This is a genomic window from Streptomyces sp. CB01635 (assembly GCF_002803065.1).
Classification (GTDB): Bacteria; Actinomycetota; Actinomycetes; order Streptomycetales; family Streptomycetaceae; genus Streptomyces.
Genome location: NZ_NNBL01000020.1, coordinates 1 through 56,048, shown reverse-complemented (window position 1 = coordinate 56,048; position 56,048 = coordinate 1). Strand labels below are relative to the sequence as shown.

Annotated in this window: 52 protein-coding genes, 1 pseudogene and 1 riboswitch (1 of these 54 running past the window's edge); of the genes and pseudogenes, 29 read left to right on the top strand and 24 right to left on the bottom strand. The window is 71.8% G+C overall.

Going from position 1 to position 56,048, the window contains the following annotated elements:
- Positions 1–498, top strand: the 3' portion of a protein-coding gene (locus CG723_RS33815) for an alpha/beta fold hydrolase (protein WP_100597319.1). 297 nt of this gene lie to the left of the window's left edge; the window shows 498 of its 795 coding nt (coding positions 298–795); its start codon lies beyond the left edge, outside the window; its stop codon occupies positions 496–498.
- Positions 499–555: 57 nt separating this feature from the next.
- On the opposite strand, the gene CG723_RS33810 is transcribed toward CG723_RS33815, so the two are convergent.
- The 8 genes from CG723_RS33810 to CG723_RS33775 form a co-directional block, all read right to left on the bottom strand.
- On the bottom strand, positions 556–2,082 hold the full coding sequence (locus CG723_RS33810; protein ID WP_234374661.1) for a GMC oxidoreductase: 1,527 nt from the start codon (positions 2,080–2,082) through the stop codon (positions 556–558).
- A 51-nt stretch (positions 2,083–2,133) separates the two neighbouring features.
- Entirely contained in the window at positions 2,134–3,030 is an 897-nt protein-coding gene (locus CG723_RS33805; RefSeq protein ID WP_159032611.1) for a sugar phosphate isomerase/epimerase family protein, read from the bottom strand.
- Positions 3,031–3,059: 29 nt separating this feature from the next.
- On the bottom strand, positions 3,060–5,165 hold the full coding sequence (locus CG723_RS33800) for a dipeptide ABC transporter ATP-binding protein (protein WP_199842001.1): 2,106 nt from the start codon (positions 5,163–5,165) through the stop codon (positions 3,060–3,062).
- Entirely contained in the window at positions 5,162–6,037 is an 876-nt protein-coding gene (locus CG723_RS33795; RefSeq protein ID WP_100597317.1) for an ABC transporter permease, read from the bottom strand. Before CG723_RS33795 ends, CG723_RS33800 begins: the two co-directional genes overlap by 4 nt.
- The gene (locus CG723_RS33790; RefSeq protein WP_100597316.1) at positions 6,034–6,987 is read right to left on the bottom strand and encodes an ABC transporter permease; all 954 of its coding nucleotides are present in this window, start codon (positions 6,985–6,987) and stop codon (positions 6,034–6,036) included. The genes CG723_RS33795 and CG723_RS33790 overlap by 4 nt, the downstream gene beginning before the upstream one ends.
- A 23-nt stretch (positions 6,988–7,010) precedes the next feature.
- Entirely contained in the window at positions 7,011–8,576 is a 1,566-nt protein-coding gene (locus CG723_RS33785; RefSeq protein WP_100597315.1) for an ABC transporter substrate-binding protein, read from the bottom strand.
- A 96-nt stretch (positions 8,577–8,672) separates the two neighbouring features.
- Positions 8,673–9,593 carry a sugar phosphate isomerase/epimerase family protein gene (locus CG723_RS33780; RefSeq protein ID WP_100597314.1) on the bottom strand — a complete coding sequence of 307 codons (921 nt, stop codon included), beginning with the start codon at positions 9,591–9,593 and terminating at the stop codon, positions 8,673–8,675.
- Between the two features lie 41 nt (positions 9,594–9,634).
- Complete coding sequence (locus CG723_RS33775; RefSeq protein ID WP_100597313.1) at positions 9,635–10,798, bottom strand: Gfo/Idh/MocA family protein; 1,164 nt, start codon at positions 10,796–10,798, stop codon at positions 9,635–9,637.
- 132 nt (positions 10,799–10,930) lie between these two features.
- On the opposite strand from CG723_RS33775, the gene CG723_RS33770 reads away from it, so the two are divergent.
- On the top strand, positions 10,931–12,184 hold the full coding sequence (locus CG723_RS33770) for an ROK family transcriptional regulator (protein WP_100597312.1): 1,254 nt from the start codon (positions 10,931–10,933) through the stop codon (positions 12,182–12,184).
- 957 nt (positions 12,185–13,141) lie between these two features.
- Here the strand turns inward: CG723_RS33770 and CG723_RS33765 are convergent.
- Both CG723_RS33765 and CG723_RS33760 read right to left on the bottom strand, forming a co-directional pair.
- Positions 13,142–14,716 (bottom strand): AbgT family transporter, encoded by a 1,575-nt coding sequence (locus CG723_RS33765; RefSeq protein ID WP_100597311.1) that lies wholly within the window; start codon positions 14,714–14,716, stop codon positions 13,142–13,144.
- Positions 14,713–16,020 (bottom strand): metal-dependent hydrolase family protein, encoded by a 1,308-nt coding sequence (locus CG723_RS33760; RefSeq protein ID WP_100597310.1) that lies wholly within the window; start codon positions 16,018–16,020, stop codon positions 14,713–14,715. Before CG723_RS33760 ends, CG723_RS33765 begins: the two co-directional genes overlap by 4 nt.
- A gap of 152 nt (positions 16,021–16,172) precedes the next feature.
- Here CG723_RS33760 and CG723_RS33755 point away from each other — a divergent pair, with 152 nt between their 5' ends.
- The 7 genes and pseudogenes from CG723_RS33755 (at position 16,173) to CG723_RS48760 (ending at position 23,550) form a co-directional block, all read left to right on the top strand.
- Positions 16,173–17,279, top strand: coding sequence for an Lrp/AsnC family transcriptional regulator (locus tag CG723_RS33755; protein WP_234374660.1), 1,107 nt, complete (start codon positions 16,173–16,175; stop codon positions 17,277–17,279).
- Positions 17,280–17,658: 379 nt separating this feature from the next.
- Positions 17,659–18,529 (top strand): annotated as a pseudogene (locus CG723_RS48135) (integrase core domain-containing protein); the annotation flags it as partial.
- 412 nt (positions 18,530–18,941) lie between these two features.
- Positions 18,942–19,934: a dihydroxyacetone kinase subunit DhaK gene (dhaK, locus tag CG723_RS33735; RefSeq protein ID WP_100597309.1), complete on the top strand. Its 993-nt coding sequence runs from the start codon at positions 18,942–18,944 to the stop codon at positions 19,932–19,934.
- Positions 19,935–19,978: 44 nt separating this feature from the next.
- Entirely contained in the window at positions 19,979–20,581 is a 603-nt protein-coding gene (dhaL, locus tag CG723_RS33730; RefSeq protein WP_100597308.1) for a dihydroxyacetone kinase subunit DhaL, read from the top strand.
- Complete coding sequence (gene dhaM / locus CG723_RS33725; protein ID WP_100597307.1) at positions 20,574–21,017, top strand: dihydroxyacetone kinase phosphoryl donor subunit DhaM; 444 nt, start codon at positions 20,574–20,576, stop codon at positions 21,015–21,017. The genes dhaL and dhaM overlap by 8 nt, the downstream gene beginning before the upstream one ends.
- 242 nt (positions 21,018–21,259) lie before the next feature.
- Complete coding sequence (locus CG723_RS33720) at positions 21,260–22,246, top strand: fibronectin type III domain-containing protein (protein WP_234374659.1); 987 nt, start codon at positions 21,260–21,262, stop codon at positions 22,244–22,246.
- Positions 22,247–22,446: 200 nt separating this feature from the next.
- Positions 22,447–23,550 carry a Gfo/Idh/MocA family protein gene (locus CG723_RS48760; protein WP_267893752.1) on the top strand — a complete coding sequence of 368 codons (1,104 nt, stop codon included), beginning with the start codon at positions 22,447–22,449 and terminating at the stop codon, positions 23,548–23,550.
- 10 nt (positions 23,551–23,560) lie between these two features.
- Here CG723_RS48760 and CG723_RS33710 read toward each other — a convergent pair whose 3' ends face one another.
- The 3 genes from CG723_RS33710 to CG723_RS33700 form a co-directional block, all read right to left on the bottom strand.
- Positions 23,561–24,100: a PadR family transcriptional regulator gene (locus CG723_RS33710; RefSeq protein WP_100597304.1), complete on the bottom strand. Its 540-nt coding sequence runs from the start codon at positions 24,098–24,100 to the stop codon at positions 23,561–23,563.
- 61 nt (positions 24,101–24,161) lie between these two features.
- A complete protein-coding gene (locus CG723_RS33705; RefSeq protein WP_100597303.1) occupies positions 24,162–26,183 on the bottom strand; it encodes an NADPH-dependent 2,4-dienoyl-CoA reductase in 2,022 nt (673 codons plus the stop codon).
- A 140-nt stretch (positions 26,184–26,323) separates the two neighbouring features.
- Complete coding sequence (locus CG723_RS33700; protein WP_100597302.1) at positions 26,324–26,590, bottom strand: hypothetical protein; 267 nt, start codon at positions 26,588–26,590, stop codon at positions 26,324–26,326.
- 68 nt (positions 26,591–26,658) lie between these two features.
- Between CG723_RS33700 and CG723_RS33695 the strand changes: the two genes are divergently transcribed.
- Positions 26,659–27,123, top strand: coding sequence for a MarR family winged helix-turn-helix transcriptional regulator (locus CG723_RS33695; protein ID WP_100597301.1), 465 nt, complete (start codon positions 26,659–26,661; stop codon positions 27,121–27,123).
- Positions 27,124–27,145: 22 nt separating this feature from the next.
- Here CG723_RS33695 and CG723_RS33690 read toward each other — a convergent pair whose 3' ends face one another.
- Positions 27,146–27,865, bottom strand: a complete 720-nt coding sequence (locus CG723_RS33690; protein WP_100597300.1) for a GNAT family N-acetyltransferase — start codon at positions 27,863–27,865, stop codon at positions 27,146–27,148.
- Between the two features lie 194 nt (positions 27,866–28,059).
- Between CG723_RS33690 and CG723_RS33685 the strand changes: the two genes are divergently transcribed.
- Positions 28,060–28,692, top strand: coding sequence for a peptide deformylase (locus tag CG723_RS33685; protein WP_100597299.1), 633 nt, complete (start codon positions 28,060–28,062; stop codon positions 28,690–28,692).
- A gap of 12 nt (positions 28,693–28,704) precedes the next feature.
- Here the strand turns inward: CG723_RS33685 and CG723_RS33680 are convergent, their stop codons facing one another.
- Positions 28,705–29,496: a VOC family protein gene (locus CG723_RS33680; protein ID WP_100597298.1), complete on the bottom strand. Its 792-nt coding sequence runs from the start codon at positions 29,494–29,496 to the stop codon at positions 28,705–28,707.
- A gap of 206 nt (positions 29,497–29,702) precedes the next feature.
- Here CG723_RS33680 and CG723_RS33675 point away from each other — a divergent pair, with 206 nt between their 5' ends.
- The gene (locus CG723_RS33675) at positions 29,703–30,728 is read left to right on the top strand and encodes an NAD-dependent epimerase/dehydratase family protein (RefSeq protein WP_100597384.1); all 1,026 of its coding nucleotides are present in this window, start codon (positions 29,703–29,705) and stop codon (positions 30,726–30,728) included.
- A gap of 41 nt (positions 30,729–30,769) precedes the next feature.
- Here CG723_RS33675 and CG723_RS33670 read toward each other — a convergent pair whose 3' ends face one another.
- Entirely contained in the window at positions 30,770–31,882 is a 1,113-nt protein-coding gene (locus CG723_RS33670; protein ID WP_100597297.1) for a sensor histidine kinase, read from the bottom strand.
- The gene (locus tag CG723_RS33665) at positions 31,875–32,636 is read right to left on the bottom strand and encodes a response regulator transcription factor (protein ID WP_100597296.1); all 762 of its coding nucleotides are present in this window, start codon (positions 32,634–32,636) and stop codon (positions 31,875–31,877) included. Before CG723_RS33665 ends, CG723_RS33670 begins: the two co-directional genes overlap by 8 nt.
- 123 nt (positions 32,637–32,759) lie before the next feature.
- Between CG723_RS33665 and CG723_RS33660 the strand changes: the two genes are divergently transcribed.
- The 3 genes from CG723_RS33660 to CG723_RS33650 are packed head-to-tail and all read left to right on the top strand — an operon-like array spanning position 32,760 to position 34,809.
- On the top strand, positions 32,760–33,494 hold the full coding sequence (locus CG723_RS33660; RefSeq protein ID WP_234374657.1) for a glycosyltransferase family 2 protein: 735 nt from the start codon (positions 32,760–32,762) through the stop codon (positions 33,492–33,494).
- Entirely contained in the window at positions 33,491–34,159 is a 669-nt protein-coding gene (locus tag CG723_RS48115; protein WP_100597295.1) for a TIGR04282 family arsenosugar biosynthesis glycosyltransferase, read from the top strand. The genes CG723_RS33660 and CG723_RS48115 overlap by 4 nt, the downstream gene beginning before the upstream one ends.
- Positions 34,156–34,809 carry a methyltransferase domain-containing protein gene (locus CG723_RS33650; protein ID WP_234374656.1) on the top strand — a complete coding sequence of 218 codons (654 nt, stop codon included), beginning with the start codon at positions 34,156–34,158 and terminating at the stop codon, positions 34,807–34,809. The genes CG723_RS48115 and CG723_RS33650 overlap by 4 nt, the downstream gene beginning before the upstream one ends.
- Here the strand turns inward: CG723_RS33650 and CG723_RS33645 are convergent.
- Positions 34,764–35,312 carry a hypothetical protein gene (locus CG723_RS33645; RefSeq protein WP_107489216.1) on the bottom strand — a complete coding sequence of 183 codons (549 nt, stop codon included), beginning with the start codon at positions 35,310–35,312 and terminating at the stop codon, positions 34,764–34,766. The genes CG723_RS33650 and CG723_RS33645 overlap by 46 nt on opposite strands.
- Positions 35,312–36,544 (bottom strand): molybdopterin-dependent oxidoreductase, encoded by a 1,233-nt coding sequence (locus CG723_RS33640; protein WP_100597294.1) that lies wholly within the window; start codon positions 36,542–36,544, stop codon positions 35,312–35,314. The genes CG723_RS33645 and CG723_RS33640 overlap by 1 nt, the downstream gene beginning before the upstream one ends.
- A gap of 154 nt (positions 36,545–36,698) precedes the next feature.
- On the opposite strand from CG723_RS33640, the gene CG723_RS33635 reads away from it, so the two are divergent.
- A complete protein-coding gene (locus CG723_RS33635) occupies positions 36,699–38,057 on the top strand; it encodes a hypothetical protein (RefSeq protein WP_100597293.1) in 1,359 nt (452 codons plus the stop codon).
- On the opposite strand, the gene CG723_RS33630 is transcribed toward CG723_RS33635, so the two are convergent.
- Complete coding sequence (locus CG723_RS33630) at positions 38,044–39,789, bottom strand: phosphatidylglycerol lysyltransferase domain-containing protein (protein ID WP_442802613.1); 1,746 nt, start codon at positions 39,787–39,789, stop codon at positions 38,044–38,046. The two genes, CG723_RS33635 and CG723_RS33630, sit on opposite strands and share 14 nt — an antisense overlap.
- 157 nt (positions 39,790–39,946) lie before the next feature.
- Here CG723_RS33630 and CG723_RS33625 point away from each other — a divergent pair, with 157 nt between their 5' ends.
- Complete coding sequence (locus CG723_RS33625) at positions 39,947–41,125, top strand: alpha/beta hydrolase (protein ID WP_100597291.1); 1,179 nt, start codon at positions 39,947–39,949, stop codon at positions 41,123–41,125.
- 171 nt (positions 41,126–41,296) lie between these two features.
- Positions 41,297–41,782 (top strand): DUF4440 domain-containing protein, encoded by a 486-nt coding sequence (locus CG723_RS33620; protein WP_100597290.1) that lies wholly within the window; start codon positions 41,297–41,299, stop codon positions 41,780–41,782.
- Here CG723_RS33620 and CG723_RS33615 read toward each other — a convergent pair.
- Positions 41,779–42,504 carry a class I SAM-dependent methyltransferase gene (locus CG723_RS33615; RefSeq protein ID WP_100597289.1) on the bottom strand — a complete coding sequence of 242 codons (726 nt, stop codon included), beginning with the start codon at positions 42,502–42,504 and terminating at the stop codon, positions 41,779–41,781. The two genes, CG723_RS33620 and CG723_RS33615, sit on opposite strands and share 4 nt — an antisense overlap.
- 412 nt (positions 42,505–42,916) lie before the next feature.
- Here CG723_RS33615 and rho point away from each other — a divergent pair, with 412 nt between their 5' ends.
- Genes rho through CG723_RS33600 form a run of 3 tightly spaced genes read left to right on the top strand, consistent with a single transcriptional unit; the run spans position 42,917 to position 45,214 of the window.
- Positions 42,917–44,077, top strand: coding sequence for a transcription termination factor Rho (rho, locus tag CG723_RS33610; protein ID WP_100597288.1), 1,161 nt, complete (start codon positions 42,917–42,919; stop codon positions 44,075–44,077).
- A 60-nt stretch (positions 44,078–44,137) separates the two neighbouring features.
- Entirely contained in the window at positions 44,138–44,626 is a 489-nt protein-coding gene (locus CG723_RS33605) for a GNAT family N-acetyltransferase (protein WP_100597287.1), read from the top strand.
- 48 nt (positions 44,627–44,674) lie between these two features.
- Positions 44,675–45,214, top strand: a complete 540-nt coding sequence (locus CG723_RS33600) for an inorganic diphosphatase (RefSeq protein WP_100597382.1) — start codon at positions 44,675–44,677, stop codon at positions 45,212–45,214.
- Positions 45,215–45,246: 32 nt separating this feature from the next.
- Here CG723_RS33600 and CG723_RS33595 read toward each other — a convergent pair whose 3' ends face one another.
- On the bottom strand, positions 45,247–45,609 hold the full coding sequence (locus tag CG723_RS33595; RefSeq protein ID WP_100597286.1) for an ArsR/SmtB family transcription factor: 363 nt from the start codon (positions 45,607–45,609) through the stop codon (positions 45,247–45,249).
- Positions 45,610–45,698: 89 nt separating this feature from the next.
- Positions 45,699–45,921, top strand: a riboswitch (cobalamin riboswitch).
- A gap of 29 nt (positions 45,922–45,950) precedes the next feature.
- On the opposite strand from CG723_RS33595, the gene CG723_RS33590 reads away from it, so the two are divergent.
- From CG723_RS33590 to CG723_RS33555, 8 genes are all read left to right on the top strand, one after another.
- The gene (locus CG723_RS33590) at positions 45,951–47,045 is read left to right on the top strand and encodes a HoxN/HupN/NixA family nickel/cobalt transporter (RefSeq protein WP_100597285.1); all 1,095 of its coding nucleotides are present in this window, start codon (positions 45,951–45,953) and stop codon (positions 47,043–47,045) included.
- Between the two features lie 42 nt (positions 47,046–47,087).
- Entirely contained in the window at positions 47,088–47,801 is a 714-nt protein-coding gene (locus CG723_RS33585; protein ID WP_199841998.1) for a YoaK family protein, read from the top strand.
- Between the two features lie 91 nt (positions 47,802–47,892).
- Positions 47,893–48,702 carry a hypothetical protein gene (locus CG723_RS33580; protein ID WP_100597283.1) on the top strand — a complete coding sequence of 270 codons (810 nt, stop codon included), beginning with the start codon at positions 47,893–47,895 and terminating at the stop codon, positions 48,700–48,702.
- Positions 48,703–49,243: 541 nt separating this feature from the next.
- A complete protein-coding gene (locus CG723_RS33575) occupies positions 49,244–50,956 on the top strand; it encodes a sensor histidine kinase (protein ID WP_100597282.1) in 1,713 nt (570 codons plus the stop codon).
- 118 nt (positions 50,957–51,074) lie between these two features.
- Complete coding sequence (locus tag CG723_RS33570; RefSeq protein ID WP_100597281.1) at positions 51,075–51,494, top strand: roadblock/LC7 domain-containing protein; 420 nt, start codon at positions 51,075–51,077, stop codon at positions 51,492–51,494.
- A complete protein-coding gene (locus CG723_RS33565) occupies positions 51,491–51,850 on the top strand; it encodes a DUF742 domain-containing protein (RefSeq protein ID WP_100597280.1) in 360 nt (119 codons plus the stop codon). The genes CG723_RS33570 and CG723_RS33565 overlap by 4 nt, the downstream gene beginning before the upstream one ends.
- A complete protein-coding gene (locus tag CG723_RS33560) occupies positions 51,831–52,445 on the top strand; it encodes a GTP-binding protein (protein WP_100597279.1) in 615 nt (204 codons plus the stop codon). Before CG723_RS33565 ends, CG723_RS33560 begins: the two co-directional genes overlap by 20 nt.
- Positions 52,442–53,686 (top strand): cytochrome P450, encoded by a 1,245-nt coding sequence (locus CG723_RS33555; RefSeq protein ID WP_100597278.1) that lies wholly within the window; start codon positions 52,442–52,444, stop codon positions 53,684–53,686. The genes CG723_RS33560 and CG723_RS33555 overlap by 4 nt, the downstream gene beginning before the upstream one ends.
- Before the next feature lie 57 nt (positions 53,687–53,743).
- Here CG723_RS33555 and CG723_RS33550 read toward each other — a convergent pair whose 3' ends face one another.
- Positions 53,744–54,967 carry a cytochrome P450 gene (locus tag CG723_RS33550; protein ID WP_100597277.1) on the bottom strand — a complete coding sequence of 408 codons (1,224 nt, stop codon included), beginning with the start codon at positions 54,965–54,967 and terminating at the stop codon, positions 53,744–53,746.
- A 110-nt stretch (positions 54,968–55,077) separates the two neighbouring features.
- Entirely contained in the window at positions 55,078–55,959 is an 882-nt protein-coding gene (locus tag CG723_RS33545) for an MBL fold metallo-hydrolase (protein ID WP_100597276.1), read from the bottom strand.
- Positions 55,960–56,048: the final 89 nt, after the last annotated feature.

Below are 56,048 nucleotides of genomic sequence, written 5' to 3'. Positions count from 1 at the left end.
ACCGGAGGTCTGATCGCCGTCGAGCTGGCGGCGCGGCTGCGGGACCGGGTGGCGAGCCTGCTGCTGTCCGCGACACCGTTCGTCGACGACGAGAAGCGGCGGACGGCGGCCGTGCGGCAGCGCATCGACCATGTCGACCCCGCGCCGGACGGCTCACACCTGCAAGGGCTGTGGGAGCGGCGGCGCGCCTTCTACCGCGCCGGCGAGGAGGCGCACCTGAACCGCTACGTGGCTGACGCCCTCGCCGTGCTCGACCGTGTCGAGGAGGGCCACGAGGCGGTACGCCGCTACGCGATGGAGGAGCGCCTCGCGCACATCACGGCCCGCACGCTGGCCGTCTGCGCGCCCGGTGACCACTACTCGCTGCCGTCGCTGGAGAAGTTCGCCGCTGCCCTCGGCTGCGCGACCCGGGTCCTGTCGGACGGGCATGTCGCGGCGCCGGAGCAGGTGCCGCACGAGTTCGCCGAGGTGGTCCTGGAGTGGGCGGGCCGGGACTGAGTTCCACCCTGCGACGGCGCCCCACCGGACTTCCGGTGGGGCGGCGTCGCCGCATCCTCAGCCCGCGCTGAGCCTGCCGATCACCGACCTGGCCGCGCGTACCGCAGTCACCGCGCCGGTGAGGGTGGAGTTGCAGACCAGGGCGGTCGGGACGACGCCGCAGCCGGCCAGGTACAGGTTGTCGAAGTCCCAGACGCGGGTCTGAGGGTCGCAGACGCTGGTCCCGTCGTCGGCGGGGCCCATGCGGACGGTGCCGGTCATGTGGAGCGAGGTGCCGGGCGGGAGGGTCTCGCTGTCGGTCGCGGGGTCGAATCGGCCGAGGCGGCGGCCCGCGCGGAGTTGGGCGGCGCGGGCCTCGTCAAGGAGGCGGCGGTCCTCGTCGGTGTAGTCGAAGACGACGTGCATCTTGGGCATGCCGAGGGCGTCGAGCTCGGTGTCGGAGAACTCGACCCGGTTCGTCTCCTGGATCTCGGTGGGGACGTAGAGCGCGATCCCCGCGGAGAACTCGGCGATCCGGCCGTCGCCGTCGACCCGCGCCGTACCGCTGAACTGGCCGTTGAACGGCTGGGCCTTGCCGCTGTGCGGGAGCCAGTACGAGGCGTGCCGCCACTCGCTCCCATCCCTGAGCGTCGCACCGGCGAGCTTCGCGCCGTCCAGGCCCACGGCGTCCGGGTCCACGTGAACGCGGCCGGTCTGGAAGATGTGCTCGTTGAGGTGGCGGCCGAGGGCCCGCGGGCGGATGCCAGAGGCGAAGAGCAACTGCGGGGTACGAAAGACATCGGCGCACACGACGGTCGCGGCAGCGGTGACGGTGTACTCGCGGCCGGTGGCGATCTCTCGGACGACGGCGCCCCCTACCGTGCCCCCCTTGTGCAGGAGGCGCATGACCTGGGCGCCGGTGCGCAGCTCGAAGTGCGGGTCGCCGCCGGCGATGGCCGGGAAGACCCGGTTGGGGCCGGTGCGCACCAGGGCGCCCTCGCCGTCCTCGTTGACAGCCATGGGCAGCGCCTGTACCTGGCGGCCGGGCTCCGCGTGCGGCCCGAACACCTCATTGAGGGCGCCCATCAGCGCGGTGCGCAGCGGGGACGGGCCTATGGGGTCGGTGTTGACGTGAAGGAAGCGGGACGCCTCGTTGATATCGCGCTGCCAGGCGTCCGGGTCGATGAAGTCCGGGATCTCGCTGCCCCAGGCGGCGGGGGTCGCGGCGGTCCAGTGGACGCTCATGCCGCCGGTGTTCCAGGCGAGGGCGGCGGCGGGCAGGGCATCGGCGTCCTCGCCGACGCCGGCGAGCCGGTACATGCCGGGCTCGCGGTCGGCCACGCCGACGCCCGCGTCGTCGGCGACGTTCTCGGCACCGACGTACATGCCCTGGACGCCGGAGGCGATCCGCTCCTGGTGGCGCAGACGCAGCTCACCGTCCGGCATGTCGTGCAGGTGCTGGCCGGGGACCGGGCCGAGTACCGGGCCCGAGTCAAGCATCAGGATGCGGGCGGTGGGCAGGGCGTCGCGGACGAGGCGGGCGACGCCCGCCCCCATGATCCCGCTGCCGACGATGAGCAGGTCGGGGCGGCTGTCGGCGGGCACGTGGGGCTCCTCTGGATGGGTGTGATGTCTCGCAGTGCGCAAAGCGGTGTCTCAGCCGTCCAGCGCGAAGGCGGACCGCATCCACCGCGCCGACGCGACCGCGCTCTCGTACGGGTCGGTGAGGGCGGGCCGGTCGACCTCGACCATGAGGCAGCCGGCGAAGTGGTCGGGCAGGGCGGCGACGATGCCGATGAGGTCGAGGTCGCCGCGGCCGGGTTCGGTCCACAGGCCGTCGACGACCGTCCGCTGATAGTCCTGCCCGGCGGCCCGCCCCTGCTCGGCGACTGCCATCCGTGCGTCCTTGACGTGCAGGAACGGGATGCGACTGCCGTAATCGGCGACGAGTCCCGTGACGTCCGCGCCCGCCCAGGACAGGTGCCCGGTGTCCGGGAGGAAGCCCAACTGCTCCGCGGGGATCGCGTCGAGGACGGCCCGGGTCTCGGCCTCCGTCTCGATCCAGGTGCCGACGTGCGGGTGCAGGGCCGGGCGAACGCCCTCGGCCCGCATCGCCTCGGCGAGCCTGCCGAGCAGGTCGGTGAGGGCGGCCACCCGGTCGGCGTCCGGCTCGGTGCCCTGAGCGGGCCGCAGGATGCGCGGGCCGCCTTTGATCATCGGCAGGCCGAGTCCGATGTCGGTGAGGCCGAGTTCGGCGTGGTCGCGGGCGGCAGCGGCGGCGGCCTCGATCACGGCCGGGGCGTCGGCGGGGTCGCCCTGCGAGCGGCAGACGAAGTAGCCGGGGGCGGGCCGCAGCCCGGCGTTGTCAAGGAGTGCCGCGTAGGCGGCGACGGTGTGCCCGGCCGGGACGGCGGCCATGACGGCGTCGAAGCCCGCCTTCTTCACCAGAGCGAGGAGTTCGGCCGGCTGCGGGGCGAGGCCGGGGTCGAGCCAGCCGTCGTCGGTGGCCCACCACTGGATGGGGTTGAGGGCCAGGGTCATACGGGACGTCACGTGTGTTACCTCGGAATCCTGGGAGGGGGCTATCGGCTTGTGGTTGCGGCGAGTTCGCCGGGGAAGTGGCAGGCCGCCCGCTGTCCGTCCCCGGCAGCGGTGAGCTGGGGGTCCTTCTCCTTGCACACCGTCCGCTCCCTGTTGACCAGCGGGCCGATGGGGCAGCGGGTGCGGAAGCGGCAGCCGGACGGTGGCGCGGCCGGGCTCGGCAGGTCACCGCCGAGCACGATCCGCTCCCGGCCGCTCTCGCCCTCCCTCTCCCCCGGCACGGGCGAGGGGGAGGCGGAAAGAAGCGCGGCCGTGTACGGATGCTGCGGGTTCGCGTACACGGCCTCGGCGGGCCCGTCTTCGACGATCCGGCCGAGGTACATCACGGCGACGGTGTCGCTGAGGTGGCGGACGACGGAGAGGTCGTGGGCGATGAAAAGGTAGCCGACGCCGAGTTCGTCCTGGATCTCCTCGAGCAGGTTGATGATCTGTGCCTGGACGGAGACGTCGAGCGCGGAGACGGGTTCGTCCAGGATCAGGACGTGCGGCTGCCGGGCGAGCGCCCGCGCGATACCGATGCGCTGCCGCTGGCCGCCGGAGAAGGCGTGCGGGTAGCGGTCCAAGTGGTCGTCGCGCAAGCCGACTTGACGCATCAGCTCGCGGGCTCGCGTCTCCTGTTCCGCCCCCCGCACGCCGCTGAGCGCGAGCGCCTCGGCGAGCGACTGGCGGATGGTGCGGCGCGGGTTGAGGGAGGCGTAGGGGTCCTGGAAGAGGTACTGCACATGCGAGCGGACCCGTTCGCGCTCCGGCTCCTCCATGGCGGTCACGTCCTGGCCCTCGACCTCGACCGTCCCGCCCGCGATCTTGTTGATCCCGACGAGCGCGCGCGACAGCGTCGACTTGCCACAGCCGCTCTCCCCCACCAGACCGAGCGTCCGCCCGGACTCGACGGTGAGGCTGACGGAGTCGACCGCGTACACGGCCGGTTCCCGCCCGAAAAGCCCGCGCCGCCGCGACCCGACGTCAACCCGAAGGTCCCGGACCTCCAACAGGGCTTTGGTGGCGGTCTGTTCGGCCTTGCGTACATGCCCCGTGCCTTCCTCGGGTGCCGTGATCTCACCTCCGCGCTCGGCGACGAAGCAGGCCGCCAGGTGCCGCGGCCCGCCGCCGGGAGACGTCAGCAGCACTGGCTGTTCGCTGTGGCAGCGCGACTCCGCGACCGCGCACCGCTCCGCGAAGGCGCAGCCGGCCGGCAGCCCGGCCGGGTCCGGTGGGGCGCCGGGGATGGCGGCGAGCGGGCGTCCGCTGCGGACGTCGTCGATCCGCGGCATCGCGCGCAGCAGGGCGGCCGTGTAGGGGTGGCGCGGCCGGGCGAAGACCTCCGCCACGCTGCCCTTCTCGACCGTGCGGCCCGCGTACATGACCACCACGTCCGTGCAGAGTTCGGCGACGACACCCATGTCGTGGGTGATGATCGCGACGGCGATGCCGAGTTCGCGGCGGAGCCGGTCGAGAAGACCGAGGATCTGCGCCTGGATCGTGACATCGAGGGCGGTGGTGGGTTCGTCGGCGATGAGGAGGGCGGGGTCGTTGGCGAGCGCGATGGCGATGACGACGCGCTGTCGCATCCCGCCGGAGAACTGGTGCGGATAGTGGTCGATCTTGGTGTCGACGTCCGGGATGCCGACGGCCTCGAGGAGTTCGCGCGCCCGCTGCCGGGCCTGCGTACGCCCGCGCCCGTGCGCGGTCATCGCCTCGACGATCTGCTCGCCCACCCGCATCGTCGGGTTGAGGGCGGCCTGCGGGTCCTGGAAGACCATGGCGGCCTTGCTGCCGCGCCACGTGCGCATCTCACGCTCGGGAAGGGCGAGCAGGTCGGTGCCGCCGTAGGTGACGCTGCCCGCGGTGACTTCACCGGGCGCGCGCAGCATCCGCATCACCGAACGGGCGGTGACGGACTTGCCGGAGCCGGACTCGCCGACGATGCCGAGCACCTGCCCGGGCCGGACCTCGAAGCTGACGTCGTTGACGGCGGTGACCTGGCCGCCGGGCACCCGGAACTCGGTACGCAGCCCGTCGACTCGGAGCAGCGGCTCCGCCTCAGGCGCCGGGATCTCCGTCCCGGAGGTTTCCTTGGTCAGACTCACTTCCGATTCACCGCCTCGTTGAACGCGTCGGACAGGAGGCTAAAGGCGACTGCCAGCAGGAGCAGCAGCAGTGCCGGGCCGACGACGTAGGTCGGGGACTGCGTCACGAACCGCAGGCCGTTGTTGAGGAGCACGCCGAGCGAGGGGGTCGGCGGCTGGATGCCGAGGCCGACGATGGACAGGCCGGCCTCGATGTAGACGCCGACGACCATCCACACGGCGGTGTTGACGACGCAGGCATCGAGCGCGTTGGGCAGCACATGTCGGGTGAGCAACTGCCGCCGTTTTACTCCCAACACCCGTGCGGCCAGGACGTATTCACGGTCCTGCTGGCTGAGCCAGGCGCTGCGGGCGTAGCGCCCCGCCGAGGGCAGACCGCTGATGAAGATGGTGAGGAAGAGGGCGAACCATCCCGCGCCGAGGATGGCGACCAGGCATACGCCGAGGATGAGTCCGGGGAAGCCGATGATGACGTCGAGAACGCGCTGGGTCGCCGCTCCGAGCCGTTCGGAGAGGGCGCCGGTCAGTCCGAGGAGGGTACCGAGGGCCGCGGCGGCGGGGACGGCAGTGAGGATCAGGCTGAGGTCGATGCGCAGGCCGTAGACGGAGCGGACGAAGATGTCCCGGCCGAATTCGTCGAGGCCGAAGGGGTGGGCGACGGAGGGTCCGATGAGGGCAGTGGCGCCCTGCTGGTCGTAGCCGCCGGGGAAGATGACAGGCGCGAGGAGTGCGGCAAGGGCGAGGACGGCGAGGACCACCCCGCCCGTGAGGCCCTTGGGCGTGCGCAGGGCGGAGAGATAGCGGGCGAGGGTGGGGTCGATGCGGCGGGCCGGGCGGCTGTGGCCCTTTCCGTCTGCGGCGATGGACGTCATGCGGATTCTCCCAGTCGGACCCGCGGGTCTATGGCCGCGAGGATGATCTCGGTGAGGATCTGGCAGAGCGCGGCGGTCAGGACGACGCCGAGGATGAGCACCTGGAGGACGCTGAAGTCGCGGGTCTCCACGCTGGACACGGCGAGCTGTCCGATGCCGTTGCGGCTGAACACCGCCTCGATGATCACCGCTCCCGCGATCAAGTTGCCGGCCTGCAGGCCGATCCCGACGACCGCGCTGCCGACGCTGTTGCGCAGCACATGGCGGCGGGTGATGCGGTGCGGGGCGACGCCCTTCGACTTCGCCAGGTCGACGAAGTCCTCGCCGCGTACCTTCGCCATCTCGGTCTGCAGCATCCGTCCGACGACGGCGCCGGGCGCGAGGGCCAGGACGAGGGCGGGCATGAGCAGGTACTGGAGGCCGATCCAGGGGTCTTCGAGGAGGCTGACCTCACCGCTGGCGGGGAGCCAGCGGTTGTAGACGCCGAACAGCAGGATCAGGCCGAGGGCGAAGAGGAACGAGGGGACGGCGATCAGCAGGCTGCTGATCGTGTCGAGGACGCCGCGCACCCAGCGGCGGCGCGGTCCGCCGCCGATGATGCCGAGGGTGAGTCCGATCAGGATCACCAGCAGGAGGGACAGCAGGGCGAGTTCGAGCGTGCTGGCGAGCCGGTCACCGATGAGGCTGGCGACGCTGCGCTGCAGCGCCTGTGACGTGCCGAGGTCACCGTGGAAGAGTCCGGACATCCAGTCCCAGTACTGCAGGACGAGTGGCCGGTCCAAGCCGAGCTGTTGGCGGATGGCGTCGATCTGCGCCTGGGTGGCGTCGGTGCCCGCGATGGAGACGGCGACGTCGCCGGGGGCCATCCGGGGCAGCGCGAAGGCGACGGCCGAGCCGGATATCAGGACCAGCAGGAGGGAGGGCAGTCTGCCCGCGAGATAGCGCAACATGGGGAATCGGTTCCGTCCTTCGCCTACCGGGCCCGCGCGAGCCAGACGTGGTTGAGGTCCATGAATCCCATCTGGGTGTAGGTGATGCCCTGCACCGCCCGGGAGGCGACCGTCATCGACGGCCGGGTAATCAGCGGAACGGCGAACGCCTGGTCAAGGAAATGGTCGTTCCAGGCATGCAGGGCCGCGGTCTGGTCGTGCTCGCCGGTGGCGACGGTGAGGTGTCGGGAGAGTTCTGTGTAGCGGTCGTCGCCGTAGTGGCTTGGGTTTCCGTCCGCGAGGAGTTCGGCGCGGCCGACGACGGCGCCGGCGGGCGAGAGCCCGTTGCTGGCCTGCTGGAGGAAGACCGGTGCGCCCATCTCGCCCGACGCGAGCCGCCCGTCGAACTCGGCGGCGGCGAGCGGCACGGCCTTGACGTCGACGCCCACCGCTTCGAGGTTGTTGCGGACGATCTGGAAGATGCCGGTGGCTTCGGGGGTGTTGAGGGTGACCATCTCGAGCGAGAGGTGCTTCACCCCTGCCCGCGCCAGCAGTGTGCGGGCCTTGTCGGGGTCGTAGCGGTAGCGCCCGGCCTGCTGGTCGTCGTAGCCGATGGTGTTGGTGCGCCAGGGCAGCGAGGCGGCCGTCGCCTGTCCGCCTTCCACCTGGCGGTCGACCCGTTCGCGGTCGATCGCGTACTGGAAAGCCTGCCGGACCCGTTTGTCGTCGAAGGGCTTGTCCCTGACGTCGAAGGTGAGCGGGATCGCCGAGCCGCCGGCTGTGATCAGCTGGAAGCCGGGCTGGCGGCTGAGGGCATAGGCGTCCAGGGCGCCCATTCCTACGCCGTACTGGATGCGGCCGCTGCGGATGGCGGAGACCATCGCCGTGGGGTCGGTGATCACATTGATCTGGATCTTGTCCAGGTGGATGTCGTCGGCGTCCCTGTACTTCGGGTACTTGGTCAGGACGACCTTCGCGCCCGGAGTCCAGGACGTCCACTCGAACGGGCCGGTGCCATCTACGACTTCACCGGCCGCGTACTTGTCGTACGTGTCCGGGTTGAGGACCGGCATGGTCTCGAAGAGGTCGTAGATGTTCGGCAGCGGCCTGGAGAAGGTCAGCTTCAGCTCGTCGTCGCCGACGGCCTTCATGCCCGAGATCGCGGCGGCGACGGGCTGGTTGGCGGCTCCGGTGGCCGGGTCACGCACCTTCTTCAGCGTGAAGAGGACATCGTCGGCGGTGAGTTCCGCCCCACTGTGGAAGGTCACGTCGTCGCGGAGCACCACGTCCATGCTCTTGCCGTCCGCCGCCACCTTCCACGACTTGGCCAGCACGCCCTCCGGCTTGCCGGTCTTCTGGTCGATGCGGGTCAGCGTCTCCAGGACCGAGTACTCGGCGAGGATGTTGCCGATCGACGTCTTCAGGAACGAGCCCGGGGCGGGGTCCTGCCCCTGTGCGGCCACCAGCGTCCCGCCGTCCTGCGGGGTGTCCGGGACAACGACGTCCTGTGCCCCCTGTTGCTGCACCGCCGACCTGCATCCGGAAAGCACCAGGGCGAGGGCGCACACCGCCGCCGCGGCACCGCCCCACCTCTTTCGCGACCGCACCATGGAGCACCCTCGCTTCTCTCTGATCTGGGATGACGTGACGTGATCTGAACCGGTCCGACGCGAACGGGCGGACCGGCCCGCAACATGGCTCGTGTCTCAGCCGATGAGGAGCGGGCGCAGGCTGCGGTGGGCGATCTCCAGCCCCTGGCGGACGCGGTCCGGGGTGCCGCCCCAGACCGGGTCCTCGTGCTCGACGGACAGGGTGCCGGTGAAGCCGTGCTCGTAGAGGGCGTCGACGACCGCATTCCAGTCGACCTGGCCGCGGCCCGGTACGCGGTACCGCCACCAGCCGGTGTCCCAGGGGTCCTTGCGGCCGGTCGCCTTCCCGAAGAAGCCGTAGCGGTCGATGCGGCCGGCCTGGATCTCGATGTCCTTGGCCTGGGCGTGCACGATGCGGTCGGCGTAGGGGGCGATGGTGGTGACCGGGTCGATGCCGATCCAGGTAAGGTGCGAGGGGTCCCAGTTGAGGTAGAGACCGAGGTCGAACATCCACTCCCACAGCTCGGGCGAGTAGGCCAGGTTGCCGGGGTAGCCGTCCGGGTGCCAGCCCTCCATCACACAGTTCTCGATGACGATGCGGACATCGCGTTCGCCCGCGTACTCGACGAGTTCGGGCAGGATCCGCTCGGCCTCGGCCAGGTTCTCGGCGACGGGACGGGTCCAGTCCCGGCCGACGAACGTGCCGACGTACGGGACACCGAGGGCCGCGGCGGCGTCAATCGCCCGCTTGAGGTGGGTGCGGATCGCGGCGCGGCGCTCGGGGTCCGGGTGGAGGTTGTTCTCGTAGTAGGCGAGGGCGGATATCGACAGTCCGTGGCGGTCGAGGAGAGCGAGGGTGTCGTCCCGTTCCCGTGTGCCGAAGTCGGCGGCGGGCAGGTGGGCCGCCTCGAAGTCGCGGCCGCCGGTGCGCGGCCAGACAGCTACTTCGAGGGCCTCGTAACCGGTCTTCGCCGCCCAGGCGGCGATGTCGTCGAGGGAGGCGTCTGGCAGGCAGGCGGTGAGCATGCCGAGTTTCATGACGAGGGCTCCTTGCGGTGGTGCATGAGGAAGGGGAGGTTTCAGGCAACGGCGAGGGCCCCACGGCCGACGTTCGTCCAGGTGTCTGTACCGGCCGAGTTCAGGACCGCCTCGACGAGCCTGGCCGAGCGCAGTCCGTCGGCGGCGGTGGGCAGCCCAGCCGGCAGGCCCTCGCCCGCGACAACCTGGTGGACGTCCCGGGTGAAGGCGGTGAAGCAGTCGGCGTAGCCCTGGGCGTGGCCGGCCGGGAGGTGCGCGAGCCGGCGCTGTGCGGCGCTGCCTTGCCCGGGGTCGCGGACCAGGATGCGGGCGCCGTCCAGGCCGCCCAGCCAGACGCGCTCCGGCTCCTCCTGGTCGAAGACGGCGCTGGCCCGGCCACCGTCGAGTTCGAACCAGAGGCGGTTCTTGCGCCCTGCGGACACCTGGGAGACGGTCAGGTTCGCCAGGACGCCGTCGCCGGTGCGCAGCAACAGCACGGCTGCGTCCTCGGTGCTGACGGCGGCGCGCTCGAGCGGTCCGGCCCCCTGCCGTTCCGGTCCGCCGAAGCTGGCCGAACTGCCCATCGGGCGCTGCGCGACGGTGGTCGCGAGGCGGGCGATGACCTCAGTGAACTCGACGCCCGCCGTCCACTCGACCAGGTCGCACCAGTGCGAGCCGATGTCGGCGAAGGCACGGGAGGGTCCGCTCGCGGCCGGGTCGGCGCGCCAGGTGGCAGTGTCGGGCGGGAGCATCCAGTCCTGCAGATAACTACCGTGCAGCAGCTGCCAGTTGCCGAACTCGCCGACCTGTCGACGGGCCCGGATCTCACGCACCATCGGGTGGTAGCGGTAGACGAAGGGAACGGCCACAAGGCGGGCCGCCGCCCGGGCCGCCGCGACGACGCGTTCGGCGTCGGCCACCGAGGTCGCCAGGGGCTTCTCACAGATCAGGTGTTTCCCGGCGGCGAGCACGCTCAGGGCCTGCCGGGCGTGGAGCGTGTTCGGGGTGCACAGGTGCACGATGTCGACCGCGTCGTCGGCGAGCAGGGCGTCCAGGTCCGGGTAGGCGTGGGGCGCGTCCAGGTCGGCGGCGGCCTGGGTGCTGCGGGCCGCGGAGGAACCGAGGACGCCGTGCAGCACGCCGCCGGCCGCGCGGACGGCCCGAGCATGAACGGCGCCGATCATCCCTGTGCCGACGATGGCTGATCGAGGATGCGGTGTCGTCATGCTGAGCCTCCGTGGTGCATCAATTGCGTGGGGTGTTACGTCGCCTCTCGGCGTTTACATGGCTGATCCGTTGTGTAGAGAGCTTTGTTCAGGCTCTGGACGGCCACAAGATGCCTTCTTTAATTTGTTGTCATGCATAAAGAACGCGAGCGTCGTCCGGCTGTCCCGTCCGCTCGCCCCGCTCCGCCGGGCACGCCGGCCCAGCCGGTTCCGGTGGCGCTGCACACCGTTCTGACGCTGGTCGCGCGGAGCGAGGCGGCGAGCCGGGCCGAAATCGCCCGGCGGTCGGGGCTCGCCCGTTCCACGGTCGGCCACCAGATCGACGAGCTGCTGCGGCGCGGCCTCATCACCGAGACCGTCGTGGGCCAGTCGGTGCGGGGACGGCCGCCGCGCACGCTCACCATCAGCCCGGAGGCCGGGACACTCGCTGTGGTGTTCGTCTCCCCCGAGGCGACCGGCGTCGCGGTCACCGACCTCAACGGCGACCTGATCGCCCAGGACACCCTCGACCTGCGGGTGGAGACGGGACCGGACACGCTCCTCCCGGCCGTCGCCGAACGCGTCCGCACGCTGCTGACCGAGCACGGGCGCACCGGCAGTCCGGTGCGCCAAGTGGTGGTCGGCTTGCCCGCCCCGGTGGACTTCGTCCGGGGCTGCCCGGTCCGCCCTCCGATCATGCCGGGCTGGGACGGCTTTCCGGTCGCCGCCCGTATGACGGAACTCCTCGGCGCGCCCACCCTCGTCGACAACGACGTCAACCTGATGGCCCTTGGAGAGGCCGAGCGGGGCACCGGCGGCGATGTCCCGCTGCTCTGCCTGAGCGTCGGCACCGGCATCGGCGCGGGCCTGGTCACCGCGGAAGGTACCGTGCACCGGGGTGCGGACGGCGCGGCGGGCGACGTCGGGCACACCCGCGTGCCGGGTCATGACGAGGTGCTGTGCGCCTGCGGCAAGACGGGCTGTCTCGAGGCCGTCGCCTCCTGCCGGGCAATCCTCGCCGCACTGGACATGCCGGAACACACTCCGGACGATCCCGCCCACGGCCTGCGGCTGCTCTGCGAACGTCTGGCCAACGGCGACGCCCAAGCCCTGCACGAGGTGGGCCGGGCGGGCGTGGAGATCGGCGAGGTGGTGGCCATACTGGTCCTCGCCTTCAACCCGCGCACCCTCATTCTCAGCGGCCCAGTCGCGGATGCCTGCGACGAACTTCTGGCGTCGATCCGCGCGGTGGTCTACCGGCGTGCCCTGTCCCTGGCTACCCGCAAACTCGTCATCACCACCAGCCAGTTGGGAGCCCGGGCCGGTCTGATCGGCGCGGTCGTCCTCGCGGTCCAGCAGACCTTCAGCCGGGATGGAGTGGGGCGGCTGCTCGGCTCGGCGCGCTGACGCGTCGGCCGGCACCCGTGCGGCCACGCCGTCTGCGGTCGCTTCAGCCCCACGCCAGTGCCGCGGTCCGCGCAACCCCATACCCGCCACCAGGCACACCCCGTCCGTTCAGATTCCACCCGGTCCAGCCACGCGACCACCAACGCGGCGAAGAGCGCGGGCTGTTCGATCTGCAGGTTGTGGCCGGCCAGGTCGAGGACGGCGAGCTCGCCCGTGGGTCGGCGGGGAGCAGGGCGAACTGCCCCGGCCAGCACGTCCACCGGCGATCCCGGCAGCGCCTGCACCAGGCAGGGGGGCAGGATCGACAGCAGCCAGAGCCCCACCAGGCCGCGGGCCCAGACGCCCCAGCACGAAGGTCAGGGTGGGTGGAACGGTGACGGTGCCCGGTAGCCGGTCGCGCAGGACGGGGCTGTGGTCGATCGGCGCGGGCTCTGTGCTCACCATGGCTACCTTCCGGCTTCCAGCGGGGATGCGGGAAGAGTGGTGTCCGCCATGACAGTTCACCAGGGGCGCGGTCCGTTGAGCGGACCGTGGGACCAGCCGTCCCGCTCAGCGCATCGCACACCTGGTGGCGGAACACGAGCGGAGACAACACGATCCCTTGTCGTCGGCAGTCCGGCCGAGGAAGGCGGCGGCAAGGTCCCCCTCATCGACGACGGAATCCTCGACGGCGTCGACGCGGCCGTCATGCTGCACCCCTCCGGGGAGAACCTGGCGGCGATTCGCACCCTGAGCCGCGCGAGCAGCATGAACGTCATCTTCACCGCACGCGCCGCACCCGCACTTGGTCGGACACCACACGGGTGGCCGCACCGGAGCAGGTGCCGGCGGAGTTGGCCCGGACGGTCCTTGAGTGGGTGGACCGGGGCTGAACGCAACGACGGTGCCCCACTGGAGAGCTCGAGTTCCGGTGGGGCACCGTCGTTGCGCCGGCCCTTCTGCGTTACGGCCCTGCGGTCACTTGAGGCCGATGCCCGCCCCGGGTCCCAGCGGCAGGTCGAAGCCGTAGAACACAGCGAGGATGGCGAGCCACACCCCCAGGAACGGCACGACGAAAATCGCGAGGCGCGAGATGAGCGTGCCCAGGCGTGCCTCCGGTTCGTAACGCTGCAAGAGCGCCAGGAGCAGGAACACGTACGGGTTCATCGGTGTGATGACCGCGGTCGCCGAGTCCCCGATGCGGAACGCCGCCTGGCTGAGTGCGGGGTTCATGCCGAGGAGCATGAACGCCGGGACGAAGACCGGTCCGATCAGTGACCACAGCGCGGAGCCGGAGAGCACGACCAGGTTGAGGCACGAGACCAGGAGCACGAAGGCGACCAGGGCGCCGAAGCCGGTCAGTCCGATGGACTGCAGGAACGCCGCGGCCTTCACGGCGAGCAGCACACCCAGGTTCGACCAGTTGAACACGGCGATCACCTGCGCGGCGACGAACATCATGACGACGTAACCCGCCATGTTCTTCACCGAGTCGGTCATCGCGGTGACGACGCCGTCGGAGCCGCTGAGCGTCTTCACCGTGAATCCGTAGACGAGCCCGGCGAGCAGGAACGCACCGAACAGGACCGGGACGATGCCGGTGAGCAGCGGCGACGGCACCAGGGCCCCGCCGTCACCGCGCAGCGGCGCGCCGTCGGGCAGCCACAGGGACAGCACCACGGCCGTGTACGCGACGACGGCCAGGGCGCTGAGCAGCAGACCGCGGCGCTGGGCCGGGGTCAGATGGACGTCCTCGTCCGCCGGCCCATCGTCGCCGGACTCGTAGGCGGGCAGGCGTGGTTCGAGCACCCGGCTGATCAGGAACCCGCCGAGCAGGCCGAGAACCAGGCTGCTGGTGGCGGTGAAGAAGTAGTTCGCGAGGATGTTGACGTCGACGTGGTGCGAGGCGGGCAGAACCTCGACGGCCTGCTGGGTGATGCCCGTGTAGAGGGCGTCGAGAGAACCGATCGTGAACCCGGCCGCGTAGCCCGCGGTGACGCAGGCGAAGCCGCCGATCAGGCCCGCCGCCGGATGCCGGCCCGCGCTCTTGAACACGACGGCGGCCAGCGGCGGCAGCACGATGGCCGCTACATCGCTCATCATGTGCGCCTGACAGGCGACCAGCGCCACCAGGTACGGCAGGAAGGCGCGCGGCGCGCGGGCCAGGGTCGCCCGCATCGCGGTCTCAAGGAGGCCGGCCTTCTCCGCCACGCCCACCGCCATGATCATGAGCAGGACGGCGGCGATCGGCGGGAACGCGGCGAAGTTCGTGACCAGGTTCTCCACCAGCCAGCGCACTCCCTCGCCGGTGAGCAGGCCGGTGATCTGCTGCGTGTCGTCCGTGCCCGGCACGGTGACGGACACATCGGCGAGGGCCAGGGCGGTGGAGACCACGGCGACCACCGCGAACAGTGCCGTGAACAGGACGACCGGGTTGGGCAGGGCGTTGCCGGCCCGCTCGATCCAGGAAAGGACCCGGTCGACACCGCGCGGCTTCTCCTCCCCGCCCGTGCTCTGTCCGGAGGCGGAAAGTTCCTTCGCGGACGACCTCATGGCCGCCCCCCGTCCGCGCGCGCCGCGCCGTCGACGAGTCCCAGGAGGTCCTTGCGGACGATGCCGTCCTGGACGACACAGACGATGTTGCCGGGGTCGCCGAGGACGCCGATGTCGGCGAGCGGGTCGCCGTCGCTCAGGACGAGGTCGGCGACGCGCCCCGCCGTCACGCTGCCCAACCGGTCGTCGACACCGAGCAGTTCGGCCGACGTGCGGGTGCCCGCGACGATCGCGGCCATCGGATCCATGCCCAGGTCGACCAGGTACGACAGCTCCATCAGGTTCACGCCGTGCGGGCCGACGGCGGCGTCCGTGCCGAGGGCGATCCGCGAGCCGCGCTCGATGGCGTGGGCGATGTTCTCCTTGGTCAGGCCGGACCAGCGGGTCTTCTTCTGGTAGTGGTAGTCCGGCATCGTGTCCTTGTTGATGCCCGCGTACACGGTGGACAGCGTCGGCACGACGAAGACGCCGCGCTCGCCCGCAAGGTCGATGGCCTTGTCGTCGATCCCATAGCCGTGCTCGATGCTGGTGACGCCGCCGCGGATCGCGTTGAGGATGCCTGCGTTGCCCTGCGCGTGCGCGGCGACCGGCCGGCCGCCGTGCCGCCGGGCCTCGTCGACGACCGCGCGGATCTCCTCCTCGTAGAGGCCCTCGTCGTCCGGGTCGTCGTACGGGCTGCCCATGCCTCCGGTCGCACACACCTTCACCAGGTCGGCGCCCTCGCGGATCACGCGGCGCACGGCGAGCCGTGCCTCGTCGGTGGTGTCGGCGAGTTCGGACATGCCGTCGCTCAGGTCGGTGCCGTCGGGCAGGCGTACGTCGCCGTGGCCGCCGGTGTGGCTGATGACGCGGACGGCGGTCTGCAGCCGCGGGCCGACGATCCGTCCGGTCTCGACGGCCGTACGGTATCCGGCCGACAGGCCCGCCAGATCACGGGCAGTGGTGATGCCCGCGTCGAGGGTCTGCCGCAGTCGGGTGGCGGTGTCCAGGGTGACCAGGACCGGGTCGAGCTCGGCGCGGCGTCCGGGGTGGGCGCCATGGGCGTACGACATGTGGACATGGCAGTCGAAGAAGCCGGGCAGCAGGGTGCGGCCACCGGCGTCGACGGTGCGGACCCGGTCGCCCGCGGCAGGCCCGTCGCTCGGGGGCGCTTCCGCCGCGGGGCCGGCATAGGTGATGATCCCTGTGGCGTCGACAATGACGACGGCGTCATCCACCGGACGCGTACCGGTGCCGTCGATGAGCCGGGCATTGTGGATCCGCAGGGGGGTCCGGGGGGCCTGCGGTGTGGTGGCGAGCGTCATGGCGTGCAGTCACTCCTGTGCGGTACGGAAGGCCTTGGAAGTCGGTAGTGGGTGGGCCGGTTGGAGGGGAGTGTGGGATGCACACGTCATCGCGGCGTGACAGCGCAGATTTCGTACTGGATTCGCGCGGGGCACGCAGGAAAGTGCCACGCGTGGAGGTGCAGGAATACGCCGGGCCGATGCAGGACCGCGACGGGTCCCGCACGCTCGGCGGCCTCGGCGCACCCGGCGAGCAGGCCGAACTGGACGAACTGGACGAACTCGACCGCGGCGTCGTGCACGCCCTGCAGGTCCATCCGCGGGCGTCGTGGGCGCTGGTCGGCGAGGTGCTCGGGGTCGATCCGGTGACGGCGGCGCGGCGTTGGCGCCGTCTGGAGAAGGCCGGGCTCGCCTGGGTCACCGCGTACCCGCGCCTCACCGACGCCCGGATCGTGGTCACGGGCGTCATCGAGGTCGACACCGAACCGGGCGCCGCCGAGGACGTGGCACAGGCCCTCGCCGACGATCCCGCGGTGCCGAACGTCAAGCTCACGGCGGGCGGCCGCGACGTGGTGGCCTCCGTGCAGACCCGAACCCTGGACGAACTGTCGCGCCTGTCCGGCTCCTTGTTCCGGCCGGTCCCGGGCGTGCGGGCGACCCGTACACACGTGTCGACGGGGCTGCCCACGGAGGGCAGCCGATGGCGGCTGCGCAGTCTGGACGCGGTACAGACCGGGCGCCTGGAGCAGAAGGCGAGGCCGCCCGCCCCCACCGGCTCCCCGGTCCCACCCCGCTGGGACTCCCTCGACGCGCGCCTGCTCGAACTGCTCAGCGTGGACGGCCGGATGTCGCTGCGCGACCTGTCGGCGGCGAGCGACGCTCCCCTCACGACGGTGCGCCGCCGGGTGGAGTCCCTGCTGGCTTCACGACTGCTGCTCCGCTGCGACCTGGCGCGGCCGCTGTCCGGCTGGCCGCTGTCGGCCGTGTACTTCGCGTCCGTGCCGGGTCAGTACCTGGAGGAGACCAGCCGGGTACTGTCCCAGGTCCCCGAGGTGCGCTCCTGCGCGATCACGGCGGGCCCGCACAACCTGGTCGTCGACGTGTGGTTGCGCACCCTGCACGACGTCCACACCTTCGAGGCCCACCTCTCCCGCAAACTGCCCCGCCTGACCGTCGCGGACCGCTCCGTGGTGCTGCGCACGGTCAAGCACATGGGCCGGCTCCTCGACCGCGGCGGCCGCAGCGTGGGGGTCGTACCGCTGCAACATCCGGAGGACTGACAGACATCCGCCACCGGGCTCACCCCGTCCGTTCGCCTGTCACCCGGTCCAGCCACTCGCTCACCAACCCGGCGAAGAGCGCGGGCTGTTGGATCTGCAGGTTGTGGCCGGCCAGGTCGAGGAAGGCAAAGCTACCGCCTCCAGCACCGCCGTGAGCCAGCCGCACCCAAGGCGTGCGACCACACTGCGACCACCACACCCCGGACCACACGAAAGGCCGCCCTCTCGATCACGAGAGAACGGCCTCCGACCTGCGACAACACAAGCCGGGACAACAGGATTTGAACCTCGCCCCGTTGACTCTGTGAGGCTCGGCTATTCATCGCTGCCGGTCAAAACGGCCATGTGCCTCTGCACGTAGGTCTGCGACCATGCCCGGGTGATCGTGTCGCTCCCGCACCAGGTGACCCGATGTCTACTCTCCGTTCCCGCAGTGCTGTTGCGCCAGGAAACGACGACGGCTGCAGAACTGCTCGTGCTGCGGCACGAGAATGCGTTGCTGCGACGCCAGCTCCATGCACCCGCACGATACGAACCCGCGGACCTGCTGTGGCTCGCGGCCCCATCCTCGCCCCCCCCCGCCGTCGCTGGACGCACGTCTTCCCCGTCACGCAAGGCACACTGCCGGCATGGCACCGCAAGTTGGTCGCCCGTCGCTAGGACTACTCTCAGCAGCGCCACGGACGAGGACGGCCGCCCACGAACACCGCCGTCAAAAAACTCGTGCTGCACCTCGCCCAGGAGAACAGCCGATGCGGTCATCGCCCGATCCAGGGTGAACTCGCCCGGCTCGGACATCCGATCGCCGCATCGACAGTCTGGGAAATCCTGCACTCGGCCGGCATCGATCCGGCCCCGCGCCGGGCCGGCCCAACCTGGCGCGAGTTCCTGTCCGCGCAGGCCGCGGCATCATCGCCCGCGACTTCTTGAGCATCGACACCATCGGCCCGCAACGCCTGTACGCCCTGGTCTTCCTCGAACACGGCACCCGCACGCTGCACGTCGCCGGCGTCACCGCACACCCCCCAGCTGCCTGGGCCGCCCAGCAAGCCCGCAACGTCGCCACCGACCTCGGCGCGCGTATGGATTCACTGCGCATCCTCATACGAGACCGCGACAGCAAGTACACCGACGCCTTCGACGCGGTGTTCCAGACCGAGGACATAGAGATCATCAAGACACCGGTCCGCGCACCGACGGCGAACGCCCACTGCGCGAGAGCCATCGGCACCCTCCGTCGAGAGGTCCTAGGCGCCTCACCATGCCTCTGAACTGCGACTACACCAAACCCCTAGATCTTGGACTTGAAGATCACCCAGGGAAAACACCACAGCCAGGCCATCCTCTGCCGCGCACGGCGCCGAGCCGACGTCCTCTGCGCCATGCTCCACGACGACACCTTCTGCCAACCACCCACGCCGCACACGTGACCAGGGCTCCGCGAGAGCCGATACTGCCGTGGGTGAGCGGTTGGGAGCACCGGTCCGCAACTACACGCTACCTGATACTCCGTCAGTAAAGTCAGCAATAGTTCAGCAACAGCCCCGCCAGAACCCGCTTCCAGCCGCCACGGACCACCAAGATCGAAATCCTTCCAAATCTGCTTTGACCAGGGAAAATGCTGGCCAAAGGCCCAGATGCTACGCTCACTTGGAGGTACCCATGAAGATGCTCATCAACGTGGCCGAGACCGTGGTCGCCGACGCGTTGCGGGGAATGGCCGCGGCCCATCCGGAGCTGCTCGTCGATGTCGAGAACCGGGTGATCGCGCGCCGGGACGCTCCCGTCGAGGGGAAGGTCGCGATCGTCTCCGGTGGCGGGTCGGGGCACGAGCCCTTGCACGGGGGGTTCGTGGGGCACGGGATGCTGTCGGCCGCCTGTCCTGGCGAGGTGTTCACGTCGCCGGTGCCCGACCAGATGGTGCGGGCCGCGGCTGCCGTGGACAGCGGCGCCGGGGTGCTCTTCGTGGTGAAGAACTACACGGGTGACGTGCTGAACTTCGACATGGCCGCGGAACTCGCCGAGGACGAGGGGATCCAGGTCGCCAAGGTCCTCGTCAACGACGACGTGGCCGTCACCGACAGCCTGTACACCGCGGGCCGGCGCGGCACGGGCGCGACCCTGTTCGTCGAGAAGATCGCGGGCGCGGCGGCCGAGGAGGGACAGCCGCTGGAGCGCGTGGAGGCGATCGCACGCGAGGTCAACGCGAATGCGCGCAGCTTCGGCGTGGCCCTGAGCGCGTGCGCCACGCCCGCGAAGGGCAGCCCGACCTTCGATCTGCCGTCCGGCGAGCTGGAGTTGGGTGTCGGCATCCACGGTGAGCCGGGCCGCGCGCGGCGCGCCATGATGACGTCCGGCGAGATCGCCGACTTCTCCGTGGACGCCGTTCTCGAAGACCTGCAGCCGAGCGACCCGGTACTTGTCCTCGTCAACGGCATGGGCGCGACCCCGCTGCTCGAGCTGTACGGGTTCAACGCCGAGGTCCAGCGCGTGCTGACCGAACGCGGTGTGCCGGTGGCGCGCACGCTCGTCGGGAACTACGTCACGTCGCTCGACATGGCCGGTGCCTCCGTCACCCTGTGCCAGGTCGACGAGGAAATGCTGCGCCTGTGGGACGCGCCCGTGAGCACGGCGGGCCTGCGCTGGGGCATGTGAGGCAGCCTGTCGTCCGAACCATCACCACCACGCAAGGAGATGACGTGCTCGACGCCGATTTCTTCCGACGCTGGCTCAACGTGGCCACCGCGGCCGTCGACCGGGAGGCGGCCCGGCTCACCGAACTCGACTCGCCGATCGGCGACGCCGACCACGGCAGCAATCTGCAGCGCGGCTTCGTCGCCGTGAGCGCGGTCCTGGAGAAGGAGGCACCGGCCACCCCAGGCGATGTGCTCACCCTCGCCGGGCGTCAGCTGATCTCGACGGTGGGCGGCGCGTCGGGCCCGCTGTACGGGACGCTCCTGCGCCGTACGGGCAAGGAGCTCGGGGACACCCCCGAGGTGAGTGAGGCGGAGTTCACGGCGGCGCTGCGGGCCGGTGTGGACGCCGTCATGACGCTGGGCGGGGCGGCGCCGGGCGACAAGACCATGATCGACGCGCTGGTCCCCGCGGTCGACGCGCTCGACACCTCCTTCGACGCGGCCGCCACCGCCGCCGAGCAGGGCGCGCTCGCGACGACGCCGATGCAGGCGCGCAAGGGGCGGGCGAGCTATCTGGGCGAGCGCAGCATCGGGCATCAGGACCCGGGCGCCACGTCGTCGGCGCTGCTGATCGGGGCCCTGGTCGAGGCGGCCCGCGATGAGTGAGCCGGGGGGCGTGGGCAGCGGGGGCAGTGGTCAGGAGAAGGCCGTCGGGATCGTGCTCGTGTCGCACAGCCGCGCCGTCGCCGAGTCGGTGGCGGAGCTTGCGAAGGGGCTCGCGGGCGGCGGCGCGGACGTCCCCGTGGCACCGGCGGGCGGCACCGAGGACGGCGGGCTCGGCACCAGCGCCGAGCTGATCTCCGGGGCCGCGCGGTCAGTCGACCGTGGTGCGGGCGTCGCGGTGCTCACCGATCTGGGCAGCGCGGTGCTCACCGTGAAGGCACTGCTGGCCGAGGGCGATGAACTCCCGGACGGGGCACGCCTGGTGGACGCTCCCTTCGTCGAGGGGGCCGTGGCCGCGGTGGTCACGGCGTCGGCGGGGGCGGATCTGGACGCGGTCGAGGCGGCGGCCGTCGAGGCGTACACGTACCGGAAGGTGTGAGCGATCCGGGGCGGCGGCTGGTCCGTCGCCCCGACCCGCCGCGTTCCTGCTGTCATCCAACTCGCCCGGTTCCTCGCCGAGTTGGCGGCGACGACCTTCTTCGCCTGTAGCTCGTCCAGACCATGCAGTCCACCGCTCTGGGTCCGGACGTGCACGGCGCGGGCGACGCGCCACCTCTTGATGAGACCCCGTCCCTCATGGCATACAGGTCTGTACCAATGCTTCCGAACGGAAGGCCCGCCGTGCGACGCACTCCCGGACGCACCCCTCTGGCGTACGCGGCCTGCGCCGCCGCGCTCCTGTTCGCCACCTCGTGCGGCCTGCTCGGCGACGACACCCGGCAGGGTCCCGCACTCACGGCCCCCGCCGGCGTCACGGCGCAGGCGGGCAGCGCCACCTCCGTGCACGTCATGTGGAGCCGCCCCGAGGGCGACGCCGACATCAAGGGCTACACGGTGTACCGGGGCGCCACCAAGGTGAAGGAGGTGCCGGGCGAACAGCACATGGTGGACGTCGTCGGGCTGCGCCCGCAATCCGCGTACACCTTCTCCGTCCGGGCCGAGGACACCGATGGCACGCTCGGGCCGCTCAGCGCGAAGGTGCCCGTCACCACCCCGGCCGCCGTGGCCGAGGACCGGTCGGCCCCGACCCGGCCGGGAGCGCTGCGCGGCCGGGCGGACGGCGGCCGCGCGGCGTCGCTGTCGTGGGGTGCGTCGAAGGACGACAAGGGCGTCGTCTCGTACGACATCTACCAGGGCGCCTCAAAGATCCACAGCGTCGGTGGGGGCGAGACCCGGGCGCTGATCACCGGGCTGCGGCCGGGCACCGCCTACGCGTTCACCGTGAAGGCGCGCGACGCCGCCGACAACACCTCACCCGCGGGCCCGGCCCTGAGGCTCACCACCGCGAAGGGCTCCGACGAGGGTCCCGGCAGCGCACCCACCGACTTCCGCGCCGGGTCCCGCCGGGCCGACGGGGCGTACTACATCGACCTGTCGTGGACGCCGCCGCGCACGGGCGGCACCGTACCCGCGTACCGCATCTATCTCGACGGCCGCCAGGCGACCACGCTCGTCTGGGGCGACGCCCCGCCCAAGGGCACGGCGCGGAACAGTTTCTACGTGGGCAAGGAGGCCGGCGTCCGGCACCGGGTGCGGATCCGCGCCCAGCTGCCCGACGGGACGTGGGGCGCCTACTCCACCGAACGGAGCGTCATCACCGGCTCCTGAGCAGGGTTCTCATGGCCGCGGGAGTCGGCGGCAGCGCCCGGTTCCCGCGCAGGCGTGGGGCACACCACCGGATCTGGCTCCGTGGCATCTCTGTGTCCAGGCCCGGGACGCACCCTTGTCCGCTCCCCTCGAAGCGTCCTACCGTCTCCGCAGCCGCGCGGGAGCGGCCGCACCATCCACGCATCCGTCTTGGGGGCAGTGTGAGTTCGGGCCCGGTCGGTGTCGCCGTCGTCGGAGCGGGCGTCATCAGCAAGCAGTATCTGCGGACGCTGTCCGCCTTTCCCGATCTGCGCGTGGTGGGCGTCGCCGACCTCGACGCGGACCGCGCCACGGCCGCCGGGCGCGAGCACGGCGTACCGGTCGCCGGCGATGTGGCGACGGTGCTCGCCGTTCCCGAGGTCGAGCTCGTCGTGAACCTCACCGTGCCGGCCGCCCACGCGCAGGTCGCGACACGGGCACTGCGGGCCGGTAAGCACGTGTACGGCGAGAAGCCGATCGCCCTGGCCCCCGGCGAGGCGGAGAAGGTGCTCGCCGAGGCGACGGAGCGGGGGCTGCTCGTGGGGAACGCGCCGGACACGTTCCTCGGCGCGGGGCTCCAGTCGGCGCTGCGGGCGGTCGGGGCCGGGCACATCGGTGAACCGGTGGCGGCGACGACTGCGGTGCAGGGCCTCGGGCCGGAGCGGTGGCACCCCGATCCGGCATTCTTCTACCAGCCGGGCGCGGGCCCGCTCTTCGACCTCGGGCCCTACTACCTGACCTCGCTGGTAGCGCTGTTCGGCGGGGTGTCACGGGTGGCGGCCTCGGCGGCACGCGCGCGCGAGGAGCGCGTCGTCGGGTCGGGGCCCAAAGCGGGGCAGGTGTTCCCGGTGGCGGTGCCGACGCATGTGTCGGCGCTCGTCGAGTTCGCGTCGGGGGTGCGGGCGACGTCGGTGTTCAGCTTCGACTCGGCGCTGCCGCGCATCCAGTTCGAGGTCACCGGCACGGAGGGTGTCCTCGCGGTGCCGGACCCCAACACCTTCCGCGGGCCGCTCAAGGTGCGGGCCAACGGGGCGGACGACTGGCGCGAGCTGCCGGTCGCGGGGCGCACCGACGGGCGGGGGCTCGGCGTGCTCGACCTGGCGCGCGCGATCCGCCGGGGCGGTGCGCCACGTGCGTCGGGGACGCTGGCCCTGCACGTTCTGCAGACGATGACGGCGATCACGCGCTCGGCCGAACACGCCGAGTTCACCCACGTCGCCACCTGTCCCACCGCGCCGCCGCCCGTACCGGCCGACTGGGACCCGGAGGCGGCGACGCTCGTCTAGACGAAAAGCCCTAGGACGGGTCGAGTCCGAGCTCCTCCAGGGTCTGTTCGAGCCAGCCGGCCCAGAACGTCTCCAGGTCGATTCCCGCACGCAGCACGACGTGCTGCAGCCGGTCCTCGACGGCGTCGAGGCCGGGCGGGAAGTCACGCCTCTCGATCTCCTCGTACTCCGCCAACTGCCGCCGGTGCAGGTCGAGATGGCGGCGCAGATCGGCCTCGATGCCGTCCGTGCCGACGACGGCGGCGGCGCGCAGGCGCAGGAGCAACGGGTCGCGCAGCGGTTTCGGGTCCTGGCTCGCGGCGGTCCAGCGGGCCAGTTCGGCGCGGCCCTCGGGCAGTACCTCGTACTCCTTCTTCTGGCCGCGCGCGGGCGTCGGCGCCGGCAGGGCCCTGATGTACCCCTCGCGTTCCAGGCGGCCCAGCTCACGGTAGATCTGCTGGTGCGTGGCCGACCAGAAGTAGCCGATCGACTTGTCGAAGCGGCGCGTCAGTTCGAGGCCGGACGACGGCTTCTCCAGGAGGGCCGTGAGGATCGCGTGCGGGAGTGACATGGCTGCACCTTATGCGGAGGCGGTCACGCGGCCGGCGGGCCCGGCCACGTGACCGCCGGTCTCACAGCGCCGCGGCCAGCTCGGTGCCCTGGCGGATGGCGCGCTTGGCGTCCAGCTCGGCGGCCACGTCGGCGCCGCCGATCAGGTGCGCCTCGCGGCCGGCGGCGAGCAGGTCGTCGTACAGGCCGCGGCGCGGGTCCTGGCCGGTGCACAGGACGACGGTGTCGACGGGGATGACCGTGGAGCTGCCGTCGACGGTGACGTGCAGGCCCGCGTCGTCGATGCGGTCGTACGTGGCGCCCGCGACCATGGTGACGCCGCGGTGGCGCAGTTCGGTGCGGTGGATCCAGCCGGTGGTCTTGCCGAGTCCGGCGCCCACCTTCGAGGTCTTGCGCTGGAGGAGGTGGACGGCGCGCGGCGGGGCGGGCCTGTCGGGCTGCGCGAGGCCGCCGCGGCCCTGGTAGTCCATGTCGACGCCCCACTGCCGGAAGTACGTCGCCGGGTCCTGGCTCGCCTTGTCGCCGCTGTCGGTGAGGTACTCGGCGACGTCGAAGCCGATGCCGCCCGCGCCGACGATCGCGACGCGCTCCCCGACGGGCGCGCCGTCACGCAGGACGTCGAGGTAACCGACGACGCTGGGGTGGTCGATTCCCTCGATCTCGGGGGTGCGCGGGGTGACGCCGGTGGCGACGACCACGTCGTCGTACGCGTCCGGGGCGAGGTCGGCTGCGGTGACGGGGGTGTTCAACCGGACGTCCACGCCGTGCAGTTCGAGCTGCGCGCGGTAGTAGCGCAGGGTCTCGTCGAACTCCTCCTTGCCGGGTACCTTGCGGGCGATGTTGAGCTGACCGCCGACCTCGGACGCGGCGTCGAAGAGGGTGACGGCGTGGCCGCGTTCGGCGGCGGAGACGGCGCAGGCGAGGCCCGCGGGTCCCGCGCCGACGACGGCGACGCGCTTGCGCAGGCGGGTCGGTGCGAGGACCAGCTCGGTCTCGTGGCAGGCACGCGGGTTGACGAGGCAGGAGGTGATCTTGCCGCTGAATGTGTGGTCCAGGCATGCCTGGTTGCAGCCGATGCAGGTGTTGATGGTCTCGGAGCGCTCGGCCTGGGCCTTCGCCACGAAGTCCGGGTCGGCGAGCAGGGGCCGCGCCAGGGACACCATGTCGGCGCAGCCGTCGGCGAGCAACTCCTCGGCGATCTCAGGGGTGTTGATGCGGTTCGTGGTGACGAGCGGGATGGAGACCTCGCCCATGACCTTCTTGGTGACGAAGGTGTACGCGCCGCGCGGCACCGAGGTGGCGATGGTCGGGATGCGGGCCTCGTGCCAGCCGATGCCGGTGTTGATGATGGTGGCGCCGGCCGCCTCGATCTCCTTGGCGAGCTGCACGACCTCTTCGAGGGTGGAGCCGCCGGGTACGAGGTCGATCATCGAGAGCCGGTAGATGAGGATGAAGTCCGTGCCGACGCGCTCGCGGACACGGCGGACGATCTCGACGGGGAAGCGGATGCGATTCTCGTACGAGCCGCCCCAGCGGTCGGCGCGCTGGTTCGTGGCGGCGACGATGAACTCGTTGATGAGGTAGCCCTCGGAGCCCATGATCTCCACGCCGTCGTAGCCCGCCCGCTGCGCGAGTTCGGCGGCGCGCGCGAAGTCCTCGACGGTCTGCTCGACCTCGGCGTCGGTGAGCTCGTGCGGCGGGAAGGGGCTGATCGGCGCCTGGAGCGGGCTGGGGGCGACGAGGTCCTCGTGGTAGGCGTAGCGGCCGAAGTGGAGGATCTGCATCGCGATCTTCCCACCCGCCGCGTGCACCGCGTCGGTGACCTGACGGTGCTCGTCGGCCTCCGCCTCGGTGGTCAGCTTCGCACCGCCGGCCCAGGGGCGTCCGGCCTCGTTGGGGGCGATGCCGCCGGTGACCATGAGGCCGACGCCGCCGCGGGCGCGGGTGGCGTAGAACTCCGCCATGCGCGCGAAGCCGTTCTCCGCCTCCTCGAGCCCCACGTGCATGGAGCCCATCAGGACCCGGTTGGGCAGCGTGGTGAATCCGAGGTCGAGCGGGGTGAGCAGGTGCGGGTATCGGCTCATGGTGGCCCTCCGTGCGCGGCGAACGTCGTCACAGTTGTAGACGACGGCAGCTCGCTTTTGCAACAAGTTGCATAAGAGAGCTGCGCCACGTCGACGCGGCGCCGCCGCACCCCGCCGCCAAAGCCCGGCCGGGCGGCCGGTCAGTCCGCGGCGATCTCCGCCACCCACCCGTACGGCAGCTCCTCGCCGTCCACCGTCACGGCCTCGACGGAGCGGGTGAGCGGGTCGATCTCCACCTGCACCCCTTCGCCCTCGAAGCGCGGATAGCCGGACTCCCCGGACGACCCCGTGGCCTCGACGGACACCACGCGCAGGGGGTTGCCGTGCTCGGGGTGTCCGTCCTTGTCGGCGAGTTGGGGCTTGACCAGGACTGTGTAGCGGGCGGGCACATCACTGGGGTCGCTCATGCTCAGGAGGCTAGCTCCGGGCAGGGGAACTCGCCTGCCCGCGGCGGACCCCACCTCTCGGTTGTAGAATGCAACGAGCAGCGGGGAGAGGACAGCACGTGACAGACCGCGAGACGGCAGTCGAGACCATTCAGCGCGAGATGACGTCCTTCGCGCGGCGCGCCAGAGCGATGGCCGGACGGATGCACCCCGAGCTGTCCCTCGTGTCGTACACCCTGCTCAGCCACCTGGACGAGAAGGGCGGCTGCCGGGCGACGGACCTCGCCACGCACTACGCCCTCGACAAGTCGACGGTGAGCCGGCAGGTGTCCGCGCTGGAGCGGGCCGGGCTCGTGATGCGCCGGGTGGACCCGGACGACCACCGCGTCCAGGTGCTCCATCCGACCGAGGCGGGCGCCGACATCCTCGCCCAGGTCACCGTCAGCCGCCGCCAGGCGTTCCAGGAGCGGGTGGCGGACTGGCCCGAGGAGGATCTCGTCCGCTTCGCGGACTATCTCCTGCGCTACAACGCGCAGGTCCGGGAAGACGCCTGAGCCACCCCGAGGACCGTGCGCGTCAGCGGGCGGCGGCGTGGTCGAACTCCGGGACCCGGGCCGTCATGAACTTCGTGGTGCGCCGCAGCCGGAAGCCCAGGGACTCGTAGAGCCTGATGGCGTTCGTGTTGCCCGCGGCCGTGTGCAGGAACGGGGTCTCGCCGCGGTCCTTGATCCCCGCCGCGACGGCCAGGACGAGGCGGGCCGCGAGCCCCTGGCCGCGGTGGTCCGGGTCGGTGCAGACGGCGCTGATCTCCGTCCAGCCCGGCGGGTGCAGGCGCTCCCCCGCCATCGCCACGAGCGCGCCCTGCCTGCGGATCCCGAGATACGTGCCGAGCTCGACGGTGCGGGGCAGGAACGGGCCCGGCCGAGTGCGTGCCACGAGGTCCAGCATCTCGGGCACGTCGGCCGCGCCGAGGAGCACGGCCTCCGCGTCCGGCGCCACGGCCACGCCGTCGTCGACGAGCTGCACGCCGTCCATGCTCATCGTGAGTTCCCAGCCCTCGGGCGGCGCCGCGCGCATCCCCAGTAGCGGGACCGTCTCGCCCGGCCCGGCGAGCGCCGCGAGATCCGCCCAGTCCCCGGGGCCGGGCTCGTCCGGCAGCGCGAGCCACGGCGTTACGTCGAGGGGGTACCGCACGATCCGGCCCCGCCACTCGGCGAAGTGCGCGTGCGGGCCGGTGAGGGAGGCGTGCGCGGGATTGTCGAGCGGGTGGGCGGTGGCGGCGGCCGGGACGGACATACGGCGGGCTCCCAGGAGACGGCGGTGGACGTTCGGACTGGTGGCGCGGCCGTGCCGACCATGGCCGCTCTCTGATAAAAGCCCGTGTCACCGCGGTCTCATTCCCTCGCCGGGGGAATGTTCACGAGGCCGCAACGATGCGCGTGGCGCGGTGGACGTTGCCGACGCGTGATCCTTCTTGGCATGCTGGCGCGATGTCCCCCGTACCCCTGAGTGACCACGTCGAGGAACTGCTCGCGGGCGAGCACCCGTTGCCGGTCGTGGAGGCGGGCGACCCCGTGCTGCGGTCCCCCGCGCAGACCTACGACGGTCAGCTCGCGCCCGCGCTCCTGGAGCGTCTGATCGCCGCGATGCGCGCGTCGATGCACGCCGCCCCCGGCGTCGGGCTCGCCGCACCGCAGATCGGCGTCCCGCTGCGGATCGCCGTCATCGAGGACGCGGCCGAGGTCCCCGACGAGGTGCGGGAGGCGCGCGGCCGGGTGCCGCAGCCGTTCCGCGTCCTGATCAACCCGTCGTACAAACCCGTGGGGGCCCACCGCGCCGCGTTCTTCGAGGGCTGTCTGAGCGTGCCCGGCCTCCAGGCCGTGGTCTCCCGGCATCAGCGCGTGCGGCTGCGGGGGCTCGACGAGCGGGGCCACGCCGTGGACGAGGAGTTCACGGGGTGGCCCGCCCGGATCGTGCAGCACGAGACGGACCATCTGCACGGCACGCTCTATCTCGACCGGGCGGAGCTGCGCTCGCTGTCCACCCGGAACGCGATGGCCGAGCGCTGGACACAGCCCACCGCGGAACTGGCCGCGGGCGCGCTCGGCTTCTCGATTCCCTGACGGACTCCCGCCTCAGGTGAGGTCGGGCATCTCGCCCTCGGTCGTGCTCAGGTCGATCACCGAGAAAGCGGCGCCCTGCGGGTCCGTCACCGCCGCGAAGCGGCCGAACGGGGTGTCCATCGGGCCGTAGTGGAGCTTTCCGCCGAGCCTGGTCACCGTGGCGACCGCCGCGTCGCAGTCGTCGACCGCGAAGTAGACGTTGACGTACGACGGGACCTGCGGCGGGAAGTCCTCGGTCATCTTGAAGCGGCCGAGCTGCGGCTGTCCGTCGAGCTGCCAGATGTTGAAGTCGACGTCCTCGTCGGCCATCTTCCGGACCTCGTACGGGAACGCTGCCTCGAAGAACCCGTCCGTCTTCTCGGTGTCACGTGTCGTCACCTCGGCCCAGGCGTACGAACCGGGCTCTCCCACCTTCTCGAACCCGTCGTGCGTGCCCGGCTGCCAGAGGCTGAAGAAGACGCCGGCCGGGTCCTGGACGGTGACCATCGTGCCGAAGTCGCCGACCTCCATGGGCTCCATCACCAGGGTGCCGCCGGCCTCCTTGACGCGGGCCGCCGTGGCGTTGACGTCGGGCGTGGCCAGGTACAGGTTCCAGGCCGGCGGGGTGCCCTCCATGCCCGGCATCTGCGGCGAGAGCGCGCCGACCCGCTTGCCGTCCGACTTCGCCTGGGTGTAATTGCCGTACTCCTCCTGCCCCTCCTCGAACGTCCAGCCGAGGAGCTCGCCGTAGAAGCGCTTGGCGGCCTCCAGGTCGGGGAACATGGCGTCGGCCCAGACGGGCGCGCCCTCCGGTCGTGCGGCCATGGCGCGAACCCTTCTTCCGAGTGGTGGTACCGGGGGTGAGATGTTCCGGGCGACGCCGGTGCGTTTCGTCCCGGTTCCCCCGATTCACGCTAGTCGGGTACGAGCTGCCGCGCGATACCGAAATCCGTTCGCACAAGCCTTACGGAGCCGTGACGTATCGGCGGGGATAGCCCTCCCCGCGCCCCGTCCCGCATAGCGTGGGCGGCATGCGTGTACTGGTCACCGGCGGTGCCGGGTTCATCGGGTCAGCGGTCGTGGACACTCTCTCCGCGCGAGGACATGAGGTCGTCGTGCTCGACGTCCGGCCGCCGGGCCCGGACGCACCGCATCCTTGGGTCGTCGCGGACGTACGCGACCCCGCCGCCGTGGAGTCGGCTCTCGCCGGCATCGACGCTGTGTGTCATCAGGCGGCGAAGGTCGGGCTCGGCAAGGACTTCGCCGACGCCCCCGACTACGTCTCCCGCAACGACCTCGGCACGGCCGTGCTGCTCGCCGCGATGGCCTCGGCCGGGGTGAGGGATCTGGTGCTCGCCGGGTCGATGGTCGTGTACGGGGAAGGGCGGTACGAGTGCGAGCGCCACGGAGTCGTGCGCCCGGGACCGCGCGCCGAGGCCGACCTGCGCGACGGCCGCTTCGAGCCCGCATGCCCACGGTGCGGCGCCGCGCTGAGCCCCGGCCTCGTCGGCGAGGACGCCCCCACGGACCCCCGCAACGTGTACGCGACGACGAAGCTCGCCCAGGAACACCTGGCGTCGTCCTGGGCGCGGGCCACCGGGGGCCGCGCGGTGTCGCTGCGCTACCACAACGTGTACGGGCCGGGGATGCCGCGCGACACCCCGTACGCGGGCGTCGCGTCCTTCTTCCGGTCGGCTCTGGCCCGGGGCGAGGCCCCGCGCGTCTTCGAGGACGGCCGCCAGCGGCGGGACTTCGTGCACGTGCACGACGTGGCCGCGGCCAACGCGCTCGCGCTCGAGACGATGAGCGACCGGCCCTCCGACACATGCGTCGCGTACAACACGGGCAGCGGGGACCCGCACACGGTGGGCGAGATGGCCCACGCCCTCGCCGCCGCGTACGGCGGGCCGATGCCGGTCGTGACGGGCGAGTACCGGCTCGGCGACGTACGGCACATCACGGCGGACCCGGCCCGGCTCAGGGCCGAGCTGGGGTGGCGCGCCGAGGTGGGGTTCGAGGAGGGGATGACGGAGTTCGCCAAGGCCGAGCTGGGGTGAGGTGAGTGAGGTGACAGCCCCGGCGACGTGGCCCCTGCGGGCTACGCCCCCGCCGCCGGGAGCGTCACCTCGAAGCAGCAGCCGCCCGCCACATTGCGCACGGCGGCGCTGCCCCTGTGGGCCTCGACGATTCCTCTGACGATGGCGAGCCCGAGGCCCGCGCCCGACGGAGGTGTACGGGCGTGGCTGCCGCGCCACCCCGTGTCGAAGACGCGGGGCAGATCCTGCTCAGGGATGCCGCCGCAGCCGTCCGTGACCGTGAGGACCACGCCGTCCGTCGAGCCGGCCGCCGCCACGGCGACCGTGCCGTCCGCCGGGGTGCGACGGATCGCGTTGACGAGGAGGTTGCCGAGCACGCGGCTCATCTCCTTGCCGTCGACCTCGACGGGAATCTTGTCGATGCGGTCGCCGACGAGGCGGACGCCGTGTTCGCGGGCGAGCGGGTCGGCGCCCGCGAGCGCGTCGCCCACCAGGTCGTGGAGGGAGACCCTGGACGGGCTCAGGACGAGGGTCCCCGCGTGGATGCGCGACAGTTCGAAGAGGTCGCCCACCATGTCGTTCATGCGCTCGACCTCGGTGCGGATCTGGCGCAGATAGCGGTCCGGGTCGGCGGCCATGCCGTCCTCCAGGGCCTCGGACATCGCGCGGAGCCCGGCGAGCGGCGTGCGCAGATCGTGCGAGATCCAGGCGACGAGTTCGCGGCGCGAGGTCTCCAGGGCGCGCTCACGGTCTCGGGACGCGGCCAGCTTGGCGCTGGTGGCCTCCAACTCCCTCGAGAGCGCGGCGAGTTCCGCCGTCGCGGGGGCGAGGGGCGCCGCGAAGCTGCCGCCGTCGCCGAAGGAGCGGGCGGCGAGGGTGAGTGCCTTGCTGCGGGCCACGACCCAGCGGCCGAGGAGCAGCGCGGTCGCAAGCGACACGGTGGCGGCCATCGCGGCGACGGTCGTCACGACGGACAGGTCGTGCGGGGACAGGAACATCGCCCAGGCCACGACGAGCGTTCCGGCGAGCATCGCCGTCACGGCGACGGCGGCGACGACCGTGAGCGACACCGTCAGGGAGCGGCGGCGCAGCACGAACAGGGCGAGCGCGCCGAGGATGCCCGCACCGACGGCGCCGAGAAACGCGAAGAGGGCGATGAGGAGCATGTCATGCACGGGGTTCGGTCCAGTCTGCCGGTGCGCGGTCGGGCTGGACGGCGTCGCTGTGCGGGCCGCCCGGGTCCAGGCGGTAGCCGACGCCCCAGACCGTCTGGATGAGGCGCGGTGCCGCCGGGTCGTCCTCGATCTTGCCGCGCAGCCGGCGGACGTGGACCGTGACGGTCGACAGGTCGCCGAAGTCCCAGCCCCACACCTGCTGCATGAGCTCCTCGCGGGAGAAGGCGCGGCCGGGGTGGCGCAGGAAGAAGGCGAGGAGGTCGAACTCCCTTATCGTCAGGGCGAGTTCGTCCCCCGACTTGGTGGCGCGACGGGCCGCCGGGTCGATGGCGAGGGCGGCCGCGCGCAGCGGTCCCGCCGGCTTGGGTGCCGTGGCCGCTCGGGCCCGGCGCAGCACCGACTCGACGCGCAGGACCAGCTCGCGCGGGCTGAACGGCTTGGTCACGTAGTCGTCCGCGCCGACCTCGAGGCCGAGGATGCGCTCGTCCTCGTCGCCGCGCGCCGTCAGCATGATCACGGGGACGGGGCCGCGCGCCCGGAGCCTGCGGCACACCTCGAGGCCGTCCATGCCGGGCAGCATCAGGTCGAGGACGACCAGGTCGGGCCCGTGCGCGTCGGCGCGGTCGAGGGCGGCCGGGCCGTCGGCTGCGCGGTCGACGTCGTAGCCCGCGCGGTCCAGGTAGCCCGCGACGACCTCGGCGACGGTCGGGTCGTCGTCGACGACGAGGACGCGGCCGAGCGGTGGTGTCTGCATTCCACCAGCGTCGCACCCGAGGGCGCCGATCGGAGGCACCGGAGGGGCCGTCCGCGTCCGACGTCCGCGTTTCGTAAGGAGCTGAGGGCCGAAATGTCCGGTTTGGATTCGTAGGGTGACACTGTGATCCCCCCTGACTTCCCCTCCCTCCGCGACCTGGCCCCCTCGGTCGATGTCGTGCTGCCCTGCCTCGACGAGGCCGCCGCGCTGCCGTGGGTGCTGGCCCGCATCCCGGACGGCTGGCGGGCACTCGTCGTGGACAACGGGTCCACCGACGGCTCCCCCGACATCGCCCGTTCCCTGGGCGCGACCGTGGTGACGGAGCCCCGGCGCGGCTTCGGGGCCGCCTGCCACGCGGGCCTGCTGGCGTCCGACGCGGAAGTGGTCTGCTTCTGCGACTGCGACGCGACGCTCGATCCGGCCCTGCTGACGACGTTCGTCGAGGACGTCATCGAGGGCCGGGCCGATCTCGTGCTCGGCCGGCGCAGGCCGCAGGGCCGTGGCGCCTTCCCCGTGCACGCGCGCGCCGGGAACCTCGCGCTGGCGGGGATGCTGCGCCGGCGCACCGGGCTGCGGCTGCACGACCTGGGCCCGCTGCGGGCCGCGCGCCGCACGTCCCTCCTCGGCCTGGACCTCACGGACCGCCGCAGCGGCTACCCCCTCCAGATGGTCGTCCGGGCCGCCGACGCGGGCTGGCACATCGAGGAGCGCCCGGTGCCCTACCGGCCCCGTACGGGAAAGTCCAAGGTCACGGGCACCTGGCGGGGCACCTGGCAGGCGGTACGTGACATGCGCGGGGTCCTCGCGGAGAAGCCGCGGACGGCGCTCTCCGCGCGCGGAGAGGCGGCGTCGCGGTGACCGCCGGCGGATCGCCCGCGGCGCGGCGGCACGAGACCACGCTCCTCGTCATCGCCAAGTCCCCGGTGCCGGGGCGGGTCAAGACGCGGCTCACGCCGCCGTTCACGCCCGAGGAGGCCGCGCGCCTGGCCGAGGCCTCGCTCGTCGACACACTCCACGCGGCGCTCGCCACGCCCGCGCGGCGTCGCGTCCTGGTGCTCGACGGGGCGCCCGGAGCGTGGCTGCCGCCCGGGATCGACGTGGTCCCGCAGTGCGGCGGAAGCCTGGACGAGCGGCTCGCGGCGGCGTTCGCCGGGTGTACCGGGCCGGCCGTCCTGATCGGGATGGACACGCCTCAGGTGACGCCCGCGCTGCTCGCGCCCGCCCTCGGGCCCGACGCCTGGCGGGGCTGCGACGCATGGTTCGGGCCCGCCGACGACGGCGGGTTCTGGGCGCTCGGGCTCGCCGAGCCCGATCCGGAACTGCTGCGCGGTGTCCCGATGTCGACGGCGCACACGGGTGCGGCCCAGCGGGCCCGGCTCACGGATGCGGGGCTGCGCGTACGCGACCTGCCGGTCCTTCGGGACGTCGACACGGCCCACGACGCCGCCCTGGTCGCGGCCGACGCGCCGGATGGCCGGTTCGCCGCCGAGCACGCGCGGCTGACGCGGGTGGTCCGCTCATGACCACGGCGCGCGAGGCGGCACCGGCCTGGTGTACAGACCCCTACGCAGACGCCGTGCGCAACGAGCGCGGCCCCCTGTTCCTGCGGCGCGCGGACGGATGGCTGCTGCCGCTCGAGGTGGAGCGCTGGTGCGCGGTCGCCGACACGGCCGACCTCTCGGCGCTGCGCCGCTGCGAGGGCGCTGTCCTCGACATCGGATGCGGCCCCGGGCGCATCGTCGCCGCACTCGCCGCGGCCGGGCACCGCGCGCTCGGCATCGACGTGAGTGAGGCCGCGGTCGCGCGGACGGTCCGCCTGGGCGGCGCCGCTCTGCAGCGGTCGGTCTTCGCCCCCCTGCCCGGCGAGGGCCGTTGGGGGACGGCGCTCCTTCTCGACGGCAACATCGGCATCGGCGGCGACCCGGGGGCCCTGCTGTCCCGGGTCGCCGAACTCACCGCCCCCGGTGGACTGTTGATCGCCGAGACGGCTCCGCTCGACATAGACGAGCGAGTGGAGGTGCGGGTGGACGACGGGCAGGGCGCCGCGGGCTCGCTGTTCCCGTGGGCCCGGGTGGGCACCCGCGCGCTGCTGCGCGACGCGCGCCCGCTCGGCTGGCGGTCGGTCGCTCAGTGGTCCGAGGGCGGGCGTTCCTTCGTCTCCCTGCGCCGCTGACGCTCCCGTTCACGCTCCCGCGCCCGCTCCTCACGGCGCGCCCTGCGCGCCTGCCTCCAGGGCGACGCGGGAGCAAGGAACGCAACGGACACGAACCACAGGGCCGACGCGGCGAACAGCGCTGCCGTCAGCAGCAGCCACCGCGGCAGGAACGCTTCCCCTGAATGCCCCGTCACGAGGGCGTAGTGGTCCTCTCGCGCCCGCGTGATCAGCGGGAACCACACCAGGAACAACAGCCCCGACAGGAAAGCGGGGACGCGCACGTAGATCATCGCCGTGCGCCTCCGGTCGCCGAGCGCCGTCTGCGCCGCGCGGTCGGCGATCGAGTACGCCGGCACGAGCAGCAGGTCGTGGACGAGGGCCGCGCCGACGAACCAGATCGCCACGGCCCACACGTCGCCTTCGAGCAGCCGTACGCCCGCGTATCCCGCGAGGGCGAACGAGGCGGCCAGGAGCAGGAGTTGGAGCGGACTCTCGCCGTACCAACGACTCAGTCGGTTCATCACAGCGCTCCGAACGTCATGCGGGCGACCCACTTCGTGTTCAGGACGCCCGGCGCCGCGGGCACGATGACGCGGGCCGGGTATCCGTGGTCGATGGTGAGGTCGGCTCCGTTGACGCGCAGGGCCAGCAGGGAGCGCGGGTCGTGGACCTGGTTGTGCCGCAGGGCCGCCTTGCGGAACGCGCCGCGCTGTTGCAGGGATTCGACGAAAACGTCGGTGTCGCCGTCGGTCCCGGCGAGGACGGCGAGGTCCCGCAGCCGTACGCCGCTCCATTGCTGGTCGTCCGTGGACCAGCCTTCGACGCAGGCGATGGGCAACGACGAGGTGTGCTGCGGGAGTTGGAGGAGATCGTCACGGGTGAGCCGGTGGGTGGTGCCTTTCGGACCGGTGACCACGAGCCGCCACGGCTCACCGGTGTCGGCCGTACGGATGCCCGCCACTGCGGCGGTCTTGTTGATCTGGAAGCGGCCGGGGCCCGTACCCGGGTCGGCGCCGCCGTGCGGGGCGAACAGCGCGGTGCGGCGCCACACCCCGCCGATGCTCTGGCCGGCCGTCGTGACGAGCAGCAGGAGCGAGCCCCCGCCGACCATGGCGAGCGCCCCGCGCCGCGACACGGTGGGCTCGGCGGGCTTCGCCGCCACCAGGTCCCCCGTCTCGGGCAGGCCGGCCTTCCGCTCGCGCAGCACACGCAGCGCCTGCGGTACGCGCAGCACGGCGTGCACGACGAACGCGCCGATGAACACCCAGGCGCCGTAGAAGTGCAGCGTGTAGAAGGAGCCGGGGAACAGGTAGTCGAGCTGCACGTTGAGGATGCCGGTCACGAACTCGAAGAGCGCGCCGCCCACGAGCAGGAGCAGCGAAAGGCGCTCCAGGGCGTGGCCGATGGAGCGTACGGGTGGCAGCTCGAACAGTTTGGGCACGACCGACCACAGCTTGGCGAGCAGCACGGGCACGAGCGTGATGCCCACGGTGACGTGCAGTCCCTGAGTGAGGCGGTACAGCCAGTGCGGGTCCGTCGGCCACGAGAACAGATAGAAGCCGAGCAGCCCCTTGTCGGGCGTTTTGTCGTTGACCGCCGCGAGGTTCGGGTTGTACGCGGCGTAGGACAGGAGGCCGGTCAGGAAGAGCAGGGTCATCCCGACGAGCAGGACGAGGCCGAGTACCGCGGTGAAGCGGGGGCCGCGCAGGGGGCTGCGCCACGGATCGGGGAGAGTGCGGGGGAAGTCGCCCATGTGGTTCCTTCAGGCTGTGCGCGGCGGGGGCCCGCCGACCTGATCCGACCGTATTGCGCACAGCCCGCGGATCGGCGCAGGAAGATCTGACGGTTCGGTGACGCCACCTCGCGGTGCCGACCGATCGGCGGTGCGGGCGCTTAGCGTTCCGGATGTGAAGGTCGAAGCTCCCCCCGCCGCCCCCAGCACCGCGCCACCCTCCACCGGGACGCGCCGTGACCTGGTTGCCGCCGCTGCCGCCGTGGCCCTGGTCACGGCGGCCGTCCTCGTGGGCCGGTACATCCAGGACCACTACGGCACTCTGCACGTCAACTGGGCTCCCTTGTACGGCCATTGGGAACCACACGTGGGCCCGGGGACCCCGGCGGCGATCTCGGTCGCCGTACTGGTCGTCGCCTACGGGCCCGTGGTGGCCGCCCGGCTGCGGTGGCGGCTGCTGCTGCCCGCCGTGTGGGTCGCATCGGCGGCGTGGACGTTCTCGCTCGCGCTGATCGACGGCTGGCAGCGGGGCATCGCCGGGCGCCTCACCACCTCGTACGAGTATCTGCAGGTCATCGACCGGTTCGACGACGTCGGCGCGACGCTGCGCGACTTCACGCGGCACATCCTGCTGCACTCCCCCGACCACTGGCCGCCCCATGTCGCGGGGCATCCGCCCGCGGCGACCCTGACCTTCGTCGGCCTGGACCGGATCGGGCTCGGCGGCGGCGCGTGGGCCGGGGTGTGGTGCATCACGGTGGGGTGCACGGCGGCGCTCGCCGTCCTCGTCACCGTCCGCGCGCTCGCCGACGAGCGGACGGCGCGCCGCGCTGCGCCGTTCCTGGCGCTCGCGCCGGCCGCGGTCTGGATGGGCACGTCGGCCGACGGCTACTTCGCGGCGGTCGCCGCGTGGTCGATGGCGCTCCTCGCGGTGGCGGCCACCCGCGGCAGCCGCTGGGCGGCCCTCGGCAGCGGACTGCTGTTCGGGCTCACCTGCTATCTGTCGTACGGGCTGACGCTGATCGCCCTCGTCGCGGCGGCCGTGCTGCTCACGGCGCGGACCGTGCGGCCGCTGCCGCTGTTCGCCGTGGGAGCGGCCGTCGTGCCCGTCGCGTTCACGCTCGTCGGGTTCAACTGGTGGGAGGCGTACCACCTGCTGACGGAGCGCTACTACCAGGGTGCGGGCGGGATCCGGCCGTACGGCTACTGGATCTGGGCCAACCTCGCGTGCACCGTGCTGATCGTCGGCCTTGCCACGGCGGCAGGGCTGCGCCGGGTCCCTGGACATGTCCTGCGTGACCGGGCGGAGCCGGAGGGGCGGCTCGCCCTTGTCGTCCTCGGCGCGGCGCTCGCCCTGCTGGCCGCCGATCTGTCGGGCATGAGCAAGGCGGAGACGGAGCGCATCTGGCTCCCGTTCGCCGCCTGGCTCCTCGCGGCCACCGCTCTGCTGCCGGAGCGGTGGCGCCGCGGGTGGCTGACCGCGCAGGCCGTGCTCGCCCTGCTGATCAACCACCTGCTGGTCACGGGGTGGTGACCTCCATCGGCTGCGGCTTCTCCTCACGGGCGGCGGGCCGGCTCCTGAGCAGCTGACGCAGCCGCTCCGCCGGGCGCGGCAGGACGACGAACGCCTCCGCCTGGAGGCAGGCCCAGCTGATCCTCGGCAGGTCGCGCACCGTGGGATAGACGACGAAGCGCGGCTCCCACTCCGGGCGGAACTTCGCGTTGAAGCGGTACAGGGACTCGATCTGGAACCAGCGCGACAGGAACACGAGCATCCCCCGCCACACCCGCAGCACCGGTCCCGCGCCGAGGCGTTCGCCGCGGGCGAGAGCGGCCCGGAACACCGCGAAGTTCAGCGACATACGGCGCACTCCGAGCCCCGGCGCGCCCCGCAGGGCGGCCACGATGAGGAGTTCGTTCAGGCCGGGTTCGGCCGTGCGGTCGCGGCGCATCAGGTCGAGGGAGAGACCGTCCTGGCCCCAGGGCACGAAGTGGAGCAGGGCGCGCACGCGGTCGTTGCCCGCCTCGTCGTCCTGGTGCGCGGTGACGACGACGCAGTCCCCGTCGTCGGGGTCGCCGAACCGGCCGAGCGCCATGGAGAACCCGCGTTCGGTGGCGCTGCCCCGCCACGCGGCGGCGGCCTCGCGCAGCCGCTTCTTCTCCTCGTCCGGCAGATCGCGTACGCGCTGCATGCGGCAGGTGTAGCCGGCGCGTTCGATGCGGTTGACCATCTGCCGGACGTTGCGCATGGAGCGTCCGGAGAGGCTGAAGGCCGCGCAGTCGACGATGGCCTCGTCGCCCAGCTCCAGGGCCTTGAGGCCGCCCTCGCGGACCCACACCTGTCCGCCGAGTTCACTGCACCCCATGACGGCCGGGGTCCAGGCGTGCAGGGCGCACTGCCGCAGGAACTCCTTGATGGCGCCGGGCCAGGCCTCGTAGTCGCCGATGGGGTCGCCACCGGCCAGGGCGACGCCGGACACCACGCGGTAGGCGACGGCGGCCTTGCCGGACGGCGAGAAGAGGACGCTCTTGTCGCCGCGCAGCGCGAAGTAGCCGAGCGAGTCGCGCCGGCCCTCGTCGGCCAGGAGGGCACGCAGCCGTTCGTCGCTGTCGGCGGGGCGGAGGGTGACGGGCCGCAGGGCGAGATAGACGCTGGTGACGGCGGTGACCACACCGAGCGCGAGCAACGAGAACTGGACGATGTCCGCGGCCTTGTCGCTGCTGTACGCGATGGGGCCCGACGCACCGAACAGGCCGTAGGCCACCTCCTGGACCCGTTCGGTGAACACGATGGAGTGGCCCGCCTCCTGGTTCGCGCGCACGCCGACGACGAGGAGCCCGAGCCCGAAGCTGCTGCCGCCCAGGACGACGAGGTTCCACAGGGCTCGCGTTCTGCCGCGCGGGTCGCCGAGCGCGTAGAACTCCTCGCGGTAGGCGACGAGCGCGACGCACAGGACGGCCGAGACCATCGCGGGGATCAGGGCATGGTGGCGCACGCCCTGGACGAGCGCGCTGACCGCGAGCAGCCCCACGGCCGCCTCCCAGGCGCGCCGTTTGCGGCGGCGCAGACCCCTGGCGAGCATGACGAGCAGCAGCCCCGCGGCGAGCGCGGCGGCGCGGGCCACCTCCTCGGCGAGGCCCGGCACGTAGGGCGCGATGCGCTCTATGCGGGTCTCGTGCATGTGCGGGGAGATCGCCGACGCGATGTCCAGAATTCCGATGATCAGGCACGTGTGACCTGCCACGGCGGCGGGGCGTTGTTTCACAGTGACCGAGCGTAGGAGTGCTCCACATCGCTGGAGTAAGAGCGACACAACAGCACGGTAAGAACGCGGTGGCCGGCAAACCTTCTTCGGCCGTCGCGCCTCTTTCCCGGTGAAAACTGCCGAACAGCGCAGATGACGGCTGAAAGTTGAGGAAACCATGGGCCTGACGAGCCGGGCACTCGAATACGCGACGGTGCTGGCCGCCCTGGTGTGTGTGGCGCTCACGGTCTGGGTGTGGCCACGGCTCGCCCGGCGCGGGCCCGCCGCCGTGCTCGGCCGACTCGGCGTGATCGGCGCGACCCAGCTCACGATCCTCACCGCGGTCGCCGTCGCCGTGAACACGAACTTCGACTTCTACGGCTCGTGGGACGAGCTGCTCGGCCATGTCGACAAGGCGCCCGCCGAGGTCACGGCGCTCGGCCACGGCGGCATCTACACCACGGTCGGCGCGGTGCGCGGCGGTCTGGTGCAGCCCGCCGGGCCGCAGGGCCTCGATCGGGTGAGGGGGATTCCGCACGGGCCCGCGGCGCAGGTCGGCCGGGTCGAGTCGGTCAAGATCGTCGGACGGCGCAGCCGGGCCGTGAACCCGGCCTTCGTGTATCTGCCGCCGCAGTACTTCCAGCAGCAGTTCCACCGCCAGCGCTTCCCCGTGATGGTCGCGATCAGCGGCTATCCGGGCGGCATCATGAACCTCGCCCAGTACCTCCAGGTCCCCCAGACCGCGGACCGGCTGCTGCGGGCGGACAGGATGCAGCCGACGGTGATCGTGATGGTGCGCCCGACGATCGCGCCGCCCCGTGACACGGAGTGCGTGGACGTGCCGGGCGGTCCGCGGGCCGAGACGTTCTTCACGAAGGACCTGCCTGAGGCGCTCAAGCGGGCGTACCGCGTGGGCCACGACCCGAGCGCGTGGGGCGCCCTCGGATACTCGTCGGGCGGCACGTGCGCACTCCAGCTCACCTTGCGCCACCCCGGTGTGTACACGTCGGCGGCCGCGCTGTCGGCGGACTACAGGATCGGCGACGACCTGACGACGGGCAGCCTCTTCGGCTCGGGTCCCCACGCCGCGCAGCGACAGCGCGAGCACGACCTGATCTGGCGCCTGGAGAACCTGCCCGTGCCGCGCGTGTCCGTCCTCGCCGCCAGCAGCAGGTCGGGCGAGAAGGACTTCAGCGACACGATGAGGTTCCTGCACGCGGTCAAGCCGCCCATGACGTCGGCCCAGATCATCCTGCCGCGCGGCAGCCACCGCTTCACGACATGGCAGCGAGAGATCGCGCCGGCCATGCAGTGGATGAGCGGCCAGCTGACGTTCCCGCAGGACACGACGCACTGAGCGCACCGCCCGCCCCCTCGACCGGCCGCACCCCTAGGGCCTGCGTCGGAGCCCCGCCCACCTGTCTGTCGCTGCGGCCCGACCGGTCACCCGTCACCGACGACCCGTTACGGTGGCCTGGCATCCGCGTCGCCCCGGCGCGCCTCCCCCGTCCGACCAGGAGCATCCCTCATGCCCGAGTCCGCCGTGTCCGCCCGCCCCGCACTGGCCAGGCCGGGCGCGGCGCCCGGCGACGTGGCCGCCGTCTGGTCCGTCGTGACCGGCATGTACGAGGCGTACGCCACCGGGGACCGCGCCCAGATCGACGCCCGGCTCGACCCGGAGGCGACGATCTGGGACCCGGCCGCCGAGCCGCTGCTGCTCGGCAAGCCGGACCTGGACCGGGTGCGGGACGAGCGGCCCGAGTCCGATGACGGGCCCGTGGGGAGCGGGCTTCGCCCGTACGACCCGGTCGTCGACGTCTTCGGTGACACAGCGGTCCTGCGCTACTGGCTGCGCGTCGCATACGCGCCCGGCCCGGACGGCACCCCGCTCCGTCCCGAGCTGCTGCGGAACACGGCGGTCCTGCGCAAGGACCCCGCGGCCGGCCGCTGGCTGATCGTGCATCTCCACGAGGACGTACGGCAGGCCGGCGGCGCGCCAGAGACCGCCGCTTAGCGGGGCGCGCCGGTCTTCGTGGCCACCAGGAGGCGGCACCGGGGGCTGCCGTCGGAGCGCTCACCGAGTTCGGGCAGCGCCTGGAGCTCCACGCCGAAACCGGCAGCGACCAGCTCGCTGCGTACATCGCCGAGGCGGAAGCCGCGGTAGTACATGACGAAGGGGGGCCGCCACAGCGCGTTGCGGACCCGCATCGCGCCGTCGAAGGCCAGCATCGACCAGTAGCCGCGGGAGCCGGGCCGCGCGGGAGCCGGCACCGGGAACGCGAAGCGTCCGCCCGGCCTCAGCACGGAGTGGACCTGGGCGAACAGCGCGGGCCGCTGCCGTGGCAGGAAGTGGCCGAACGCCCCGAAGCTGACGACCAGGTCGAAGGCCGGCCCGAAGGGCAGCGCGAGGGCGTCGGCGCGCACCAGGTCCGCGCCGCTCGTGTGGGCCGCGCGGCCCGCCGTGAGCATGCCCGCGCTGATGTCGACCCCGACGGGCCGCTCGCGGCACACCTGCCGCAGCACGCCGAACCCCGCGCCGGTCCCGCAGCACAGGTCGAGTCCGCGCTCGAAGGGGCCCATGCGGCGCAGGGCACGGGTGACCGGTGCGAGGACCGACAGGGGCGTGCGGAACGGCGTGCGGTCGAACTTGGGGGCGAGCAGGTCGTAGCCGTGCTCGACGGAGGACAGCGCCTGGACGGCGAGCTCGCGGACGGTGGGGCCTTCGGGTGCGAACATCGTGGCTCAGCATAGGCCGCGCCTGGGACCGCAGGGGCTGTGGTGAAGGGTTCGAGCAGGGGCTCCCGGGCCGGGTCGGCACCGCGGTCCGTGACGTAAGCCCTTGCGGGACGGCGCCCCCATGGTGTTACAGTGCCAATGGCACGCGTGCTAGCCGCCTCTTCGGCGCCGGTGCCAGTCTCCCTCTCCGAATCGCCGCTACAGCGGGATTCGTCGAATCGATGTCAGCGATGCGCCAGGCGGCGCCGACGCGCCGTACCCCGCATCGCTTCTTCCCGGCCACAGGCTTCTCAGGGCTTTCACGGGCCTCTTCGCCCGCCCGCCTCGCGGGGCGTGCAGTCACCGCCCCGATCCCGCCGGATCCCCCCTCACTCATGCTCTCGTACGAACGTCCGCGAAAGGACCGATCCCGATGACCACCACACTCGAACCCCCCACCACCACAAAGGCGTTCACGACGCAGCCGAAGGAGGTCGCGGTCCAGGCCGCGGGCGTCCTCGACACCTCGGGCAACGGGCCCGGGTTCCTGCGCCTCGCCGACCTCCTGCCGACGTCGCACGACGTCCAGGTGCCGACCGCCCTGATCCGCCGACTCGGCCTGCGCAAGGGCGACTTGATTCAGGGGACGTGCGGCAGGCCGCGCGTCCTCGCCGAGGTCGAGCGCGTCAACGGGCACCTTGGCCAGGAGCTGCGCGGGCGGCCCGATTTCGGTGACCTCACCCCCCTGCACCCGCGGCAGCGCCTGCGTCTCGAAACCGCGAAGGGCGGCGTGACGCCCCGCGTCGTCGACCTGTTCACCCCCATCGGCAAGGGGCAGCGCGGGCTGATCGTGGCGCCGCCCAAGACCGGCAAGACGGTGCTGCTCCAGCAGCTCGCCGCGTCCGTCGCCACGAACCACCCCGAGGCCCATCTGATGGTGGTGCTCCTCGACGAACGGCCTGAGGAGGTCACCGACATGCGGCGCTCGGTGCGCGGCGAGGTCTTCGCCTCGACCTTCGACCAGCCCGCGAAGGCGCATATCGCGCTGGCCGAACTCGCCGTCGAGCGCGCCAAGCGGCTCGTCGAGGACGGCCGTGACGTCGTCATCCTCCTGGACTCCCTGACGCGCCTGTGCCGCGCCCACAACAACACGGCCTCGTCCGGCGGCCGTACGCTCAGCGGCGGTGTCGACGCCTCCGCGCTGATCGGCCCCAAGCGGTTCTTCGGCGCGGCGAGGCTCGTCGAGGAGGGCGGCTCGCTCACCATCCTCGCCACCGCGCTCGTCGACACCGGCTCCCGCGCCGACGACTACTTCTTCGAGGAGCTCAAGAGCACGGGCAACATGGAGATCCGTCTCGACCGCAGCCTCGCCGAGCGCCGGATCCACCCCGCCGTCGACCTCACCCAGTCCGGCACCCGTCGCGAGGAACTCCTCCTACCTGAGGCCGAGTTGGCGGTCGTGCGCGGTCTGCGGCGGGCGCTTCAGTCGCGGGACGGACACGCGGGGCTCGAGACGCTCGTCGAGCGGATCCGGCAGACACCGGACAACGCGACGTTCCTGCGGCAGGTGCAGTCCACCGTTCCCACCGCGTGAGAGGGCCGGCGTGCACCGTCCCGGGTCGATCGGCGCGGCAGGATGCGTAATACTCTCACTATGACTTCGAGCATTACCACCGCGGGAAGCACGGGGAACGGCGGGACGGTCCGGGTGCGCCGGGCGACAGCCCGTGACGCCAAGCGGCTGACCCGGCTCGTCCGCACGTCGCGCGCCTACGAGGCCCCGTACGCGTCGATGGTGGCCGGCTACCGGGTGGGGCCCGACTACATCGAGGCCCATCGCGTCTTCGTCGCGGTCGGCGCCGATGACCTGGTGCTCGGTTTCTACGCGCTCACGCTGGTGCCGCCGGAGCTCGACCTGATGTTCGTCGCCGACGCGGCGCAGGGACTCGGCATCGGCCGGCTGCTCGTCAGCCATATGAAGGACGAGGCGCGCGCGGCAGGACTCACCTCGGTCCGCGTGGTCTCGCACCCGCCCGCCGAGGGCTTCTACCGCAGCGTGGGGGCCGTACCCACCGGCACGGCCGCCGCCAACCCGCCCGCCGTGATGTGGGACAGGCCCGAATTGGAGTTCCCGATAGGCTGACGCGCCCGCACTCCCGGGAGGACACTCGGGGTGGACGAGGAGGCCGGCTTGGACAACGAGGTCCGACACACCGACGCAGCCCACGGCACCGACGCGGCCCACGCGTTCGACGTCACCGTGGAGATCCCCCAAGGCTCCCGCAACAAGTACGAGATGGACCATTCCGTCGGCCGGATCAGGCTCGACCGGATGCTGTTCACCTCCACCCAGTACCCCGCGGACTACGGATACATCGAGGACACGCTCGGGCGCGACGGCGATCCGCTCGACGCGCTCGTCCTGGTGGGCGATCCGACGTTCCCCGGCTGCACCGTCGAGTGCCGCGCGATCGGCATGTTCGTGATGCGGGACGAGAAGGGCATGGACGAGAAGGTCCTGTGCGTGCCCGCGCACGATCCGCGCCATGCCTCCGTGCAGGACATCGAGGACATCCCCGAGTTCGACCGCCTGGAGATCACGCACTTCTTCGAGGTCTACAAGGACCTGGAGCCCGGCAAGTCCGCCGAGGGCTCGCACTGGGAGGGGCGCGACCTCACGTACGCGGAGATCGCCGCCGCACGTCGCCGGGCCAACGGCCAACGGGACTGAAGGACAGAGCAGTCGGCGACGGCGCGCACGTGTCAGTGCGCGCCGTCCGTCGCGCAGTGCTCGAGAAGGTCCGCGGTCGCCGCGTCGACGACGCGGTAACGCACGATCCTGCCCTCCTTCTCCCCCTCGACCACTCCGGCCGCGCGCAGCAGCCGCAGCGCCTGCGAGACCGCCGGGTCGTTCATGCCCGTCGCGACGGCGAGGTCCGACACGGCCAGCGGCCCCGCCCGGTACAGCGCGAGGAGCAGCGCGAGGCGGCGGGGATCGGCGAGCAGCGAGAACCGGTCGGCCCAGGCGCGGACATGTCCTGGCTCACCGATGGCGGCGATGGCTTCGCAGACCCGGTGGCCGTCGATCGTGCGGCGGTCGGCGCGCTCGGCAGGGACGAGATGCATGGCCCCATCCTCGCAGCCACCGATGTGATCTTGAATACCCGCGCACACCTACGCAGCTGTGCAGCCTTGCAGGCGTCGCCGACCGGCCTCTACTGTGGGCGGGCCGTGGTGCTCGGGAATTCGGTGACGGTCCCTCAAGGACTCAGACCGAAGCGGCCCTCGCCACTGTGATCGGGCCCCGGGTCCCTCGGCAACGAGACGACTCGGGACGCCTTGCCCCACTACGCCACTGGCTGCCACGCGCAGCTGGGAAGGCAGGGGCGGACGCGGACACCCGTCAGCCAGGAGACCGGCCACGGCATCTCACGAAGTGATTCCACGAGGTGTTGGAGCGTGACCGCATGGCCCTGCCCGTAAAGTCCCCGGCGACCGGACGCGACGCGTTCCACTGGCGGCGCGAGGACACCGTCCGCACCGCCGGGCTCCTCGCGGTGATCGCCGCACTCCATGTCGTCGCGTTCGGCGTGCTGTTCCTGCTCGTCGTGCCGGAGCACTACGAGGTGGGGTCGAAGGCCTTCGGCATCGGCCTCGGCGTCACCGCGTACACCCTGGGGATGCGGCACGCGTTCGACGCGGACCACATCGCCGCGATCGACAACACCACCCGCAAACTGATGGCCGACGGCAAGCGCCCGGTGTCGGTGGGGTTCTGGTTCGCGCTCGGCCACTCCAGCGTCGTGGTCGTGCTCGCCGCTCTGATCGCCGGAGGCACCCAGCTCGCCGGGCGGATCATGAACGAGGGGTCCGCCACCCATCAGACGCTCGGCGTCATGGGCACCACCATCTCCGGGTCCTTCCTCTACCTCATCGCGGCGCTCAACCTCGTCGCCCTGGTGGGGATCCTGCGGGTGTTCCGGGCGATGCGCGCGGGCTCGTACGACGAGGCGGAGCTCGAACAGCACCTGGATTCACGGGGGTTCATGAACCGGATCCTCGGCCGGTTCACCAAATCCATCACCCGCCCGGGCCAGATGTACCCGCTCGGCTTCCTCTTCGGCCTCGGCTTCGACACGGCGACCGAGGTCACGCTGATGGTGATGGCGGGCAGCGGCGCGGCGGCCGGGCTGCCCTGGTACGCGATCCTGTGCCTGCCGCTCCTGTTCGCCGCCGGTATGAGCCTGTTCGACACCCTGGACGGGACGTTCATGAACTTCGCGTACCAGTGGGCGTTCTCGAACCCGGTGCGCAAGGTGTTCTACAACCTGGCCATCACCGGCCTGTCGATCGCCGTCGCGTTCCTGATCGGCACCATCGAGCTCGTGGGCGTCCTGCACGACAAGCTCGACCTGCGGGACTCGGTGACCGGCTGGATAGCGGGGCTCGACCTGGACAACGTCGGGTTCATCATCGTGGGCCTGTTCGTCGTCGTCTGGGCGGCCGCCATCGGGTACTGGCGGCTCGCGAAGGTCGAGCAACGGTGGGCCGTGCGGACCTGATCCGGCGGGCCGCCGGGGCCGGGACTCCGTAAGGTCGTGCGGGTGAGTGAAGCCAGCGTTCCACCCGCGGCGCCCGCGTCCGTGCCGCGCAGGTCCACCCTCCCCGCGGCCCTCACGGTCCTCACGGTCGTGAGCGGCTTCGTCGACGCGGTCAGCTATCTGGGCCTCGGCCATGTCTTCGCGGCGAACATGACCGGCAATGTCGTCGTCATCGGCTTCGCCGCCGCGGGCGCTCCCGGGTTCTCCGTGCTCGGGTCGCTCACCTCCCTCGGCGCGTTCCTCGCGGGGGCCGTGTGCGCCGGGCGGCTCACCGGGGTGTTCGCCGGGCGGGCACGGGAGACCTGGGTGCGGTCGGTGTTCGTCACCGAGGCGGTCCTGCTCGCCGTGGCGACGGCCGTCGCGTTCGCCTGGCCGGGCGCGGCCACGTGCGCGCTCATCGCGGCCCTCGCGTGGGCCATGGGGCTGCGCAACGCGACGGTCCGCAAGCTCGCGGTCCCGGACATGACCACGACAGTCCTCACGATGACGCTGACCGGGCTCGCCTCTGAGTCCTCGCTCGCGGGCGGCACCGACCCGCGGGCGGGGCGCCGGATCGTCTCCCTGGTGGCCATGCTGGTGGGCGCCGCGCTCGGCGCGCTGCTCGTGCTGCACCACGGCCTCGGCTGGCCGCTCCTCGTCGGCACCCTGCTCGTGGCGGCCGCCGCGGTCGGATATCGCGAACCGGCCGCCGACGGGGACGACCTCCGATCGGCCTAGTCCTGCGGGCGCCACCCGCCCGGGCTCACTAGCGTCCTGACCAGGACCGCAGCTCCCCCTGCCGCTGCGGCACAGGGACCGGAGACGCCTCATGTTCTGCCCCATAGCCACCGTCATCACGACAACCGCCTGCCTGACCGCGCTCGCGCCCGGGTCCGTCAGCGCACACGAGCCCGTCACAGCGCCCGCCTCGGTGACCGCACCCGGCGAGGTCGGCCGGACCGACTCGGTGGGCCGGACCGACCTCTTGAGGCGCGCCGACTCGGACGACGGGACCCGCGACCAAGGCTCGTCGGACGGGACCCGCGACCAGGGCTCGTCGGACGGGACCCGCGACCGAGGCTCGTACGACGGGACCCGCGACCAAGGACTGCCGGACGGGACCCGCGACCAAGGCTTGCCGGACGGGACCCGCGACAGGGGCTCGGTCGACGGGACGCGCGACCGGGGCTCGTCGAACGGCGACTCCTACGCGGAGGCGCGCCTCTCGCCGTCCACGGTGGGGGCCGCGTCCTCGGTCGAGATCACGGTCTCCTGCCGCGGCGGCGGGCGGAGCTCCATCACGGCTCGCTCCCAGGCCTTCGCCGCGGGCTCCGTCACGCTCCCCCAGCTGGGCGGCGGGATCGGGCAGGACGGTCGCACGCAGTACCGGGGCACGGCACGCCTCTCCGGCGTGGTCGGAACCAGCTCGCAGGTGAACGTGCAAGGCGCTTGCCCCGACGGCAGGCAGTGGAGCACCCCGATGAACGTGACGCGCGACGGCTACCGCGGCGCGCGCGCCGGAGTCGGCAGCACCGCGGGCGGCGGCGTGGACCTGGGCAGGATCGGCTTCGGCGCGGCGCTCGCGGGCGGGGCCGGCTACCTGTTGTGGCGCAGGACGCGCGCCCCGCACGAGGACTGACCGGTCCATCCGGCAACCGCCACGTTCGAGGCAAGTGCGCCGTAGGTCCGTTCCACCCCCGACCAACCGCGCGTTGCCGACAATCGCCTTCATTACGGCCGGCCGAACGGCACTCGCCCGGCTCCACATCGATGACGCGTCACTGCGCATCCGGCCGGGGTTGGCTGAAAACAGCCCCTGGCAGTAACGCGGGAGACGCGCAGGAGGGCCGTTCACCGGCTCGCGCGCCGGTGAACGCGGTCCGGCCCGAGTCCACTCGCGCCGGGCGGCGCCCAACACCCGTACACCTGTCCTCATTTGACGCTCCCTCTGCGGCGAAATCCGTTACCACGGTCCCCTGGCAGGCTGGCGACTTCGCGACGAACTTCGCCGCCGGGCGCTCTGCGTCCATTGTCCCGGTTCTCTCACCGCGCGCGGTGGCTAGCATGAGCGCCATATACGTGCCGGAAGATCACCGTCCTGTTGGTGGGACCGGCCGTGCGGCCGACCCGAGCCGATCGGCCACGACCTTCCCGCACGCAAGCACCGATGGGACCGCGGAATGCCAGTGCCTGCCCGCCCGACGCCGCGCCGAACGCCCACGTCGCGACGCTCCACGCTCGCCGTCCCCCTCGCCGTCCTCGTGGTGGCCGGAGCGGCCGTCGGCGCGGTGACCGCCGCGGCGCCGCAGGCCTCCCGTACCTGGGTCCTCGTCGCGCTCCTGATCAGCTGGCTCTGCGTCGCCGCCGCCCTCATCACGGCCGCCCTGCTCCAGCAGCGGGCCCGCGCTGCCGTGGACACCGCGCAGGGCGAATCGCTGGCGCTCCAGCAGCAGTTGACGCAGCGTGGGGCCGAGGCCGCCCATCTCGTGAACGTCACGCTCCCCTCCGTGTCGAAGCGGCTGCGGGACGGCGCGGGTGCCGAGGAGGCGCTCGCAGCCACCGCGCCGCCCGCCGATCCCCAACTGAACCTGGTGCTCAAGGCGTTCACCGCCGAACTGGACGACGCCGTACGGCGCGAGGCTTCCGCCGTCGCCACCGGGCAGGACGCGGCCCACCGGATCGCCCGGACCGACCGCGACCTGGACGAGCTGACCACGTCGACCCTGCCGGCCGCCGTCGTGGCGCTGCGCGAGGGCTCCACCGCCGCCGCGGTCCTGTCGGGCCTCGGCCTCCCCGACAACGCGCACCTGCGCACCCTGGCCGAGTCCCTCGTACGGGAACTCGCCACCAGCGAGCGGCGGGCCGCCGCAGCCCAGGCCGCCAGTGCCAAAGCGCTCAGCCGAGTGCAGGCCAAGTCGGTCAGCATGCTCGCCGATCTGCGCGAGATGCAGGACCGGCACGGCGAGGAGGTCTTCGGCGATCTGCTCAGGCTCGACCACAACACATCCCAACTCGGCCTGCTCACCGACCGGCTGGCCCTCCTCATGGGCGGCCGCGCCAGCCGCGCGTGGAACAAGCCGATCGTCATGGAGAGCATCCTGCGCGGCGCGGTCGGCCGGATCGCCGCTTACCAGCGGGTCAGACTCCACTGCGCCACGAACGCCGCGATCGCCGGGTTCGCCGCCGAGGGCGTCATGCACCTCCTCGCCGAACTGATGGACAACGCGGCGAACTTCTCGCCGCCCATCGACGAGGTCCACGTCTACGTCGAGGAACGCAGCGCCGGGATCGTCGTGACGATCGAGGACAGCGGCCTGAAGATGGCCGACGCTGCCATGCGCCGGGCCGAGGCCGCGGTGTCGGGCCGCGAGACGGACCTGGCCTCGCTCCAGGGCACCCGGCTCGGCCTCGCCGTGGTGGGCCGCCTCGCCGCCAAGTACCGGATGAGCGTGAACTTCCGGCCGTCGTCCCGCGGCGGCACCGGCGTCGTGGTCCTCCTTCCGCCGCAGCTGCTCGCCCAGCAGCGCGACCCCGCCCCGCAGCAGCCCCCGGTCCGCCGCGCCGCAGCCCCCGCCCCCGTGACGGCCCCGGACCCCGCTCCGCAGGCGTCCGACGACACCACGCCCGGGATTCCCGCCCAGGCGGACCCGCCGCCCGCGACGCCGGGCGGCCTGCCCGTACGGGCGCCGGGGCGCACCATGGCCTCGGCAGAACGCGACCGCAAGGACCGCGCGCCCACCGAAGGGGGCGGGCCCGCAGAGGAATCGGTGCGTGCGCCGCGCAACGCCGGTGCGCAGTTCGGCGCCTTCCACCGCGCGCGGCGTGCCCGCGACGAAACGCCCGGAACGTCGCCCGAGATGCCCGGCCGGGCCGACGAGCCGCCGGCCGAGTAGCCCGCCCCGCTCCCCGCACGCGCCCGGGCACCGGCGCCCTCATCCCCCGTACGAGAACGTTTGATTGGAGGCACGGGCTGGTGAACCGGTTCGCCGGGCACAACCCGCCCCACACGCCATGCGGACCACTGACAACAGCCTGACCTGGCTCCTGGAGAGCCTGCTGGACCGAACGCCCGGGACGCGCCACGCCCTGGTGCTCTCCCGGGACGGTCTGAAGCTGTGCTGGAGCGAGCATCTGACCCTCGACCAGGCCGACCAGCTCGCGGCCATCTGCTCCGGCATCCAGGCCCTCGCCCAGGGCGCCTCGGTGGAGTTCGGCGACGGGACGGGCGGTGTGCGGCACTCGATGACCGAGTTCCACGGCGGTCTGCTGTTCATCGTCGAGGCGGGCGAGGGCGCGCATCTCGCGGTGATCGCCGAGGACGGCGCCGACCCGGGTGTGGTCGGCCACCAGATGAGCGAGCTGGTCGAGCAGATCGGCGAACACCTGCGGGCCGAGCCACGGACAGGCGACGGCGAGAGCGCGTCCTCATGACGCGCCGGCCCGTCGACACCGGTGACCCGGACCGGCTGTACACGGTCACGGGTGGCCGCAGCCGGGCCGACGACGACACCTTCGACCTGGTCACCCTGGTCGTCGCCGAGTGCGAGCCCACGCCGGGGATGCAGTCGGAACACGTCCGCATCCTCGACCTGTGCCGGCATCCGGCGGCCGTGGTCGAGATCGCCGCCGAGATGAACCTGCCGATCACGGTGGTCCGGATCCTGCTCGGCGACCTCCTCGCGACGGGCCGTATCACCGCCCGGCATCCACGCGCGGCGCGGTCCGTCGCCTCGCTCCCCGACTCCGCCCTTCTCAAGGAGGTGCTGCATGGACTCCGCAACCTCTGAGCTGCCCTCCCGTACGCCGCTTGCCGACGTCGCCGAGACCGGGCTCAAGATCGTCATCGTGGGCGGGTTCGGCGTCGGCAAGACGACCCTCGTCCGGTCCGTCAGCGAGATCCGGCCGCTGAACACCGAAGAGGTCATGACCCAGGCGGGCGTCGGCGTCGACGAGCCGGCCGGGGTCGCCTCGAAGACCACCACGACCGTGGCGTTCGACTTCGGGCGCATCAGCCTCACCGAGCGGATGGTGCTCTATCTGTTCGGCGCCCCCGGGCAGGAGCGCTTCTGGTTCCTGTGGGACCGGCTGTTCTCGGGGACGCTCGGCGCGGTCGTGCTCGTCGACACGCGGCGGATGAGCGACTCCTGGTACGCCATCGACCGCCTGGAGCACCACAGGACGCCGTTCGTGGTCGCCGTGAACCGGTTCGACGACGACGGGACGCGGTTCTCCCTCGACGAGATCCGCCAGGCGCTCACGCTGCCCGAGCACGTGCCGCTGATCGACTGCGACGCGCGCGTCAGGTCGTCCGGCAAGCACGTCCTGATCACCCTCGTCGACCACCTCTACGAACTGGCCATGGCCCGGGAGAAGACACCATGACCGACGCGACCCCGCCGCCCGGCTGCCCCGCCCACTCCGGCGCGGTGGCCCTCAGCGGCCTGGAGTACCAGCAGACCCCCTCGGAGCTCTACCGGTCGCTGCGCAGGGAACACGGCGCGATCGCGCCCGTCCTGCTCGACGGGGACATCCCCGCGTGGCTGGTCCTCGGCTATCCCGAGGTCACGTATGTCACCAGCCACGACGAGCTGTTCGCCCGGGACTCGCGGCGCTGGAACCAGTGGGAGCACATCCCGGCCGACTGGCCGCTGATGCCGTTCGTCGGCTATCAGCCGTCGGTCCTGTTCACGGAGGGCGCCGAGCACCAGCGGCGCGCGGGCGTCATCACGGAGGCCCTCGAAGCGGTCGACCAGTTCGAACTCGCCCGCGACTGCGAGCGCATCGCCGACCAGCTCATCGACGCGTTCGCCGGCAGCGGCCGGGCCGAGCTGATGGGCGCGTTCGCGCACGCCCTGCCGATGCGGGCGGCGGTGCAGTTCTGCGGGATGCCCGCGGGCAGCACCGACACCGAGCAGCTGGTGGACGATCTGCGGATCTCCCTGGACGCGGCGGAGGGCGACGACCCGGTGGCCGCGTACGGCCGGGTGGGCGCGCGGATCCAGCAACTGGTCAAGGAGAAGCGCGAGTCGCCCGGTCCTGACGTCACGTCACGGATGCTGGCGCACCCGGCGGGGCTCACCGACGAGGAGGTCGTCCAGGACCTGATCTCCGTCATTGCGGCGGCGCAGCAGCCGACGGCCAACTGGATCTGCAACACGCTGCGTCTGCTGTTGACCGACGAGCGGTTCGCGCTGAACGTCTCCGGCGGGCGGCTCAGCGTCGGTCAGGCACTGAACGAGGTGCTGTGGCTGGACACACCCACGCAGAACTTCATCGGCCGGTGGGCGGTGCGCGACACACAGCTGGGCGGGCGGCAGATCCGGGCGGGCGACTGCCTGGTCCTTGGCCTCGCGGCGGCCAACACCGATCCGCAGATCTGGCCCGAGTCGCAGGTGGGCGCCGAGAACTCGGCGCATCTGTCGTTCAGCAACGGCGAGCACCGCTGCCCGTACCCCGCCCCGCTCCTCGCGGACGTCATCGCCCGTACGGCGGTGGAGACGCTGCTGGAACGGCTCCCCGACCTGGTGCTCGCCGTGGAGCCCAGCGAGCTGACCTGGCGCCCGTCGATCTGGATGCGCGGACTGACCGCGCTGCCGGTGCAGTTCACTCCCGTGTCGCACTGAGACCTACGGAGACGACGCGGCCGGGACCGGTCCAACTGCCGGTCCCGGCGGCGTGGTTCAGGCCGTGACGGGGGTGAACTGCACCGGCAGGGACTGCGGGCCGCGGGTGAACACCCCTTGTTCCACCGGGTCGAAGCCGTCGGCGAGCCGCAGTTCGGGCATCGCGTCGAGGAGCTGGCCGACGCCGATCTCGACCTCGGCCTTGGCGAGCAGCGCGCCGACGCAGAAGTGCCGGCCGAGCGCGAAGGAGAGATGGTCGGCCGCCGCCGAGAACGCGTTCGTCGCGGTGAGGTCCTCGCGGAAGATGTCGAAGCGGTCGGGCTCCGCGTAGCGGTCCGCGTCGCGGTTGGCGGCGCCGATCAGACAGGTGACGGTCGCTCCCGCGGGGATCGTGCCGCCGCTCACCTCCACGTCGGTCGCCGACTGACGCATGATCATGTGGACGGGCGGGGTGTAGCGCAGCGTCTCGGCGAAGGCGCGGGCGATCAGCGTGCGGTCCTTGCGGACGGCGTCGAGCTGCTCGGGGTGGGTGAGCAGGTTGGCGAAGATGCTGGCGATGGCCTTGTCGGTGGTCTCGCCGCCGGCCGCGAGGAGCAGGCTGCAGAACGCCTTGATGTCCTCGTCGCTCATGCGGACGCCGTCGACCTCGGCGGCGCAGAGCGAGGAGAGCAGGTCGTCGCCGAGGTTGTCCCGGCGCTGCCGGATGATCGGGATCATGTACTCGGCGAACTCGACGCGGGTGCGCTCACCGGCCGCCGCGACGTCCTTGTCCCCGGACAGGTTGCCGAGGAACGCGATGACGGTGGTGTACCAGCCGTGGAACCGCGCGTGGTCCGCCTTGTCGAGGCCCAGCATGTCGGCGATCACGTTGACGGGGAAGCGGGTGGCGTACGCGTCCACGAGGTCTACGGAGCCGGTGGCGCGGAACGTGTCGATCAGTTCGCGGGAGTTGCGCTCGATGACGGGCAGGAACTTCTCCTGGAGGTCGCTGCCGCGGAACGCCGGTGCGACGAGGGCTCGGCGGACCGCGTGCTCACGCCCGCTGAGCTGGAGGATCGTCTTGCCGTGGACGGGCTCGATCTGCCAGTTGTAGTTGTCGGTCGTGAACTGCGACTCCTTGTCCTTGAAGACGCGCTCGACATCGGCGTACCGCGAGATGACGTAACTCTGCGTGGCCTCGTGCCAGATGAGCGGAGAGTGCTCACGCATGGCCGCGTAGGCCGGGTACGGATTCTCGGCGAACTCCGGCGACAGTATGTCGGGGACCTGTGCGGTGGACATGAAGCTCCCTCGGTCAGTAACAGGCAACGCCCACCAGGTTATTGATCATCCGTCGGCGGAGACAGACCCCCGCGGGGATTCCCGGTGACTGCCGGCGTGCTAGGGGCTGCTCAGTCGTCCGAGCGGCAGATGATGAAGTCGGGGAAGACGTGCCGGCCGGGCCGGTCACCGATTTCCTCGATCGCGCGGCGGATGTCCCACAGTTGCCCGACTGTCATCTCCAGCGGCGGCTCGTCCGGCTGACAGGTCGTCAGGGCTGGGTAGTCGACGCCCCGCTTGCTGCTCATCTCGATGTGGCAGCCCAAGACGTGGGTGACCGTACGGGTGCCCGCGAACTCGACCATGCGGTCGATGGACTCGGTGAACGCCGCCCAGTCCTCGACGTACAGCCGCCCGGGATACACCGTGTCACCGGTGAGCAGAAAACCGGTGTGCGGGTCGTAGTAGGTGACGGCCGCCGCATGGTGGCCCGGTGTGGCCAGGCACTCCAGCACGCGGCCGCCCAGGTCGACGCGGGCCACTTGGCCCGCGTCGTCCGCGAACCCGAAGAACTCCCAGGCACTGTCACGATCCGCCCCGACGACGCGTGTGTGGGGCCGGTCGGCGAACTGGACGTCTCCCGCGACATGGTCCCCGTGGGCGTGCGTATGCAGGACAAGGAGTTCGTACGTGGCCCTGGGATGCTCGGCCAGCCAGTCCTCGATGAGCTCGTCGACGACCCGGCGCAGGGGAAAGTACTGGGCGGACGCGGTGGCTCCTGTGTCGATGAGTACGGCGCGTGCGTTGCCGAAGAGCAGAAACAGGAACGGCGCCTCGTAATGCACGGCCATGTTCTGCCGCAGGACGACCGTGTGCTCGTCATAGGCGTGCACCTGGATGTCCGGGTCGGTGTTGTGCTTCGCCGACACCGATCCATGGATCCAGCGGACACCCAGCGTGCGCGACTCGGGTCCCTCGGTCACGAAGTCGACCTGCCGCGCGGTTCCACCCATGCTGCCTCCTTGAGAGAGCCACCCCCGAGCATCGTCCTGGTCTCCGAGTCGGGCTGAACGCGTGACCTGGGTAACGCGGAGGGGGGTCG

Excerpts from the sequence above, each read along its gene's own strand:
- CG723_RS33795 (WP_100597317.1), bottom strand. The coding sequence starts at position 6,037 with ATGACGTCCATCGCCGCAGACGGAAAGGGCCACAGCCGCCCGGCCCGC.
- CG723_RS33680 (WP_100597298.1), bottom strand. The coding sequence starts at position 29,496 with ATGGCCGCACGACCGGAGGGCGCGCCCGTCTGGGCCGACGCCATGTTC.
- CG723_RS33565 (WP_100597280.1), top strand. The coding sequence starts at position 51,491 with ATGACGCGCCGGCCCGTCGACACCGGTGACCCGGACCGGCTGTACACG.
- CG723_RS33545 (WP_100597276.1), bottom strand. The coding sequence starts at position 55,959 with ATGGGTGGAACCGCGCGGCAGGTCGACTTCGTGACCGAGGGACCCGAG.
- CG723_RS33605 (WP_100597287.1), top strand. The coding sequence starts at position 44,138 with ATGACTTCGAGCATTACCACCGCGGGAAGCACGGGGAACGGCGGGACG.
- CG723_RS33580 (WP_100597283.1), top strand. The coding sequence starts at position 47,893 with ATGTTCTGCCCCATAGCCACCGTCATCACGACAACCGCCTGCCTGACC.
- CG723_RS33675 (WP_100597384.1), top strand. The coding sequence starts at position 29,703 with ATGCGTGTACTGGTCACCGGCGGTGCCGGGTTCATCGGGTCAGCGGTC.
- CG723_RS33590 (WP_100597285.1), top strand. The coding sequence starts at position 45,951 with ATGGCCCTGCCCGTAAAGTCCCCGGCGACCGGACGCGACGCGTTCCAC.
- CG723_RS33690 (WP_100597300.1), bottom strand. The coding sequence starts at position 27,865 with ATGTCCGTCCCGGCCGCCGCCACCGCCCACCCGCTCGACAATCCCGCG.
- CG723_RS33710 (WP_100597304.1), bottom strand. The coding sequence starts at position 24,100 with ATGTCACTCCCGCACGCGATCCTCACGGCCCTCCTGGAGAAGCCGTCG.
- CG723_RS33570 (WP_100597281.1), top strand. The coding sequence starts at position 51,075 with ATGCGGACCACTGACAACAGCCTGACCTGGCTCCTGGAGAGCCTGCTG.
- CG723_RS33705 (WP_100597303.1), bottom strand. The coding sequence starts at position 26,183 with ATGAGCCGATACCCGCACCTGCTCACCCCGCTCGACCTCGGATTCACC.
- CG723_RS33790 (WP_100597316.1), bottom strand. The coding sequence starts at position 6,987 with ATGTTGCGCTATCTCGCGGGCAGACTGCCCTCCCTCCTGCTGGTCCTG.
- CG723_RS33595 (WP_100597286.1), bottom strand. The coding sequence starts at position 45,609 with ATGCATCTCGTCCCTGCCGAGCGCGCCGACCGCCGCACGATCGACGGC.
- rho (WP_100597288.1), top strand. The coding sequence starts at position 42,917 with ATGACCACCACACTCGAACCCCCCACCACCACAAAGGCGTTCACGACG.
- CG723_RS33620 (WP_100597290.1), top strand. The coding sequence starts at position 41,297 with ATGCCCGAGTCCGCCGTGTCCGCCCGCCCCGCACTGGCCAGGCCGGGC.
- CG723_RS33695 (WP_100597301.1), top strand. The coding sequence starts at position 26,659 with ATGCAACGAGCAGCGGGGAGAGGACAGCACGTGACAGACCGCGAGACG.
- CG723_RS33615 (WP_100597289.1), bottom strand. The coding sequence starts at position 42,504 with ATGTTCGCACCCGAAGGCCCCACCGTCCGCGAGCTCGCCGTCCAGGCG.
- CG723_RS33685 (WP_100597299.1), top strand. The coding sequence starts at position 28,060 with ATGTCCCCCGTACCCCTGAGTGACCACGTCGAGGAACTGCTCGCGGGC.
- CG723_RS33780 (WP_100597314.1), bottom strand. The coding sequence starts at position 9,593 with ATGAAACTCGGCATGCTCACCGCCTGCCTGCCAGACGCCTCCCTCGAC.
- CG723_RS33770 (WP_100597312.1), top strand. The coding sequence starts at position 10,931 with ATGCATAAAGAACGCGAGCGTCGTCCGGCTGTCCCGTCCGCTCGCCCC.
- CG723_RS33760 (WP_100597310.1), bottom strand. The coding sequence starts at position 16,020 with ATGACGCTCGCCACCACACCGCAGGCCCCCCGGACCCCCCTGCGGATC.
- CG723_RS33785 (WP_100597315.1), bottom strand. The coding sequence starts at position 8,576 with ATGGTGCGGTCGCGAAAGAGGTGGGGCGGTGCCGCGGCGGCGGTGTGC.
- CG723_RS33625 (WP_100597291.1), top strand. The coding sequence starts at position 39,947 with ATGGGCCTGACGAGCCGGGCACTCGAATACGCGACGGTGCTGGCCGCC.
- dhaK (WP_100597309.1), top strand. The coding sequence starts at position 18,942 with ATGAAGATGCTCATCAACGTGGCCGAGACCGTGGTCGCCGACGCGTTG.
- CG723_RS33765 (WP_100597311.1), bottom strand. The coding sequence starts at position 14,716 with ATGAGGTCGTCCGCGAAGGAACTTTCCGCCTCCGGACAGAGCACGGGC.
- CG723_RS33550 (WP_100597277.1), bottom strand. The coding sequence starts at position 54,967 with ATGTCCACCGCACAGGTCCCCGACATACTGTCGCCGGAGTTCGCCGAG.
- CG723_RS33650 (WP_234374656.1), top strand. The coding sequence starts at position 34,156 with ATGACCACGGCGCGCGAGGCGGCACCGGCCTGGTGTACAGACCCCTAC.
- CG723_RS33555 (WP_100597278.1), top strand. The coding sequence starts at position 52,442 with ATGACCGACGCGACCCCGCCGCCCGGCTGCCCCGCCCACTCCGGCGCG.
- CG723_RS33560 (WP_100597279.1), top strand. The coding sequence starts at position 51,831 with ATGGACTCCGCAACCTCTGAGCTGCCCTCCCGTACGCCGCTTGCCGAC.
- dhaM (WP_100597307.1), top strand. The coding sequence starts at position 20,574 with ATGAGTGAGCCGGGGGGCGTGGGCAGCGGGGGCAGTGGTCAGGAGAAG.
- CG723_RS33575 (WP_100597282.1), top strand. The coding sequence starts at position 49,244 with ATGCCAGTGCCTGCCCGCCCGACGCCGCGCCGAACGCCCACGTCGCGA.
- CG723_RS33775 (WP_100597313.1), bottom strand. The coding sequence starts at position 10,798 with ATGACGACACCGCATCCTCGATCAGCCATCGTCGGCACAGGGATGATC.
- CG723_RS33640 (WP_100597294.1), bottom strand. The coding sequence starts at position 36,544 with ATGGGCGACTTCCCCCGCACTCTCCCCGATCCGTGGCGCAGCCCCCTG.
- CG723_RS33665 (WP_100597296.1), bottom strand. The coding sequence starts at position 32,636 with ATGCAGACACCACCGCTCGGCCGCGTCCTCGTCGTCGACGACGACCCG.
- CG723_RS33700 (WP_100597302.1), bottom strand. The coding sequence starts at position 26,590 with ATGAGCGACCCCAGTGATGTGCCCGCCCGCTACACAGTCCTGGTCAAG.
- CG723_RS33645 (WP_107489216.1), bottom strand. The coding sequence starts at position 35,312 with ATGAACCGACTGAGTCGTTGGTACGGCGAGAGTCCGCTCCAACTCCTG.